Genomic DNA, 41,910 nt, shown 5'->3' on the forward strand with positions numbered 1-41,910 from the left:
AATACTGCTGCATCATGGGGGTGTGGGCGTCGAGATTATCGATTGTACTCATGGAGTTGTGTCCAGTCCCTGAATGTAAATGGGTTGCGATACTTTTAGTTTTCGTTGTTATCACATAAGGGACACATGATAGCGGAGATACGCATTTCAGGGAAAGTCAGGATCGCCGACTTCTCGATCCTTCTTCCGTTTCAGAATTTTACACCGATTGTTGTTGTCGCAATTCCGAATGTCGGTCGCGTAATGCGGCAAAAACAAACGCCGCGATAAAGAGAATGGTGAACAGCACGACGATCGTGGGAGCGGGTGCGCTGTCGAGGAAGAATGACAGATACACACCTAAAAATGAGGTAACCACCGACAGACCCGTTGCCAGCAACAGCGCGCGGGCAAAGCGTCGGGTGAGGAGAACGGCAATCGCGCCTGGGGCGATCAGCAGGGAGATTGACAAAATGATCCCCACCGATTTCAGCGTCGCGACGATGGTCAACGCAATCATGCACAGCAGTCCGTAATGCAGCAAAGTCGTGTTAAGGCCGCAGGCTTTCGCCTGATGCGGATCGAAGGCGTGCAGCAGCAAATCTTTCCACTTGAATGCAATGATCAGGGCGATACCCAGTACAATGAAGGCCGTTTGCCCAATATCGCTCAGCGAAATCCCTAGCATGTCGCCGAACAGAATATGATCGAGGTGAACCTCTGACTGGATAGAGACATAGAGCACCAGTCCGGCGCCAAACATCCCGGAGAAGACGATCCCCATGATGGTGTCGCGTTTGATGCGGCTGTTGTCGTCAAGATATCCGGTCGCGACTGCGCAGAATAGGCCCGCAATAAACGCGCCGATAGCCAGTGGAATTCCGACGATATAAGCCAGCACAATTCCCGGAAAAACCGCATGACTCATGGCATCGCCCATGAGCGCCCAGCCTTTGAGCACCAGAAATACCGACAGTAACGCACAGGGAATCGCCACAAGAGCGGAGACGGCCAGTGCGTTGACCATAAAGTCGAACTGAAAAGGTTCCAGCAGGGTGCTCAGAAACATGATGACTCCTTACGTCGTGCGCGACGGCGGTTCGCCAGCAGGCCGTGTTTGGGGGCAAAAACGAACGCCAGCAGGAATAATACGGTTTGTAGCACCACAATGATCCCGCCGGTCGCCCCGTCCAGCCAGTAGCTGAGCCAGGCGCCGAAAAAACTGGTCACACTGCCGATCGCAACGGCGATCATAAGAAGGCGTGGAAAGCGGTCAGTCAGCAGCCAGGCGGTGGCACCGGGCGTCACGACCAGGCAGATCACCAGAAATGCCCCCACGGTTTGCAGCGCGGCGACGGTGGACACCGATAACAGAGTGAAAAACAGCAGCTTCAGACGGGCCGGGTGCAGGCCAATGGAGCGGGCGTGGTTTTCATCGAAAAAAGTGACCATCAGATCCTTCCACTTCAGCAGCAGGATGAGCAGGGAAACCGTGCCGATAATCGCCAGTTGCACAATGTCTTCCGGCGCGATGGCCAGTACGTTGCCGAGAATGATGGTCTGAATATTCACCGACATCGGGTTGAGCGACACCATAAACAGCCCGATGCCAAAGAATGACGAGAAGATCAGGCCAATAATGGCATCTTCTTTAAGCCGTGAGCGCTGGTTCAGAAAAAGCATACTGCCTGCTGCCAGGCCACCGGAGAGAAAGGCGCCGAGCGAGAAGGGCAAGCCGAGCATGTAGGCACCGGCAACGCCTGGCACGATGGAGTGCGACAGCGCATCGCCAATCAACGACCAGCCTTTAAGCATTAAATAGCAGGAGAGAAAGGCGCACAGTCCGCCAACCATCGCCGATACCCACATCGCGTTGAGCATGTACTGATAACCAAAGGGTTCTGTCAGCCAGTTCATGATGACTCTCCGCAGCCTGCCGCTCGTCGGGAGATAAACGGGCGTTCGTCGTCGGTAATGATGTGTTCTTCGCCGCCGCTGAGCGCGACGTGACGCAGGACGCCGCTGAACGCCAGTTCAAGGTTGTCGGCGGTAAAAGTGGTTTCGGTCGGGCCGCTCGCCAGCACGGTGCCTTTGATCATCACCGTATAATCACAGAATTCGGTGACTGACCCGAGATTGTGGGTGGAGACCAGCATCGTGCGCCCCTCATCGCGCAACTCGCGTAGCAGCGCAATAATGCGCGCTTCGGTTTTGACATCGACGCCGGTAAAAGGCTCATCCAGCAGAATGACCTGGCCATCCTGGGCAATGGCCCTGGCGAGGAAGACGCGTTTTTTCTGCCCGCCAGAAAGCTCGCCAATCTGCCGGTGGCGGTATTCCAGCATATCCACCCGCGCCAGCGCAGCGTCAACACTGGCATGATCCTGAGCCTTCGGACGACGTAGCCAGCCCATATGTCCGTAGCGGCCCATCATCACGACGTCTTCCACCAGCACCGGAAATGACCAGTCAACCTCTTCGGACTGTGGGACGTAGGCAATCAGATTCTGCTTCAGCGCGTGATTCACCGGCTGTTGCAGGATGGAAATGTCGCCGTCGGCCAGGCGGACAAAACCCATCAGTGCTTTGAACAACGTTGATTTTCCCGACCCGTTGACTCCTACCAGCGCGGCAATCGAACCGCCCGGTACCTGAAAGGTGGCATCGCGTAGTGCGGTATGACCATTGCGATACGTCACCGTCACCTGATTCACGGTAATCGCAGATTGACTCATTTCTGACTCCTCAAACCGTCATTGATACCACTGACGATGGTCTCGGTGGTAACGCGTAGCAGATCGAGATAGGTGGGAACGGGGCCATCGGCGGCGCTCAGGGAATCGACATACAGCACGCCGCCGTAATGTGCGCCGGATTCCCGCGCGACCTGACGGGCCGGTTTATCTGATACGGTGCTTTCGCTGAATACGGTGGGGATCTGATGCGCTCTGATCGCATCGATCACTTTACGTACCTGTTTGGGCGTTCCCTGCTGATCGGCGTTGATCGGCCAGAGATACAGCTCTTGCAGATCGTTATCGCGGGCAAGATAAGAGAACGCTCCTTCGCTGGTGACCAGCCAGCGTTTATCGGCAGGGATTTTTGCCAGCGCGGCATGGAGAGGGGCCAGCGTCTGGTGAATTTGCGCTTTATAACGTTCGGCATTTTTCTGGTAAATCGCGGCGTTATCCGGATCGTATTTCGTCAGCGCGTCGCGAATATTGTCGACGTAGATCATCGCGTTTTCCGCCGACATCCAGGCGTGAGGGTTGGGTTTCCCGTTATACGGTCCTTCGCTGATGCCCATGGGTTTTACTCCGTCAGACACCGTCACTTCCGGCACACCCGACACATTCTGGTAGAAGCGGGCAAACCACAGCTCCAGATTCAGACCGTTAGAGAGGATCAATTGCGCCCCCTGCGCTCGCTTAATGTCGCCCGGAGTGGGTTGATACTCATGAATTTCCGCGCCGGGTTTGGTGATCGAACTGACATTGGCCGCCTCACCCGCCACGTTTTGCGCCATGTCCGCAATGATCGTGAAGGTGGTAACGACATTGAGCTTCTCTTTGGCATAAGCCGGTGACAGCATGCAGATGGCCAGTACAACCGCCAGCAGAGACGAGGTGAGACGGGAGAGGTGCGGCATAGTATCCCTCATAAAAAAAGTGGTTAATTATTCGTCGAATATAGCCTTTGCTATGTTATATAGCACAAGGCATGTATAAAGATAGTGTTAAATGAAAATAATTCTTATTTGAGGTGTGGATGGGGAAGTGTCACCTTTGGGTGATAGTGTTGCGAGAATTTAAGTTGTAGAATAAATACACCTTAATGTAGTGGAGGGCGCATCATGTCCGGCAAGCGCATTGCTCGCGAAAAACTGACGATTAAAAAAATGATCGCGCTGTACGAGAGCCAGTGTCCGCAGGCATCTGATGAGCCGGAACACTACGACGCGCTGTTTGCCTATGCGCAAAAACGTCTGGATAAGTGCGTCTTTGGCGAGGATAAACCGGCCTGTAAACAGTGTCCCGTACACTGTTATCAGCCAGCGAAGCGTGAAGAGATGAAGCAGATTATGCGCTGGGCGGGGCCGAGAATGCTCTGGCGTCATCCCATCCTGACCGTTCGTCATCTCATCGACGATAAACGTCCCGTGCCGGAACTGCCGGAAAAATACTCGCGTAAAAAGTGAAGCGAAATGCCAGAGGGCAGCTTCGCCTTAATCCGACCTACGGATAATTGCCCACCCGGCATCCAGCAACGCGTGCCTCAAACCAGCGCGTCTTTATCAATACCTAAACGCTTCATGCGTGAAAGCAGCGTGGTGCGCTTAAGACCCAGTCGCTGAGCTGCGCCTTTCGGGCCTGCAACCACACCATTGGTCTCTTTCAGCACCCGCAGGATGAGCTGATACTCGTCTTCCCCTTCCTGGGCGACTTCGGTCGCGACGGGCGGTTCGCCAGGTGAGAGCATGCCGATATCCGGCAGCGAGAGTTGCAGCACGCTTCCTCGCGTCAGCAGAACGGCGCGCTCCACCACGTTCTCCAGTTCGCGCACATTACCCGGCCATTCCATATTGCTGAGGATGCGCAGGGTTTCCGCCGGGATACTGTCGATGTTACGCCCCAGGCGGCGAGCGATTTTAAAGGTGAATGCTTTCACCAGCAGGGGGATATCTTCCGGGCGTTCGCGCAGCGGCGGGAGTCGGATCGGAAAAACGTTGAGGCGGTAGTAGAGATCGCTACGAAACTCGCGATCCTCGACCATTTTTTTCAGGTCACGGTTGGTGGCGGCGATCAGGCGCACGTCGGTCTGGATCAGCTTATTGCTGCCCAGACGCTCAAATTCCTGTTCCTGTAAGACGCGCAGGAGCTTAGGCTGTAATTCCAGCGGCATGTCGCCCACTTCATCCAGGAACAAAGAACTTTTATCCGCCAGCTCAAAGCGGCCAATGCGCTGCGCACTGGCACCGGTGAAGGCGCCGCGTTCGTGACCGAACAGGTCACTTTCCAGCAGGCCAGCGGGCATGGCGGCGCAGTTCATCTTCACCATCCGGCGTGCGTTACGCCCACTCAGATTGTGGATTGCGCGGGCAATCAGCTCTTTCCCGGTGCCGGTTTCACCGAGGATCAGCACAGTGCTGTCGCTCTGGGCCACCATCTCGACCTGCTTGAGCACACTGTACATCGCATCGCTGCGCCCGATGATTTCACCAAACTCGCTGTCGACATTGTTGAGCTGTTCGGTGAGCGCCAGGTTTTCATCCACCAGCCGCTCTTTCAGCCGATGGATTTCCTGATAGGCGAGGGCGTTGTCCACGGCGATGGCGACGCGCCCGGCAATCTGGCGCAGCAGGTTCAGGTTAGCGGTGGTAAACACTTTTTCTTCACACTGCGCCAGCTTGAGTACGCCGAGCATGGTGTTGCCCGACATCAGCGGCAGCAGGCACAGCGTCTGAATCTGGTTGCCCCACGTATCGAACAGCATGCGTTCATAGGGGGCCAGCGCGTCCCGTTCGTTCAGGTTTATCAGCAGCATCTCTTTGCTTTTAAACACCCGTTCCGTCAGAGTGCCAGCTTCATCGACTTCGCTTTGTTCGTGTGCGGGATGATTTTCATCGAGGTAGTGAGTGGAGTAAATGCTGAGCTTATTTTTACGGTGGCTACGCAGGACAATGCTGATGTCGTCGATGTTGAAATAGTGATGGATCTCTTTGGCGACTTCACTTACCAGCTCATCCATGTCGAGCCGGGAGAGTACGGCGTTAGTGATGGCGACCAGAATACGAAAGTTGTCGCGTTCGCGGCACAAGAGATCGTAATCGACGTTGTTCGTGACCCTGCACTGAATTTGCTCTGCCACCACGCCGACAATCTGGGTGAAGGTTTGCAGACGCTCGTACTCTTTTTCGCTCCAGGGGCGATCGTCGTTGCGGATAAATTCGCAGCCGCCAAAAATGCGGCCATCCGCCGCCAGCGGCAGCAGGCAGTAGTGGCCGAATGGCGGGTAAAGGCCGCCAGCAGCCAGTTGCGGCCAGGTTTCTGAAAACTCGTGATAATTGCAGTGCAGGGCATCGGGGCGAGAGAGAATACGGCGGATCGGGCCGTGGGCCAGCACGGTTTCATCTTCGTAGATGACGGGTTTGCCGTTATCGCGCGTGGCGTACCAGGACGCCCGCTGTGTCTGCGCTTGCCACAACACAATCGCCGCGCTGTCGGCAAGCGCCGAGCGCTTTACCAGTTGCGAAAGCGCCTCGCTTAGCGATTGCAGGTCGGGCTGCTGTAACAATGTGCGAGTGATGTCGAACAATCCTTGCTGCCCGAGATCGCTCATCGGTGTATACGACATATTGCTTTTCCAGGAAAGTACCGCTGCGCGGTGCAAAAAAAGAAATTAAATTATAGGTATAGACACTCGACTTCCGCCGGGGGTCGACAAAAAACGCCTTATCCGGCCTACGGTTCGAACAGTTTGTGTGAGTTGAATAACGGCGAAAACGCCTTATTCGACCAACGGTTCAACCGATTGTGTAGGCTGGATAAGGCGACGCCGCCATCCGGCATAATGACGGACTTAACAGATCCGCGGCAGCGGTTCTGCATGCGGTAAATCCAGCGTGCGCTTCACGCCGTAAAGACCGGCCAGACGCACACCTTTACGTTCGACCACTTCGCCAATCAGTGCCGCATCGCGCCCCAACGGATGGGCATGCAACGCCGCCAGCACCTGCCCGGCCGCCTGACGTTCAACGGCAATGACCAGCTTGCCTTCGTTTGCGAAGTTAAGCGCATCCAGACCCAGCAGTTCACATACTCCACGAACGGCAGGTTTTACGGGAAGTGCGGATTCGGACAGCTCAATGCCAAAACCGCAGGCGGCGGCAAACTCATGGGCGACCGCGTTCACGCCGCCACGCGTCGCGTCGCGCAGGGCTTTCACGCCGGGGATATCGCGCAACGACTGAATTAGCGGCGTTAATACCGCGCAGTCGCTGACCAGTTCGCCATCCAGCCCTAACTGTTCACGCAGATTAAGAATAGTGGCGCCGTGATCGCCCAGCGTACCGCTGACCAGCAGCACGTCGCCCGCTGCCAGGGTTTGTGCACCCCAGTGAATATTGGCCGGAATCGCCCCCATGCCTGCAGTGTTGATGAACAATTTGTCCGCTGCGCCACGTTGAACAACTTTTGTATCGCCGGTCACAATCGCGATATTGGCCTCACGCGCGGTGGCGGCCATGCTGTTTACCACGCTTTTCAGCGTCTCCATCGGCAGTCCTTCTTCGAGGATAAAGCCACAGGAGAGATAGCGTGGGATTGCGCCGCTGACGGCGACGTCATTGGCGGTACCGCAGATCGCCAGCTTGCCGATGTTGCCGCCGGGGAAAAACAGTGGGTCAATGACGTAGCTGTCGGTGGAGAATGCCAGCCGATCGCCTTCAGCGACCAGTTGCGCCAGTTCAAGCCGCGCCTGATCTTCCTGCTCCGCCAGCCACGGGTTAGCGAAGGCTTCCATAAACAGACTGTTAATCAGTTGCTGCATGGCCTGACCGCCGCTACCGTGGGCGAGTTGTACGCTGTTCATGCTTCACACTCCTGCTGACGATACTGATACCAGGCGGCGCATGCGCCTTCTGAAGAGACCATCAGTGCGCCGAAGGCGGTCTCTGGATTACAGGTCTTGCCAAACAACGGGCACTGATGCGGCTTACATTTCCCGGTCAGCACGTCGCCGCAGCGGGCGCGCGGGTCGTCGTAAACCTGCTGCGGTGCCGGTCGGAAATGCGCTTCGGCATCAAAACGCTGATAGTCAGGCGTCAGATGCACACCGGACGATTCAATTACCCCCAGGCCGCGCCACTCGCTGTCGCCGGTGACGCAAAATACGTCGGCAATAGCCTGTTGCGCCAACAGGTTGCCGGCGTCTGGCACCACGCGGCGATACTGGTTTTCGACCTGGCTGTGGGCCGCTATTTTCTGCTCAACCAGCATCACGACGCCTTGCAGTAGATCAAGGGGTTCGAATCCAGCGACCACCAGCGGACGATGAAACTCACTGGCAATAAAATGATAGGCGTCGGTACCGATCACCATACTGACGTGACCTGGCGCGAGAAACGCGTCGATGCCGTTATCGGGCTGTTCCAGCAGGCTGCGCAGGGTCGGAATGAGCGTGATGTGCTGACAGAAGAAGTAAAAATTCTGCACGTCGCGCAGTTTTGCCTGTTGCAGGGTAATGGCGGTGGTCGGCATGGTCGTTTCAAAGCCGAGGCCGAAAAACACGACTTTACGCGTTGGGTTTTCCTGCGCCAGTTTGAGCGCATCCATCGGCGAGTAGACGATGCGAATGTCCGCACCGCGCGCTTTCGCCTGCAACAGCGAACCTTGTTTCCCAGGCACGCGCATGGCGTCGCCAAAGGTACAGAAAATCACCTCCGGATGGCTGGCAATTTCAATGCAACTGTCGATACGTCCCATCGGCAGTACGCAGACCGGACAACCCGGGCCGTGGATAAACTCCACGTTATCAGGGAGCAACTGGTCGAGACCAAATTTGAAGATCGCGTGCGTATGGCCGCCGCAGACTTCCATAATGCGCAGCGGACGTTCAGCGGTATACGGCAGATGCGCGGCACGTTCACGCAGATGCTCAATCAGTTGCATCACCTGTTCCGGCGCGCGGTATTCGTCAACAAAACGCATTATTTTTCCTCGCCATACAGCAAAGCGCCGACGTCCGGCTCAACATCAAACATGTTCTGGAGCGCATCGAGCGTGTCGCGCGCTTCGGCTTCGTTAATCACGCTCATGGCAAAACCGACGTGGACCAGTACCCACTGGCCCAGACGAGGTTCGCCGTGCTCATCACAACTGCCGACCAGCGTCAGATCGACGTCGCGCTGAATGCCGCAAACGTCGACTTTCGCCAGGTTACCTTCGATAGTGCGGATTTGGCCGGGAACGCCTATGCACATCGCTGTGCCTCCAGCCAGTTCAGCCACTGATCCATTCCTTCGCCGCTGGTGGCGGAAATCAGGATGATCTCGATATCCGGATTAACTTCCCGGGCACTGGCAATGCACTTCTCAACGTCGAAATTCAGGTACGGTAGCAGGTCGACTTTGTTGAGCAGCATCAGCGAGGCGGCGGCGAACATATGCGGGTATTTCAGCGGCTTGTCTTCGCCTTCGGTGACAGAAAGCACCGCCACTTTATGGCGTTCGCCGAGATCAAAACTCGCCGGGCAGACGAGGTTGCCGACGTTTTCGATAAACAGAATGCCGTGGTCTTCCAGCGGCAGACGCGGCGCGGCATCGGCAATCATCTGCGCATCGAGGTGACAGCCTTTGCCGGTGTTGACCTGAATGGCTGGAGTGCCCGTGGCGCGAATGCGCGCGGCGTCGTTGACCGTCTGCTGGTCGCCTTCAATGACGGCGCACGGGACGCTGTCTTTCAGCTTCATCAGCGTTTCGGTAAGCAGAGTGGTTTTACCGGATCCTGGGCTGGAGACGAGGTTGAGCACCAACTGTTGGCGCGCGGCGAAGCGGGCGCGGTTGCGCTCGGCCAGACGGTTGTTTTTATCCAGCACGTCGATTTCCACTTCCAGCATGCGCCGTTGGCTCATGCCTGGCGCGTGGGTGCCTGCTTCACCGTGACCGTAGTGCAGATCGCCTTCTTCCGTCTGGCTCGGGGTGAATTCGGACGTTTTTATGCCGGTAATATTCAGCGCCGGGCGAGCTGCCGGGGCAAAAGGCGCGCTGCGAAACGCAGAATGAGGGTTATGCTCATCACCCTCTATATAAAGGTTGCCTTCAGCGCAACCGCATGTTGTACACATCGCTCACTCCTGATCTATTTCTATTCGTCGAATCTGTAATCCGTCATCGGCCACGATATGCAGCGTGTCGCTATTGCATTGCGGGCAACGGCGTACGCGTTGGGTCAGTAAGGTGACGTATTGCTGACAGGATTCACACCAGCATTCGGCTTCTTGTTCCTCGAGGTGCAGTTTACAACCTTCCGCAACGGTGCCACGGCATACCAGATCAAAACAAAAGGAGAGAGCACTGGTTTCTACGCAAGAAAATGCGCCAATTTTGAGCCAGACCCCAGTTATCCGTTTTGCGCCGTGCGCGACGGCCTGTTGTTCGATCAATTCCAGTGCCCGCTGGCAAAGGGTAATTTCGTGCATAGTGCCTCCCGATATGATGGGCAGTGATAAGCAATAACTATGCCAGCCTGAAAGTTGGGGGCATTTGTCGATGACGATGATGACGAAATGACATGTCATTCGGGCGTCGACAGCCGTCTTTTATTTTTAAATTCATTAAAAAACAAATGGTTGAAAACTGGCATGGAAAATGCTTATGGCAGGCTATCTCTGTTAAACGGGTAACCTGACATGACTATTTGGGAAATAAGCGAAAAAGCCGATTACATCGCGCAGCGGCATCGTCGCCTACAGGACCAGTGGCATATTTACTGCAATTCGCTGGTTCAGGGGATCACCCTGTCGAAAGCGCGTCTGCACCATGCGATGAGCTGCGCGCCGGATAAAGATCTCTGTTTCGTACTGTTCGAACACTTTCGCATCACCGTCACGATGGCGGAAGGCTTCAACAGCCACACCATTGAGTATTACGTCGAAACAAAAGATGGCGAAGATAAGCAACTGATTGCACAGGCGCAATTGAGCATTGACGGAAAAGTGGACGAGCGGGTCAGCAACCGTGAGCGTGAGCAGGTGCTGGAACACTATCTCGATAAAATCGCCAGCGTTTATGACCGACTGTATGCCGCTGTTGAAAGCGGGTCGCCGATCAATCTGAGCCAACTGGTGGCGAGACAAAATCCGGCGGCCTGACCACAGCGTTTTACGTCGTGACGTCGTCTCATGGGTTGTCACGACGCTTTAAGGGACAGACGTGTCGAACAGTGTCGAAAATGACATTTCATCGGCATGTTTTCGTCAAAAATGACTATCACCTGAGGAATGCCTGGTGAATCGTTTTGTAATTGCTGACTCCACGCTCTGTATCGGCTGCCACACCTGTGAGGCCGCCTGTTCAGAGACGCATCGCCAGCACGGCCTACAGTCTATGCCGCGCCTGAAAGTGATGCTGAATGAAAAAGAATCTGCGCCGCAGCTTTGCCACCACTGTGAAGATGCCCCTTGCGCCACCGTGTGTCCGGTTAACGCCATTAACCGGGTGGATGGCGCCGTACAGCTTAATGAAAGCCTGTGCGTGAGCTGCAAACTGTGTGGCATTGCCTGTCCGTTTGGCGCGATCGAATTTTCCGGCAGCCGTCCGCTGCATATTCCGGCCAACGCCAATACGCCTAAAGCACCACCAGCGCCACCGGCACCGGCTCGCGTCGGTACGCTGCTGGACTGGGTTCCGGGCGTGCGTGCCATCGCGGTGAAATGCGATCTGTGCAGCTTCGATGAACAAGGCCCGGCCTGCGTACGGATGTGTCCGACGAAAGCCCTGCATCTGGTGAACAACATGGACATCGCCCGCGCCAGTAAACGGAAACGTGAGCTGACTTTCAATACCGACTTCGGCGATCTCTCCTTGTTTCAGCAGGCTCAGAGTGGGGAGGCAAAATGAGCGCAATTTCACTGATCATCAGCGGTGTGGCCTGGTTTGCCGCCGCCGCCGTCCTGGCATTTCTGTTCTCTTTTCATAAAGCGCTTAGCGGCTGGGTTGCTGGCGTGGGCGGCGCGGTGGGGTGCTTGTGTACTGCCGCGGCGGGTTTCTCCGTGCTCATCAACGCTGTCGCGGTGCGCGGCGTGATGCCGTTTATCGGTCACAGCGTGCAAATCACCCCACTGAATGCCATCTGGCTGATTACGCTGGGGCTGTGCGGACTGTTTGTCAGTTTGTACAACATCGACTGGCATCGCCATCCGCAGGTCAAGGCCAACGGTCTGCTGGTGAATCTGCTGATGGCGGCGGCGGTGTGCGCAGTTGCCGCCAGCAATCTCGGCACGCTGGTGGTAATGGCGGAAATCATGGCGCTGTGTGCGGTGTTCCTGACCGGATGCAGCAAAGAAGGCAAGCTGTGGTTTGCGCTGGGGCGTCTCGGTACGCTGCTGCTGGCGATCGCCTGTTATCTGGTGTGGCAGCGCTATGGCACCCTTGAGTTGCGTCTCCTCGATCTGCGCACTCAGGAACTGCCGCTGGGCGCTGACATCTGGCTGCTTGGCGTGGCGGGCTTTGGTCTGCTGGCCGGGATTATTCCGCTGCACGGATGGGTACCGCAGGCTCACGCGAACGCCAGCGCTCCAGCGGCGGCTCTGTTCTCCACCGTGGTGATGAAGGTCGGTCTACTGGGCATTCTCTCGTTATCGCTGATTGGCGGTAATGCGCCGCTGTGGTGGGGGGTGTTACTGCTGGTTCTCGGCATGATCACCGCGTTTGTCGGCGGTCTGTATGCGTTAATGGAGCACAATATTCAGCGCCTGCTGGCGTATCACACGCTGGAAAACATCGGCATTATCCTGCTCGGTCTCGGCGCAGGCGTGACCGGGATTGCTCTCAAACAACCAACGCTGATTGCGCTGGGCCTGACCGGTGGTCTCTATCACCTGGTGAACCACAGCCTGTTCAAAAGCGTGCTGTTTCTTGGCGCGGGCAGCATCTGGTTTCGTACCGGACATCGCGATATCGAAAAACTGGGCGGCATCGGTAAACGCATGCCGGTCATTTCCATTGCGATGCTGGTGGGGCTGATGGCGATGGCTGCACTACCGCCGCTGAACGGATTTGCTGGCGAGTGGGTGATCTACCAGTCCTTCTTCAAACTGGGCAACAGCGGCGCGTTTATTGGTCGTCTGCTGGGGCCACTACTGGCGGTCGGACTGGCGATTACCGGTGCGCTGGCGGTGATGTGTATGGCGAAAGTGTATGGCGTGACGTTCCTCGGCGCGCCGCGCACGAAAGAGGCGGAAAACGCCTGCTGTACGCCTCTCCTGATGGGCATCAGCGTCGTGGCGCTGGCGATTTGTTGCGTACTCGGCGGGGTTGCCGCGCCGTGGCTGTTGCCGCTGCTGGCGACTGCCGTACCGTTGCCGCTGGAAACAGCCAATACCACCGTATCGCAACCCATGATCACGCTGTTGCTGATTGCCTGTCCGCTGCTGCCATTCATCATCATGGCGATGTTCAAAGGCAACCGTCTGCCATCGCGTTCTCGCGGGACGGCATGGGTCTGCGGTTACGATCACGAGCAGTCGATGGTCATTACCGCGCACGGTTTCGCGATGCCAGTGAAGGAAGCCTTTGCACCGGTTCTCAAACTGCGTAAGTGGCTCAATCCGGTAGCGTGGGTTCCGGGTTGGCAAAGCGCGGCGGTACCGGTGCTGTTCCGCCGCCTGGCGCTGATCGAACTGGCCGTGCTGGTGGTGATTGTGGTTTCACGAGGAGCCTGAGAATGAGTGTTTTATATCCGTTAATTCAGGCGCTGGTGTTATTTGCCGCTGCGCCGCTGCTATCCGGCGTGACCCGCGTGGCGCGTGCCCGTCTGCACAATCGCCGCGGTCCTGGTGTATTGCAGGAGTATCGCGACCTGCTCAAACTGCTGGGCCGTCAGAGCGTCGCGCCAGCGGATGCTGGCTGGGTCTTTCGTCTGACGCCTTTTGTGATGGTGGGCGTTATGCTGACCATCGCTACCGCGCTGCCGGTGGTAACCGTGGGTTCACCGCTGCCGCAACTGGGCGATTTGATCACGTTGATTTATCTGTTCGCTATTGCCCGTTTCTTCTTTTCTATCGCGGGACTTGATACCGGCAGCCCGTTCACAGCGATCGGTGCCAGTCGTGAAGCGATGCTCGGCGTGCTGGTGGAGCCGATCCTGCTGCTGGGACTGTGGGTCGCTGCGCAGGTTGCGGGTTCCACCCATATCAGCAATATCACCGATACGATCTATCACTGGCCAGCAGCCCGCAGCATTCCGCTGATTTTGGCACTGTGCGCCTGTGCGTTCGCCACCTTTATCGAAATGGGCAAACTGCCGTTCGATTTGGCGGAAGCGGAGCAGGAATTGCAGGAAGGGCCGCTGACCGAATACAGCGGCAGCGGTTTTGCGGTGCTGAAGTGGGGCATTAGCCTGAAACAGTTGGTAGTACTGCAAATGTTTGTCGGCGTGTTCCTGCCGTGGGGACAGATGGAAACGTTCAGCGCAGGTGGACTGTTGCTGGCGCTGGTGATCGCCATCATCAAGCTGCTTGTCGGCGTACTGGTGATTGCCCTGTTTGAAAACAGCATGGCGCGTCTGCGTTTTTGCGCCACCTCACGCGTGACCTGGGCCGGTTTTGGGTTTGCGTTTTTAGCGTTCGTCTCCTTGCTGGTGGCGTGATTTAAGAGAGTTTGAGCATGTCTGAAGAAAAAGTTGGTCAACAATACCTTGCCGCACTGCACCAGGCGTTTCCTGGCGTGGTGCTGGACGAAGCCTGGCAGACCCGGGATCAGCTGACCATCACCGTGAAGGTCAACTATCTGCCGGAAGTGGTCGAATTCCTTTACTACAAGCAGGGCGGATGGCTCTCGGTGCTGTTTGGCAATGATGAACGTCAACTGTGCGGTCATTACGCGGTGTACTACGTGCTGTCGATGGAGCAGGGTACCAAATGCTGGATCACGGTACGTGTTGAAGTTGATGCCAATAAGCTGGAATTCCCGTCCGTCACGCCGCGCGTGCCGGCTGCCGTCTGGGGCGAGCGCGAAGTGCGCGACATGTACGGTCTGATCCCGGTCGGTCTGCCGGACGAACGCCGTCTGGTGCTGCCGGATGACTGGCCGGACGAACTCTATCCGTTGCGTAAAGACAGCATGGATTATCGTCAGCGCCCGGCACCGACCACCGATGCGGAAACCTACGAGTTCATCAATGAACTGGGTGACAAGAAAAATAACGTGGTGCCGATTGGCCCGCTGCACGTCACTTCGGATGAACCGGGACACTTCCGCCTGTTTGTTGATGGCGAAAATATTATCGACGCTGATTACCGCCTGTTCTATGTCCATCGCGGCATGGAAAAACTGGCGGAAACCCGGATGGGCTACAACGAAGTCACCTTCCTGTCGGATCGCGTTTGCGGGATCTGCGGCTTCGCCCACAGCACCGCGTATACCACCTCCGTTGAAAACGCGATGGGCATCGTGGTGCCGGAACGCGCACAAATGATCCGAGCCATTCTGCTGGAGGTGGAGCGTCTGCACTCCCATCTGCTGAACCTCGGTCTGGCCTGTCACTTCACCGGTTTTGACTCTGGTTTTATGCAGTTCTTCCGCGTACGCGAAACCTCCATGAAGATGGCGGAGATCCTGACCGGGGCGCGTAAGACCTACGGTCTGAACCTGATCGGCGGGATTCGTCGCGATCTGCTGAAGGAGGACATGATCCAGACCCGTCAACTGGCGCAGCAGATGCGTCGCGACGTGCAGGAACTGGTGGATATGCTGCTCAGTACGCCGAACATGGAACAGCGCACCGTGGGAATTGGTCGTCTGGATCCAGAGATTGCGCGTGATTTCAGTAACGTTGGGCCGATGGTTCGCGCCAGCGGTCACGCTCGTGACACCCGCGCCGATCACCCGTTTGTCGGTTACGGTCTGCTGCCGATGACTGTTCACAGCGAACAGGGCTGCGATGTGATCTCGCGTCTGAAAGTGCGTATCAACGAAGTGTACACCGCACTGAATATGATCGACTTCGGTCTGGACAACCTGCCCGGCGGTCCGCTAATGGTGGAAGGCTTCACCTACATTCCGCATCGCTTTGCGCTGGGCTTTTCCGAAGCACCACGCGGTGACGATATTCACTGGAGCATGACCGGCGACAACCAGAAGCTGTATCGCTGGCGCTGTCGTGCGGCGACTTACGCCAACTGGCCGACCCTGCGTTACATGCTGCGCGGCAACACCGTTTCTGATGCACCGCTGATTATCGGTAGCCTTGACCCTTGCTACTCCTGTACTGACCGCATGACCGTGGTGGATGTGCGTAAGAAGAAGAGCAAAGTCGTGCCATACAAAGAACTTGAGCGCTACAGCATTGAGCGTAAAAACTCGCCGCTGAAATAAGGAATCGCCATGTTTACCTTTATCAAAAAAGTCATCAAAACCGGCGCGCCGACTTCGTCTTATCCGCTGGAGCCGATTGCGGTTGATAAAAACTTCCGCGGTAAGCCGGAGCACAATCCGCAGCAGTGCATTGGCTGCGCGGCCTGCGTGAATGCCTGCCCGTCAAATGCGTTGACGGTGGAAACCGATCTGGCTAGCGGCGAACTGGCCTGGCAGTTCAACCTCGGGCGCTGCATTTTCTGCGCCCGCTGCGAAGAAGTGTGCCCGACGGCGGCGATCAAGCTTTCGCAGGAGTATGAACTGGCGGTGTGGAAGAAAGAGGATTTCCTCCAGCAGTCCCGTTTTGCACTGTGCAACTGCCGCGTATGCCATCGTCCTTTCGCTGTTCAGAAAGAGATTGATTACGCCATTGCGTTGCTTAAGCACAACGGCGACAGCCGCGCTGAGCATCACCGCGAAAGCTTTGAGACCTGCCCGGACTGCAAACGTCAGAAGTGCCTGGTGCCGTCCGACCGAATTGAACTGACTCGCCATATGAAAGAGGCCAGCTGATGAGCCATTTATTAGGTCCGCGTGACGCAAACGGTATTCCGGTACCGATGACGGTGGATGAGTCCATCGCCAGCATGAAGGCGTCATTACTGAAAAACATCAAGCGTTCAGCCTATGTTTACCGCGTGGACTGCGGCGGCTGTAACGGCTGTGAAATTGAAATTTTTGCGACCTTATCACCATTGTTTGACGCCGAACGCTTCGGTATCAAAGTCGTACCGTCGCCGCGTCATGCGGACATACTGCTATTCACCGGCGCGGTTACCCGTGCGATGCGCTCCCCGGCGCTGCGTGCCTGGCAGTCTGCGCCCGATCCGAAAATCTGCATCTCTTACGGCGCCTGCGGCAACAGCGGCGGTATCTTCCATGACCTGTACTGTGTCTGGGGCGGCACCGACAAAATTGTGCCGGTGGATGTGTATATTCCAGGATGCCCACCGACGCCTGCGGCAACGCTGTACGGCTTTGCGATGGCGCTGGGCTTGCTGGAGCAGAAAATTCATGCTCGTGCACCGGGAGAACTGGACGATCAGCCAGCGGAAATCCTGCATCCGGACATGGTGCAGCCGCTGCGTGTGAAGGTCGATCGCGAGGCGCGTCGACTGGCCGGTTATCGCTATGGGCGTCAGATTGCGGATGATTACCTGCGTCAACTCGGCCAGGGTGAACATCAGGTGGCGCGCTGGCTGGAAGCGGAAAGCGATCCGCGTCTGACCGAGATCGTCACCCACCTGAATCAGGTAGTCGAAGAGGCGCGTATCCGATGAGTGAAACGGTGGTGTTCAGTCAACTGAGCCGTAAGTTTATTGATGAGAACGATGCGACGCCCGCCGAGGCGCAGCAGGTTGTCTATTACAGCCTGGCGATTGGTCACCATCTTGGGATCATCGACTGCCTGGAAGCCGCGCTGACCTGCCCGTGGGAGGCGTATCTGACGTGGATTGCCACGCTGGAAGAGGGTAGCGAGGCCCGTCGGAAGATGGAAGGGGTGCCGAAGTACGGCGAGATCGTCATCGATTTTAATCATGTGCAAATGCTGGCGCACGCGTTTGATCGTGCGCTCGCGGTACAGACCCCGGAGCAGCAGGCATGGAGCAAACAGATGCTCAGCATGTTGTACGATATTCATCAGGAGAGCGCGATTTACCTGATGGTAAGGAGACACCGTGACTGACGTTTTATTGTGTGTTGGCAACAGCATGATGGGGGATGACGGCGCGGGTCCGCTGCTGGCAGAAAAATGCGCGGCGCAGGCGAAAGGTCACTGGGTGGTCATTGACGGAGGCAGTGCGCCGGAAAATGACATCGTGGCCATTCGCGAACTGCGCCCGGATCGTCTGCTGATCGTGGACGCTACCGACATGGGGTTGAATCCCGGCGAGATCCGCATTGTCGATCCTGACGATATCGCCGAGATGTTCATGATGACGACCCACAATATGCCGCTGAATTATCTGGTTGATCAGCTTAAAGAAGACGTCGGCGAGGTGATCTTCCTCGGGATTCAGCCGGATATCGTCGGGTTCTATTATCCTATGACTCAACCCATTAAGGATGCCGTCGACACCGTTTACCAGCGTCTCGACGGCTGGGAGGGCCACGGCGGCTTTGCGGAATTAGCGGCGTCGTGACATTCAGGCCGGATGACGCTATGACCTCATCCGGCCTGTTCCTCTCTCACCTGTTCGATCACTAATTTCCCCTGCATTACCGCCACATTGACAAGGGTGCCGGTCGGAAAACCCGCCTGTTCCAGCCAGTCGCCATTAATGGTTAACGACGCATGCCGGCTATAGCGGCGCGTGTTGCCGGTTTTTGGATCTTCATGGCGCTTTCTGACATAGCTCACCTTTAAACGACGAAACGGCCTGATGATAGCGATTTCAGGACTGCCAGCCTCAATAGTCATAAACGATTCCTTGTTGCCCACGAGTAGATGAAAATACCTGTATAAAATGCCAGTAAAAAAGGGAAGGGGCAAACCGGAAACTGGAAGGGAGATAGCGGAAACGAAATGCAAATGATGTAACGAGGGAAGGGAGGGGCGGACAGCGCGAGCGCCATCCGCCATCCTGTTTACGCCAAATCCTGGCCGTTGCTGGCGATCACTTTTTTGTACCACCAGAACGATTTTTTACGCGTTCGCGCAAGCGTACCGTTGCCGGCATCATCGCGGTCGACATAGACGAACCCATACCGTTTGCTCATCTCACCCGTCGACGCGGCCACCAGATCAATACAGCCCCAGGTGGTGTAACCCATCAACGGCACGCCGTCTTCAATGGCGTCAGCCATCGCACGGATGTGTTCGCGCAAATAGCGAATACGATAATCGTCATTAATGTGGCCATCGGCATCGATTTCATCTTTTGCCCCGAGACCGTTTTCCACCAGGAACAGCGGTTTCTGGTAGCGGTCGTACATCATATTCATCGTGATGCGCAGTCCAAGCGGGTCGATCCCCCAGCCCCAGTCGCTGACCTGGATGTACGGGTTGCGCATTGACTTCACCACGTTCGCGGCACTGCTGTTCTTTGTGTTCATCTCAGCCGACGCGCAGCGCGACGTGTAATAGCTGAAAGAGACAAAATCGACGGTGTTTTTCAGGATTGCATCATCTGCCGGGGCTTTCTCAATCACCACACCTTTTTCACGAAACACACGGGCAGAGTAAGCCGGATACGCGCCGCGCGCCTGTACGTCAATGAAGAACAGGTTTTCACGATCTTTTTCCAGCGCTGTCCAGACATCTTCCGGTTTGCAGGAGTACGGATAAAAATTACCGCCCGCCAGCATGCAGCCCACCTGGTTCTGCGGGTTGATCTCATGGGCAATTTTCGTCGCCAGCGCGCTGGCAATCAGCTCATGGTGCGCGGCCTGATATTTCACCTGATCCTGATTTTCCCCCTCTTCAAACACCAACCCCGCGCCGGAGAACGGGCTGTGCAGCATGATGTTGATTTCATTGAAGGTCAGCCAGTATTTCACCAGACCGTCAAAGGCGTCAAAACAGGTACGCGCATAGCGGGTGAAAAACTCCACCATCTTGCGATTACGCCAGGAGCCGTATTCGGTAACCAGGTGCATGGGCACGTCGAAGTGGCACAGTGTAACCAGCGGTTCAATACCGTACTTTTTGCACTCGGCAAACACCGCGCGATAGAAGGCAATGCCTTCCTCGTTAGGCGTCAGTTCGTCGCCGTTGGGATAAATACGGCTCCAGGCAATCGAGGTGCGAAAGACGGTGAAGCCCATTTCCGCCATCAGGGCGATATCGTCCTTATAGCGATGGTAAAAATCGATCGCCTGATGGCTGGGATAAAATTCATCATTCCGCAGCTGGAAACGTTTCTCCTGTCCCAGTTTGACCGGCATGCGATGCTCGCCGTGCGGGATCATATCGACAGTGGTCAGCCCTTTGCCGCCCTCCCGGTATGCGCCTTCAGCCTGGTTGGCGGCCAGTGCGCCGCCCCATAAAAATCCTTGCGGAAATACAGCCATAATAACCTCAGTGAATAACAGTCAGACGCTGGCACCTTTAACCGTAGACGGTTGTGCAGCCTGGTTTTTGCGTGCCTGTGCGGCCGCGTCTTCGACGGGGATATCTTCAAAGCCCAGCAGCAGCGTCAGGACAAATGACAACACCACCGCCAGCGCCATGACGCCAAATACCCAGACAATAGTCATGGGATTCGCCGGATCGAAGAACTGAACGCTGGTAAACAGGCCCGGTGCCGCCATTGAGTGGCTGGCGAGTCCAGCCATCCCGGCGACCGCGCCACAGATAAAGCCGCTGATCAAGCTGGCAATCAGTGGACGTTTCAGGCGCACCGCCACACCGTAGAGCGCGGGTTCCGAAATTCCGGCCATGATGGCCGAGGCCGCCGCTGCCAGCGCAGTCTGGCGCAGTTCCGGGTTTTTCGTTTTCCAGGCTACTGCCAGCGAGGAACCGCCGAGCGACAGGTTGGCGCCAATTTCGGACGGCATGACCATCCCTTCTTTGCCCGTTTCGGCAATGGTCTGAATGATGGTTGGCGTAAAGACGCGGTGCATCCCGGTCATTACCAATAGCGGCCACAGCGCGCCCATGATGGCAACAGACAGCCAGCCGAGATAACCGTGAATGGTATAGACCAGCGCGGAAATCGCGCTACCAATCCAGATGCCAATCGGCCCAATCAGGACGATAGCCAGCGGCGCGGCGATCAGCACGATCAGCATAGGCTTGAGGAAGTTTTTGGTGACCGCGGGCGTAATGCGATCCACCCAGCGTTCGATGTACGACAGACACCAGGTCATCACCAGCGCCGGAATAACCGTATAGGTGTATTTCACCGCGGTGACCGGGATCAGGGCGAATTCAACGTGTTCACCCTGTGCCGCTTTCGCCATCAGGTCGATAAAGCTTGGATGCACCAGCACCCCGGCAATGGCGATCGCCAGCGACATGTTGGTTTTAAATTTAATCGCCGCCGAGGCCGCCACCATTAACGGCAGGAAGAAGAAGGCGCCATCGCCGATCACGGTCAGGATCGTTAACGTGGAGGAGCCTTTTTCCAGCACGCCGGTCATTTCAAGGATCATTGCCAACAGTTTGAGCATCGATCCGCCGATAATCGCCGGGATCAGCGGCGACATGGTACCGATTAGCGCATCAAGGATCCCCGCGCCAATGCGTCTGAGCGTCAGCTTGGGTTTGCCAACGGGCTCGGCGGGTTGCATATCGCCCGGCAACAGGTTGACGACCTCACGATACGCCTGGGAGACGGTATTGCCGATAATCACCTGGCACTGGTTGTCGCTGCGAACGACGCCGAGTACACCGCTGAGGGTTTTGAGCGTGGCACTGTCGACCAGCGTGTCATCTTTCACAACGAAACGCAGACGCGTCATGCAGTGTGTCACTGCGGTGATGTTGTCGACGCCGCCCAGAGCCGTCACCACGGAGCGCGCCAGCGCTGCATAATTCTTGGACATAGGATTTTTATCCTGTTTTATCAGTAGGGTACGTTTTATTTTTGCCGCACATTCGCCTGAGCGATCGTCGGTGATGAAACGCTGATGAGAAACCGGTTCCACAAAATCATGAATAGTTTATTGGAGTTGGGCAATATTTAATTTTATCCATTTTTGTGAAATGTGATTCATGTCACTCACGGTTTTCTGGTGTGATTTAGCATCGGGGACAACCACGCGGCAGTGAAGTACACTGCATCTCATTGCGAGAAAAGGAAGAAAACTTATGACGACGATGCTGGAGGTAGCGCAGCGGGCCGGGGTGTCGAAGGCGACGGTCTCCAGGGTGCTTTCAGGGAATGGCTACGTCAGCCAGGAGACGAAGGATCGTGTATTTCAGGCAATTGAAGAGAGCGGCTATCGGCCTAACCTGCTGGCGCGTAGCCTTGCGGCGAAAACCAGTCAGACGCTGGGGCTGGTGGTGACTAACACCCTCTACCACGGCGTCTATTTTAGCGAATTGCTGTTTCATACCGCGCGGATGGCGGAAGAGCAGGGGCGTCAGCTTCTGCTTGCCGATGGAAAACACAGCGCGGAGGAGGAACGCCAGGCGATCCAGTATCTGCTGGATTTGCGCTGCGACGCGATCATGATCTACCCGCGTTTTCTCAGCGTGGATGAGATCGATAAAATAATCGACAGCCACTCGCAGCCGATTATGGTGCTTAACCGCCGGTTACGGAAAAACAGTAGCCACTGCGTCTGGTGCGATCAAAAGCAGACCAGTTTTAACGCCGTGGCGGAACTGATTAGCGCAGGCCATCAGCAGATTGCATTTATCACCGGTTCGATGGACTCACCCACCGGGGTTGAACGCCTGTCGGGGTACAAAGAGGCACTGACCCGACATGGTATCGCCGTTAATGACGACCTGATCGTCAAAGGCAAATGGACGCCGGCCTGCGGTGCCGCAGGGGTGGACGTGCTGCTTTCTCGCGACGTGACGTTCAGCGCGCTGGTGGCCAGCAATGATGACATGGCGATTGGGGCCATCAAACAGTTGCATGACAAAGGGGTCGCCGTGCCATCGCAAGTGTCGGTGATTGGTTTTGACGATATCGCGATGGCGCCCTACACCATACCGGCGCTTTCCAGCGTCAAAATTCCGGTGACGGAGATGATTCAGGAGACCATTGGCCGACTCATTTTCATGCTGGACGGCGGGGCGTTTACGCCACCGAAAAGCTTCACCGGCACGTTGATTCGCCGAGATTCCGTTATGTCGATGGCGGCGCAGTAACATTGTCATCCGTCATCGTCATTCGTGACGATGACATCATAACGGTCACCCTCTGTTTTTAAATATCGTTAAATTACAGCAGGATAAAAACTGGCATGATTTGTGAATGTTTCGGCACATTATCTGTCATTGCTGGAGAATTTGATGAACCGTTTCATCATTGCAGACGCCAATAAGTGCATTGGTTGCCGTACCTGTGAAGTGGCCTGCGTGGTCTCCCATCAGGAAAACCAGGACTGCGCGTCACTGACCCCTGAAACCTTTTTACCCCGTATTCATGTGATCAAAGGTGTGAATGTCTCGACGGCGACGCTGTGCCGCCAGTGTGAGGATGCGCCGTGTGCGAACGTCTGTCCGAACGGTGCCATCAGCCGTGATAAAGGTTTTGTTCATGTCATGCAGGAACGTTGCATTGGCTGCAAAACCTGCGTGGTGGCCTGTCCATATGGTGCAATGGAAGTCGTGGTGCGTCCGGTTGTGCGTAATAGCGGTGCCGGCCTGAACGTACGGGCAGAAAAAGCGGAAGCTAACAAGTGCGATCTCTGTTATCACCGCGATGCCGGTCCGGCCTGTATGGAAGCCTGTCCGACGCATGCCCTGATTTGCGTTGACCGTAATAAGCTCGAGCAACTCAGCGCGGAAAAGCGTCGTCGTGCGGCGCTGGATTCTTCCGCTTCTTTGCTTTTCTGATTCCTGCCGCAAAAATCACTCAGGAAACGCGCTGGCATCAAGGGAATTCCCGGAAATTTTCGTAAAATACCTTTCCGGGAATGATGATGGCGAGAATGACTCAATGGCAACAAATACCCCCTCTGGCATACAGCTCCGTATTCGCGGCAAAGTTCAGGGCGTCGGCTTTCGTCCTTTCGTCTGGCAACTGGCGCAGCAGCTTCAGTTGCATGGCGACGTCTGTAATGATGGCGATGGCGTGGTGGTTCGATTGCTGGAAGATCCCGCGCTGTTTATCCGTGAACTGCATGCCCATTGTCCGCCATTGGCGCGTATCGACAGCGTAGAAAGTGAGCCTTTTCGCTGGGCGCAGCCGCCCACGGAGTTCAGCATTCGCCAGAGTGCGGGCGGCACGATGAACACCCAGATTGTGCCCGATGCCGCGACGTGCCCGGAATGTCTTGCCGAAATGAATACGCCCGGAGAGCGGCGTTATCGCTATCCCTTCATCAACTGCACCCATTGCGGCCCGCGTTTTACCATTATCCGGGCGATGCCCTACGATCGTCCGTTTACCGTGATGGCGTCATTTCCGCTCTGCCCGCAATGCGACAGCGAGTATCGCGATCCCTGTGACCGACGTTTTCATGCCCAGCCGGTGGCGTGCCCGGCGTGTGGTCCGCATCTGCGCTGGCTGAGTGGCGGACACCAGGCGGAAAAAGAGGCGGCATTACAGGCTGCGGTTGAAATGCTACAGACCGGAGGTATTGTTGCCGTTAAGGGGATCGGCGGGTTTCATCTGGCCTGCGATGCGCGAAACAGCGATGCCGTGGCGCGGCTTCGTGCGCGTAAGCGCCGTCCGGCAAAACCGCTGGCGGTTATGCTGCCGGATGCGTCGGGCCTGTCGGATGCGGCGACCCGACTGCTGAAAACGCCCGCCGCCCCGATTGTGCTGGTGGATAAGCAACATGTTTCCTCGCTGTGTGACGGTATTGCCCCAGGGCTTGCGGAGGTTGGCGTGATGTTGCCCGCCAATCCACTTCAGCACCTGTTGCTTCAGGCGCTGAAGCGCCCGCTGGTAATGACCTCCGGCAATCTTAGCGGTAAACCGCCGGCCATCAGCAACGAACAAGCACTTGAGGATTTGCAGGATATTGCCGAGGGTTTCCTGTTACACAATCGCGACATCGTGCAGCGCATGGACGATTCCGTGGTACGTGAAAGCGGTGAAATGCTGCGTCGCTCGCGGGGATATGTCCCGGACGCGCTGGCGTTGCCGCCGGGATTTGAGAATGTGCCACCAATGCTGTGTCTGGGGGCGGATCTGAAAAACACCTTCTGCCTGGTGCGCGGCAAGCAGGCGGTGATCAGCCAGCATCTTGGCGATCTCAGCGATGACGGGATACAGAATCAGTGGCGTGAGGCACTGCGGCTAATTCAGAACATCTATGATTTCACGCCACAGTGCCTTGTTCGCGATGCCCATCCGGGGTATGTCTCCAGCCAGTGGGCCAGTGAGATGAACCTGCCAACGGAGATCGTGTTGCATCATCATGCTCATGCCGCGGCCTGTCTGGCCGAGCACGGCTGGCCGCTGGACGGTGGCGATGTTATCGCCCTGACGCTGGACGGCATTGGAATGGGTGACGCGGGCGCGCTGTGGGGAGGAGAGTGTCTGCGGGTGAACTACCGTGAGTGTGAACATCTTGGTGGATTGCCCGCCGTGGCGCTTGCCGGTGGCGATCTCGCCGCGAAGCAGCCCTGGCGTAACCTGTTAGCGCAGTGTCTGCGCTTTGTGCCTGACTGGCAGCGCTATCCGGAAACGCAATACCTACAGCGACAGAACTGGAACGTGCTGGCGCGAGCGATTGAGCGTGGGATTAACGCACCGCTGGCCTCGTCCTGCGGGCGTCTGTTCGATGCGGTTGCCACAGCGCTGAACTGCGCGCCAGAATCGCTCAGTTATGAAGGGGAAGCCGCCTGCACACTGGAGGCGCTGGCGTCGCAATGCGTGGGGGTTAAACATCCGGTCACGCTTCCCTTGACGGGGAATCAACTGGATCTGGCAACCTTCTGGTCGCAGTGGCTGAACTGGCAGGCAACGCCCGCTGAACGCGCATGGGCTTTCCACGATGTGCTGGCACAAGGGTTTGCCGCGATGCTGCGCGAGCAGGCCACGGCACGCGGTATCAACACGCTGGTGTTCAGCGGTGGGGTGATGCACAACCGGTTACTGTCGGCTCGCCTGGCTTATTATCTGGCGGATTTCACGCTGCTGTTCCCGCAGCAGTTACCAGCCGGTGACGGTGGACTGTCGCTGGGACAGGGGGTGATTGCTGCTGCGCGTGGGATGGCGGAAGCATAAAAAAGCCCCGGGGCAGGCGGGGCGAAACGACAAGCAATATCGCACTTCCGTGTGCATGAGGTTAATCAATCAGTGGCGATAGCGCCGGATGGCGACGCAGAGCGTCTTATCCGGCCTGCCGAGGCAACGTTTTCAGCAGGGCGAAAGCCTCCTTCATTCTGTCTTCACTCACCACGAAGGCGCAGAGCTGTCCTTCACCGTTCATCCCTTTGGCTACCATGCCGTCAGATTCTGCGGCAATGTGCCAGTTCAGATCGCGACGCTGGGTTTCCCCTGCCAGATGCAGCGGCAGTTCTGGCGTTTTGATTTTGACTAACATGGCAGGCAGCTTCAGCGGCGCGTTGCCGCCGAGCAGATTTTTCGCCAGGTACATCGCACTGAGCTGAATAGGCTGCAGGAACGGTAGCACCTGACCGTTGATCTCCGCGCAGTCGCCGAGGGCATAAATATCCGGGTGGCTGGTTTGCAGGTAGCTGTCGACACAAACGCCGCGGTTGAGGGTTAAACCGGCGCGACGCGCCAGCGCCGTTTCCGGGCGCAGACCCGTGGCGGCAATCACCGCATCGACGTGAATGCTGCGCCCGCGATCGAACGTTGCACGAATACCGGATGCGCTTTTCTCCAGCCCATGTAACTGTGATTTCAGCAACAGGTGTACACCCATATCGGTAAGACGATGCTGTAAGCGACTGCTCACTTCCGGCGGCATCAGCGAAGCAAGCAGGCTGGCTGCGTTATCTATCAGTGTGACCGCTTTACCTGCGCGGCAGAAATCCATCGCCAGTTCGGTTCCAATCAACCCGCCGCCGACAATCAGAACCCGTTGGGCGTCGCGTAGCTGTGTTTCGCAGGCACGGTACTCCTGTTGGCTGTTCAATGTGAGCATTAACTCACGTCCTGCTATCGGTGGAACAAAGGCCGTAGCGCCCGTAGCCAGCACCAGTTTGTCGTACTGCCACTGCTTGTCCTGGCTTTTTACCACGTGGGCATCGGCATCAATGTCGGTGACCCAAGTGTGGGGAAAGAGACGCAGAGCAAACTGTTCAGCAAACTCTCCCGCCGACTGACGGGTGAGGTCGTCGGCGTGCTGCGCCTGGCTTATCACATGACTGAGATCGGGTTTGTTATACTCATCCATGCTGTCAGCCGCAATCAGAGTTAACGGGACATCCGCGTCCTGCTTGCGAATGTTTTTGACTAACTGGCGGGCAGCAAAGCCTGAACCAATGATGACAATTCCCCGGCTCATTTTGCCTCCGTTGCCAGCACGTCGAAGACATCTTTGCCTAATGAACATTCCGGACAGAGGAAGTTGTCCGGCACATCGCTCCACGGCGTACCTGGCGCGACATCCTGCAACGGTTCACCTTTTGCCGGATCGTAAATCCACTGGCACACGCTGCACTGCATGCTCGGACCGAGGTCGACTGCTGCGGCGGCGCAGGCGCATGCTTCTTCTTTGGTTGTCGCTTTCACTGTCGCGTCCGGCAACGGCGCGAGCGCCCATTGACGCGCGATTTCACGACCGTGCTGGCGGCACAGTTCCAGCGCATCCAGGTCCGGGCGCCATTTGGCCTTCAGGCTCAGCGACATTTCAAAACCGGCATCCTGTAAACGGGTGGATAAGCGGTCGACCGCTCCGCCGCTCCAGCCGTGGGAACCAAAAGCGCTGGCGCGTTTGTTACGAAAACGCAGACCGGTCATCTCTTCCACCAGACCGGCGATTTTCGGCATCATCACATTGTTCATCGTGGAGGTGCCGACCAGCACACCTTTAGAGCGAAAAACGTTGGTCAGGATTTCGTTTTTATCGCTGCGGGCGACGTTAAAAATTTTCACTGCCACGTTCGGGTCGACTTCGTTAATTCCCTGTGCAATCGCATCCGCCATCATGCGGGTGTTATTGGACATGGTGTCGTAGAAAATTGTGATGCGATCTTCCTGATAATCCGCCGCCCATTTCAGATACAGCTCAACAATCTGGGTCGGATTATCGCGCCAGACCACGCCGTGGGAGGTGGCAATCATATCGACCGGCAGGTTGAAGCCGAGGATTTCGGTAATTTTTGGCGTCACCAGACGACTGAACGGGGTCAGGATGTTGGCGTAGTAACGCTGGCACTGTTCGAACAGCTCGATCTGATCCACTTCATCGTTAAACAGACGTTCGTCGCAGTAGTGCTGACCGAAAGCGTCGTTACTGAACAGGACGGCATCGCCGGTCATGTAGGTCATCATGCTGTCCGGCCAGTGCAGCATCGGCGTTTCCACGAAGATCAACTGTTTGCCGTTACCAATATCCAGAGTGTCGCCGGTTTTCACGACGTTAAAATTCCACTCCGGATGGTGATGATGACCGGTAATTGAGTCAATCGCGTTGGTGGTGCAGTAGATAGGGGTATCCGGGATCTGCGTCATCAGCTCGGTCAGCGCCCCGGCGTGATCTTCTTCCGCATGGTTGATAATGATGTAATCGATGTCTGCGAGGTCGATTTCATTACGCAGGTTCTGCACAAACTCACGGCTGAATTTATGATCGACGGTATCGATCAGGACATTTTTTTCTTCACGGATGAGATAGCTGTTATAGCTGCTGCCGCGCAGCGTTTTGTATTCGGTTCCGTGGAAATCACGCACTTCCCAGTCACGTTGGCCAACCCAATGGATATTATTTTTAACCAGAATAGACATAGCAACCTCAATTCATTTAGCGTTGTTCAAATAAGTTGTTTCGCTTATTGCAGGTCGCGTGCCAATTTTTTATCTATTTGATTTTTATTGATTTAAAATTTTATACTCATTAGATGGTAGTCAAAAAGACTATTCATAACACAGTCAATATGACAGTATGGATTGTCAAAATGACAGTGAGGACAGCATGAGTTTTTCTGTTGATGTGCTGGCGGGGATCGCCATTGAATTACAGCGCGGAGTGGGCCATCAGGATCGTTTTCAGCGTCTGATTACTACGCTGCGTCAGGTGCTGGAATGCGATGCTTCTGCATTGCTGCGTTATGAGGCGCGCCAGTTTATCCCGCTGGCGATTGATGGTCTTGCACGTGATGTGCTCGGCAGGCGTTTTACCCTCGAAGGGCATCCCCGACTGGAGGCCATCGCCCGCGCCGGAGACGTGGTGCGCTTTCCGGCAGACAGCGATTTGCCTGACCCGTATGACGGATTGATCCCGGGGCAGGAGAGTCTGAAAGTGCATGCCTGTATTGGGTTGCCGCTTTTTGCCGGGCAGAACCTGATCGGCGCGCTGACCCTCGATGGCATGGCGCCGGATCAGTTTGATGTTTTCAGCGATGAGGAGTTACGGCTCATTGCCGCGCTGACCGCCGGCGCATTGAGCAACGCGCTGCTGATTGAACAACTGGAAAGCCAGAATATGTTGCCGGGGTCGAGTACCGATTTCGAACAGATAAAAGAGACGCAGATGATTGGTCTCTCGCCGAACATGATGCAGTTGAAAAAAGAGATCGAGATTGTGGCAGGCTCCGATCTTAACGTGTTAATCAGCGGCGAAACTGGTACCGGGAAAGAACTGGTGGCGAAGGCGATTCACGAAGGTTCACCTCGCGCGGTCAACCCGTTGGTCTACCTGAACTGCGCCGCGCTGCCGGAAAGCGTGGCGGAGAGCGAACTGTTTGGTCATGTGAAAGGGGCATTCACCGGGGCCATCAGCAACCGTAGCGGCAAATTTGAAATGGCCGATAACGGCACGTTATTCCTCGATGAAATTGGTGAACTGTCGCTGGCTCTGCAAGCCAAACTGCTGCGCGTATTGCAGTATGGCGATATTCAGCGCGTCGGCGATGACCGCAGCCTGCGCGTGGATGTGCGCGTGCTGGCAGCAACGAATCGCGATCTGCGTGAAGAGGTGCTGGCGGGACGTTTTCGTGCCGATCTGTTTCATCGTCTGAGCGTGTTTCCGCTTTTGGTTCCCCCGCTACGGGAGCGCGGGGAAGATGTGGTGTTACTGGCGGGTTATTTTTGCGAGCAGTGTCGATTACGACTGGGGCTTTCCCGCGTGGTGCTCAGTCCTGGGGCGCGTAGCCATCTGCTGAATTACGGCTGGCCGGGTAACGTGCGTGAACTGGAACATGCGATTCATCGGGCGGTAGTGCTGGCGCGCGCGACCCGATCCGGAGACGAAGTGGTACTGGAAGCGAAGCATTTCGCATTGCAGGAGGAGGCTATGACGCCGCAGCCGGAAGTGACAGCGGATTTACCGCGCAATCACAATCTGCGTGATGCGACGGAGGCGTTCCAGCGGGAAATGATTCGCCAGGCGCTGGCGCAAAATAATCACAACTGGGCGGCCAGCGCCCGGGCACTTGAAACGGACGTCGCCAACCTGCACCGGCTGGCGAAGCGTCTGGGGCTGAAGGATTAGAGTATCCCGGCCTGATAGAAATCCTGCAGGTTGATGGCGCCGGTGAGCTTACCGGTTTCATCCACCACCGGCGCGGCGGTAATTTTGCGTTTCATCAGGATCTCTTTGGCATCAATCGCCCGGCTTTCTGACTGCAAGGTGATGCCGTTGTGGGTCATCGCTTTACTGACCGGCGTGGTGAGCGCGCCGCCGCCAACCAGCCAGCGACGCAGGTCGCCGTCGGTAAAGACGCCTTTCACCTGCATCTGGTCGTCGCAAACGGCGACCAGACCCAGACCGGTACGGCTTAATTCCAGCATCGCGTCCATCACGCTGGTGGCAAGTTGAACCTGCGGGACAGCGTCGTCACGGCGCATCAGGTGATGCACTTTATTAAGCAAACGCGCGCCTAACGCACCGGCCGGATGCGAGCGGGCAAAATCTTCTTCATTGAAGCCGCGTGCCTGCATAACCGCCATCGCCAGCGCGTCGCCCATCATCAGGGTATTGACGGTGCTGGAGGTCGGTGCCAGGTGCATCGGGCAGGCTTCGCGCTCAACGGAGATATCCAGAACAGCCTTCGCCGCCAGACCCAGCGGTGAATTGGGTTTGCCGGTCATTGCCAGCAGGGCGATGGATTTATCTTCCAGACGCGGGATGATGAGATCCAGCTCTTTTGCGCCGCCGGAATAGGAGATAAACAACATCACGTCACGGCTTTCGATCATCCCCAGATCGCCATGCAGCGCTTCGGCAGGGTGAACAAAAAAGGCCGGGGTGCCGGTACTGGCGAGCGTCGCGGCGATTTTCTTACCAATATGGCCCGATTTGCCGATACCTGAGACAATCACTTTGCCTTCACAGTGGATAATGGTATTGGCGGCGCGGATAAAATCATCGCCCAGACGTTCCGGCAGACGGCTTGCTTCCTGTAATTCCAGCATTAACGTCTGACGGCCCGCGTTCAGTAGTGCATCACTCATTGGTTTCTCCGGTTATGATCACTTCAATCCCTTTTTCTTCCAGCGCCTGACGAAATGCGGGATCAATACCCGCGTCGGTAATCAGTTTGTCGACGCTTTCCAGACTGCACACAACATTCGGACTCTTGCGGCCAAACTTTGATGAGTCCGCCATCAGAATGACTTCGCGAGCGGCGTTACACATCGCTTTGCTGACGGTGTAAACCTCATTAAAGGTGGTCACGCCGGCACTGAGATCAATACCGTCGGTGCCCATGAAGAGTTTATCAAAACTGAACTGCTCAAAGGCGTTTTCGGCCAGTTGTCCGTGAAATGAGGCCGATTTTTTACGAAATGTTCCGCCAGGCATCAGGATGGTTTGTTCGTTGTCTAACTCGGACAGCGCGTTGACAATGTGCAGGCTGTTGGTCATGACGGTGATATTGCTAAAGCGGGTAAGCATCGGCACCATTTGTAGCACGGTACTCCCGGCATCCAGAATGATGGAGTCGCCATCATGGATAAAGCGGACCGCAGCTTCAGCAATACGCTCTTTCTTATGCGTATTGATCAGCGTTTTGTGATCGATAGGCGGATCGGACTCATCTTTATTTAACATCACGCCGCCATAGGTGCGAATGACGGTACCGGCATTTTCCAGAACGACAAGATCTTTGCGAATGGTCGTGCCCGTGGTGTCAAAGTACTGGGCCAGCTCTTCCACAGAGCTTTTACCCTGTTTTTGCAGATGCTCCAGAATGGCGGCCTGACGCTGACGAGGTTTCATAGGCGAAATAACCCTGAATTAAATTTGCGAAATGATAATTTCGCAAGCTAATAGCATTCACAACGAAATTACCCATGTTTCAGATTAAGCGCCAATGATAGTGCATTCTGCGATAGCGGATCATGGGGAAAGATCACATCAGGCTGTAATTCATTAAGATGTTTGCCCTGAATGTCGGCGATTTTTCCTGGTCTGGCGAATACGGTGAGACCTTTCATAAACAACGTATCGGTGACTCGCTGATTGTCATCGACAGCGACGGCGACCACGACGCGCGGTTTAAAACGTCCTCCTGAACGCCCTACGCCGACACGTCCCTGTTGGCAAAGTCGGTCAAATGCGTTGTTAAAGCGCGATATTTGCCAGTATCCCAGCGCCAGTTGTGCACACCAGGCAATGACGGCGACAGTAACGAGTGCGGATACCATATGTTGCTCCTTTTATTTTGCCAGACGGAGGTTTCACTTTCTCCGGCCTGCGGGTAGGCCCGGTAAGCGTATTGCCACCGGGCGATACCCATTAAAACATTACTTGTCCACCGGTAACGTTGATTGACTGCCCGGTGCAGTACGACGCTTTCGGGCTGGCATAGAATAACAACATATTCAGCACATCCTGATAGTCGCAGCCGCGCTTCAGCGGAACCTTATCAATGTAATACCGCTCCACTTCGTCTGGCTTGATACCCAGCTTGGTGGCGTACTGCGGCAGCAACGACTGGAACATCGGTGACTTTAACAGGTTGCCGAGCATCAGCGAATGCACGGTAATGCCATATTCCGCCAGATCCAGCGCCAGCGACTGCGTTAACCCCACGCCGCCAAACTTCGCCGCGCTGTAGCCGGAATTGTGCTTGCTGCCCACTTTACCGGATTTGGAGTTGATCTGAATAATACGTCCCTGAATACCATCGCGGATCATCAGACGGGAGAATTCACGTGCGCAGAGGAAGTAGCCGACCAGATTCACCTGCAGCGAGCGGTCAAAATCACCGAGCTGGAAATCACTGATAAATGCTGCTTTCGCAATCCCGGCGCTGTAAACCAGCAGATCCACGCGGCCAAAGATTTCATCCACACCGCGAGAGAGTGCGAGCACGCTCTGTTCGCTGGTGGCGTCGGCGCCGAAACCGTAGGCCATGCCTTCGCCAAATTCTGCGTTAATCTCCTGTGCAACGTTTGCGGCTTTATCACTCTGAATATCTACCACCGCAACGCGATACCCTTCTGCTGCAAGCCCACGGCTGAGGAACGCCCCCAGGGTCTGTCCTCCACCAATGACAACGGCAACCTGATTCATTTTTCTCTCCTTAAGCGACAAACTTCAAAATACAGCCCGGTGCGATATCGTCCGGTACAGGCCCCGCGACATGCACGGTGCCGGGAAATTCCGCTTCGCTCAGCCCATCGAAGCGCAGGGTGATATGCCCCAGTTCACGTAAATTCTGCTCGGCCACACTGCCAACGGCAGTGACCGGATAACGATGCTGACCCAGTTCGAACTGGGCGCCGGGCTGCAGCGGGCCGTTCAGTTCGCCATGACAATGGATAAAGCAAAACTCCTCGATATCCGCAGGCGCGCCTTCACGAAAGGTAATCAGCATCTGGTCGCAGAGCGCATCCGGTGCGCTCTGGCCGATACGGGTGATGGTGGTCTGATAAATAACGGTCATGTCGACACCTCTTATTGATAAATAAAGCCGGAAACAAACCAGGCGATGAGAACGGTGGGCGCACCCGTCAGGAAGCGGCTCACCAGTACCGACGGCACGCCGACGCGAACGGTGTCCTGGCGGGCTTCTGCCAGCGACAGACCGACCGGAATAAAGTCACAGGATGCCTGGGCGTTAATGGCAAACAGGGCGGGCAGCGCCAGATGCGGCGGGATGTTGCCCAGGCCAATTTGCACGCCGATCAGAACGCCGATAACCTGCGCAATGACCGCACCTGGGCCGAGGAACGGCGACAGCAGCGGGAACGAACAGATCAGCGCCAGCGTCACCAGACCCAACGGATGGCTGGCAAGCGGCGCCAGGCCATGGGCGATCCAGTCACCCAGACCCGAGGCCATGATGATGCCGATCAGTGCCGAGACGAATGCCATAAACGGCAGAATGGTTTTCAGAACCGTATCGATGGTGTCGCGACCGGACTGGAACAGCACGGCCACCGCCGACCCCATCCCCATGCCGACTTTTGCTAACAGGCCATCGCTCTGTTCGGTGATTTTTTTGCTGCTGTCGTAATCACGCCCGGCGGTAGCGCTTGCCGGTTGTGATTGCGGCTGCGGTGCAGCAGACGCGTCGCTGATGACGGTGATGTTGTCTTCCCTGACGCCAGAGACATAAATGTCTTCAACAATATACTGGGCCAGTGGGCCGGATTTCCCGGTTGAGTGAATGTTCACGGTCGGAATACGGCGTTTAGGATAGATGCCACAACGCAGCGTCCCGCCACAGTCAATGATGGCAACGCCAATTTCGTCTTCAGGCGGTTCTCCCTCTTTAAAGCCATCGACAGCCTGCCAGCCGGTTAACTGCGCCAGTTTGTCGACAATCGCCGGGCGAGTGCCTGCGGTGATATAGACAATTTTCTTTCCGGCGGTCACGTCCAGCTCTAACGGGCCACCCCAGCCGCCAGTTCCTCGTTCAATTCGAATACGCGTCATGATGCTGCTCCTGCAAGGTGGACTTTCTGCTCAAGTTGGATACCCATCTTTTTCTCAAAGATGGAGGTTGTGAGGTCCGTGACCCAGCCACGAAAGAAGTTGGTGACCACTCCGACCAGCAGATAGCTCACGGCCAGTGGCCCGAGCGGGAGACCTAACGTGGTCAGGCCGCTGGCAATGCCGAGGTAAACGAACAGTTCGCCAGGGTTGATATGCGGGAACAGGCCGTTCATTGAGTGACAGCTGTAAGAGGCGGCTGCGTAATAGCTGGGCTTGTATTTCTCTGGCATGAAGCGGCCCAGACTCAGGGTCATGGGGTTACAAAACACAAACGTGCCAATAAAAGGCAAAATCAGGTAGCGGGACAGCGGATTCCCGGCGCAGCGCTGGGCGAAGCGTTCGATTCGCTGCTGGCCGATAAAGTTGATCAGCGCATTCATGATGACCAGCAGGCTGATCAGCAGTGGAAGAATGCCGGTGACCATCCCGGTAAACACCTCTCCACCTTTCTGGAACAGCCCGATGAACCACTCTGCTCCATGTGTAATGGTTTCGATCATTGTTCTCTCCTGTAGGGATTTTTAGTTATCTTGCGAATGGGTGACTTATTTTAATCGGATTGAAAGAAATAAAAGTGTTATTTTGATCTCAAAATGAAAGTAAAATATTTTAAGTTGAAAGTTTTTGTGGAAAGGAAAGAATGTACTGACGATCTAACGAGGGGAAGTGATACGTAAATTGTGTGACGGAGCGCGTCAGGCGCTTCCTTGTATGGCGGGGGATGCTTTACCATACTTCTCTCTGGCTGAATCTGTTTAATGGATGTCTCATGTTCAAGCGTCGTTATGTAGCATTACTTCCCCTGTTTGTGTTACTTGCTGCCTGTAGTAGCAAACCGAAACCTCAAGAGCCTCAAACGACAACGGGCACGCCTTCCGGCGGCTTCCTGCTTGAGCCCCAGCACAACGTTATGCAAATGGGCGGCGACTTTGCCAATAACCCAAATGCGCAGCAGTTCATCGATAAGATGGTGAACAAGCACGGTTTTAATCGTCAGCAGTTGCAGGAGATCCTGTCACAGGCGAAGCGCCTGGATTACGTTTTGCGTCTGATGGACAGGCAGGCGCCGACCACGCAGCCGCCGGCCGGACCTAACGGCGCATGGCTACGCTATCGCAAACAGTTCATTACCCCGGATAACGTGCAAAACGGCGTGGCATTCTGGAATCAGTATGAAGATGCGCTCAACCGTGCCTGGCAGGTTTACGGCGTTCCGCCGGAGATCATCGTGGGCATTATTGGCGTGGAAACCCGCTGGGGCCGTGTGATGGGAAAAACGCGCATTCTGGACGCGCTGGCGACGCTGTCGTTTAACTACCCACGTCGTGCGGAGTACTTCTCCGGCGAGCTGGAGACGTTCCTGCTGATGGCGCGTAACGAACAGGATGACCCGTTAGATTTGAAAGGATCCTTTGCTGGCGCGATGGGTTACGGACAGTTCATGCCGTCGTCCTATAAAGAGTACGCGGTAGATTTCAACGGCGACGGCCACATCAACCTGTGGGATCCGGTCGATGCTATCGGTAGCGTGGCGAATTACTTCAAAGCGCACGGTTGGGTGAAGGGCGACGCGGTGGCGGTGATGGCGAACGGTCAGGCACCGGGACTGGCGAATGGCTTTAAAACGCAGTACAGCCTTTCTCAACTGGCAGCCGCCGGACTCACGCCGCAACAACCGCTGGGCAACCATCAGCAGGTGAGCCTGCTGCGCCTGGATATTGGTACCGGCTACCAGTACTGGTACGGTTTGCCGAACTTCTATGCTATTACCCGCTACAACCACAGCACCCATTACGCGATGGCGGTGTGGCAGTTAGGTCAGGCAGTGGCGCTGGCGCGCGTGCAATAATGGTTTTTACCCAGGGTTGCTTCGGCTTCCCTGGGCCTCACTCGTTTTTTCGGAATCCCCCTCGTAAAATTGTCACCTCATCCCCATCTCCGTTGGGAAAGTGTTATCTTGTCCGGCATATTTTTTAACTGACAGAGGCTGATATGGCTGACAGTGAACTGATGCAGTTAAGTGAACAGGTCGGGCTGGCGCTAAAAGCGCGTGGTGCGACGGTGACCACCGCAGAGTCCTGCACCGGCGGTTGGGTGGCGAAAGCCATTACCGATATTGCCGGCAGCTCCGCCTGGTTTGAGCGCGGTTTTGTCACCTACAGTAATGAAGCAAAATCGCAGATGATCGGCGTGCGGGAAGAGACGCTGGCGCAGCATGGCGCGGTCAGTGAACCGGTAGTGGTTGAGATGGCGATTGGCGCACTGAAAGCGGCACGTGCCGATTTTGCGGTTTCCATCAGCGGGATCGCCGGGCCGGATGGCGGCAGCGAAGAGAAACCGGTCGGCACCGTCTGGTTTGCCTTCGCCAGCGCGCGCGGAGAAGGGATTACCCGCCGGGAATGCTTTCACGGCGACCGTGAGGCGGTGCGTCGGCAAGCCACGGTTTATGCGCTGCAAACCCTGTGGCAACAATTTCTACAAAATACTTGATACTGTATGACTATACAGTATAATTGCGACAACAGTACAGAATCACTATCCGGTTTCAGCCGGCATGACAGGAGTAATTAATGGCTATCGACGAAAACAAACAGAAAGCGTTGGCGGCAGCGCTGGGCCAGATCGAAAAGCAATTCGGTAAAGGCTCCATCATGCGCCTGGGTGAAGACCGTTCTATGGATGTGGAAACGATCTCCACAGGTTCGCTTTCACTGGATATCGCGCTGGGCGCAGGCGGCCTGCCGATGGGCCGTATCGTCGAAATCTACGGGCCGGAATCATCCGGTAAAACCACGCTGACGCTGCAGGTGATTGCCGCGGCGCAGCGCGAAGGTAAAACCTGTGCGTTTATCGATGCAGAACACGCGCTGGACCCGATCTATGCACGTAAGCTAGGCGTTGATATCGACAATCTGCTCTGTTCTCAGCCGGACACCGGTGAACAGGCGCTGGAAATCTGTGATGCGCTGGCGCGTTCTGGCGCTGTCGACGTTATCGTTGTCGACTCCGTAGCGGCACTGACGCCGAAAGCGGAAATCGAAGGCGAAATCGGTGACTCTCACATGGGCCTCGCGGCGCGTATGATGAGCCAGGCGATGCGTAAACTGGCCGGTAACCTGAAGCAGTCCAACACGCTGCTGATCTTCATCAACCAGATCCGTATGAAAATTGGTGTGATGTTCGGTAACCCGGAAACCACGACCGGTGGTAACGCACTGAAATTCTACGCTTCTGTTCGTCTGGATATCCGTCGTATTGGCGCGGTGAAAGAGGGCGATAACGTGGTGGGCAGCGAAACCCGCGTGAAGGTGGTGAAAAACAAAATTGCGGCACCGTTTAAACAGGCTGAATTCCAGATCCTTTACGGTGAAGGCATCAACTTCTATGGCGAACTGGTTGACCTGGGCGTGAAAGAGAAGCTGATCGAGAAAGCGGGCGCCTGGTACAGCTACAACGGCGAGAAAATTGGTCAGGGTAAAGCGAATGCAACCACCTGGCTGAAAGACAACCCGGCGACTGCGAAGGAAATTGAGAAGAAAGTTCGCGAAATGCTGCTCAATAACCAGGATGCCAAACCTGACTTCGCTGTTGATGACGGTGAAGGCGTTGCGGAAACCAACGAAGATTTTTAATCGTCAGGTGTCGTCCGTCCGGATAACGCAAAACTGCCATCCGGCAAAAAGTTGAATTACACTCAAGGGCTGCATTGATGCAGCCTTTTTGCATTTCTGATTTCGAAGGTTGTTATGAGTGAACCCACACCGCGCCGACCCGCGTATTCCCGGCTGTTAGATCGCGCAGTACGTATCCTCGCGGTTCGTGACCACAGCGAACAAGAGTTGCGACGTAAACTTGCCGCCCCGGTGATGGGGAAAAATGGACCGGAAGAGATTGATGCGACTGCGGAAGATTATGAACGAGTGATTGCCTGGTGTTACGAGCATCAGTATCTCGATGACGACCGGTTTATCGCCCGCTTTATCGCCAGCCGCAGCCGTAAAGGCTATGGTCCGGCGCGCATTCGCCAGGAGTTGAATCAAAAGGGCATTGCCCGTGAATCGACGGAAAAAGCAATGCGGGAATGTGAGATTGACTGGAGCGTCCTCGCACGCGATCAGGCCTGTCGTAAATATGGTGAACCGCTGCCTGGTGCATTTTCAGAAAAGGTTAAGATACAGCGATTTTTGCTCTATCGCGGATATCTGATGGAGGATATCCAGGAAATATGGCGAAATTTTGACGATTGAGCGCATACGGGATTTTACTTCCCCGTAAAGAAAACTTATCTTATTCCCACTTTTCAGTTGCCGGCGGCCCAGTCAATCAAGAGTTGTTGCTGGTAATGATTTTTCGTTAGCAAGATTTCAGGATAATTATGAGCAAGAGCACCGCTGAGATCCGTCAGGCGTTTCTCGACTTTTTCCATAGTAAGGGACATCAGGTAGTTGCCAGCAGCTCCCTGGTTCCAAACAATGACCCCACTTTGTTGTTTACCAACGCCGGGATGAACCAGTTCAAGGACGTTTTCCTTGGGCTCGACAAGCGTAATTATTCCCGCGCAACCACATCCCAACGCTGCGTGCGGGCAGGTGGTAAGCACAACGATCTGGAAAACGTTGGTTACACTGCACGTCACCATACCTTCTTCGAAATGCTGGGTAACTTCAGCTTCGGCGACTATTTCAAGCATGATGCAATTCAGTACGCATGGGAATTGCTGACCGGTGAAAACTGGTTTGCCCTGCCGAAAGAGCGTCTGTGGGTGACCGTCTACGAAACAGACGATGAAGCCTATGAAATCTGGGAAAAAGAAGTCGGTATTCCTCGCGAGCGTATTATCCGCATCGGTGATAACAAAGGTGCGGCTTATGCGTCCGACAACTTCTGGCAGATGGGCGACACCGGTCCGTGCGGTCCGTGCACCGAAATTTTCTACGATCATGGCGATCACATCTGGGGCGGCCCTCCGGGAAGCCCGGAAGAGGACGGCGATCGCTACATTGAGATCTGGAACATCGTCTTTATGCAGTTCAACCGTCAGGCTGACGGTACGATGGAGCCGCTGCCTAAGCCTTCCGTGGATACCGGTATGGGTCTGGAACGTATTGCGGCTGTGCTGCAACACGTCAACTCCAACTACGAAATTGACCTGTTCCGCACGCTGATTGAAGCAGTAGCGAAAGTGACCGGTGCAACCGATCTGAGCAACAAGTCACTGCGCGTGATTGCGGATCACATTCGTTCCTGTGCGTTCCTGATTGCCGACGGCGTGGTTCCGTCGAACGAAAACCGTGGCTATGTCCTGCGTCGTATCATTCGTCGTGCGGTACGTCATGGCAACATGCTGGGCGCGAAAGAAACCTTCTTCTACAAACTGGTGGGTCCACTGATTGACGTCATGGGATCGGCGGGCGAAGAACTGAAGCGTCAGCAGGCTCAGGTTGAGCAAGTACTGAAAACCGAAGAAGAGCAGTTTGCCCGTACGCTCGAGCGTGGCCTGGCGCTGCTGGACGAAGAACTGGCGAAACTGTCCGGCGATACGCTGGACGGCGAAACAGCATTCCGTCTGTACGATACCTACGGTTTCCCGGTTGATCTGACGGCTGACGTTTGCCGTGAGCGCAATATCAAAGTGGATGAAGCCGGTTTTGAAGCCGCCATGGAAGAGCAGCGTCGTCGTGCGCGTGAAGCCAGCGGTTTCGGTGCGGACTATAACGCGATGATTCGCGTGGATAGCGCCTCTGAATTTAAAGGCTACGACCATCTGGAACTGAACGGTAAAGTGACCGCGCTGTTTGTGGATGGTAAAGCGGTTGATGCGATCAGTGTCGGTCAGGAAGCCGTTGTCGTACTGGATCAAACCCCATTCTATGCGGAATCCGGTGGTCAGGTTGGCGATAAAGGTGAACTGAAAGGCGCGAGCTTTGCGTTTGCCGTAAGCGACACGCAAAAATATGGTCAGGCAATTGGCCACCTCGGCAAGCTGTCTGCGGGCTCTCTGAAAGTGGGCGATGCGGTCCAGGCTGATGTGGATGAGGCGCGTCGTGCGCGTATTCGTCTGAATCACTCCGCAACGCACCTGATGCACGCGGCGTTGCGCCAGATTCTGGGCACGCACGTGGCGCAGAAAGGGTCGCTGGTTAACGACAAAATGCTGCGCTTCGATTTCTCGCATAATGAAGCAATGAAGCCGGCGGAAATCCGGGCGGTTGAAGATCTGGTGAACGCGCAGATTCGTCGTAACCTGCCGGTTGAAACCCACGTGATGGATCTGGAAGCGGCGAAAGCAAAAGGCGCAATGGCGCTGTTCGGCGAGAAATATGACGAACGCGTTCGCGTGCTGAGCATGGGTGATTTCTCTACCGAACTGTGCGGCGGGACGCACGCCAGCCGTACCGGTGACATCGGCCTGTTCCGTATTGTCTCTGAGTCCGGAACTGCCGCCGGGGTTCGTCGCATTGAAGCGGTAACCGGTGAGGGCGCCATTGCGACTGTGCATGCAGAAAGCGATCGCTTAGCCGATATTGCACATCTGTTGAAGGGCGATAGCCAGAATCTGGGCGACAAAGTGCGTTCAGTACTGGAACGTACTCGTCAGCTTGAGAAAGAGCTTCAGCAGTTGAAAGAACATGCTGCGGCGCAGGAAAGTGCGAATCTTTCCAGCAAAGCGGTTGATATCAATGGCGTTAAGCTGTTGGTGAGTGAGCTTGCGGGTGTTGAGCCGAAAATGTTGCGCACCATGGTTGATGATCTGAAAAATCAACTGGGGTCGACGATTATCGTGCTGGCAACGGCAGCTGAAGGTAAGGTTTCTCTGATTGCTGGTGTGTCTAAGGACGTGACCGACCGTGTCAAAGCAGGGGAACTGGTAGGTATGGTCGCTCAGCAGGTGGGCGGTAAGGGTGGTGGTCGTCCGGACATGGCGCAAGCCGGTGGTACGGATGCTTCTGCTCTGCCTGCGGCGTTAGCCAGTGTGCAAGCCTGGGTCAGCGCAAAATTGTAATAACTATAAGCGTTAGCCGATGCCGCGGATAAGCATTCCGCGGCGTTTGCATCAACGTTGTCGACAACGATAAAGTCAGGTTGAAGTTGTGTATATCGGCTAAACTTAGGTTTAACAGAATGTGATGCCGTGACTGCTTACT

Annotated in this window: 41 protein-coding genes; 19 read left to right on the forward strand and 22 right to left on the reverse strand. The window is 55.8% G+C overall.

What is annotated here, in order from left to right; genetic code table 11:
* Positions 1-199: 199 nt before the first annotated feature.
* The 4 genes from sitD to JTI98_RS09565 are packed head-to-tail and all read right to left on the reverse strand — an operon-like array spanning position 200 to position 3,628.
* Positions 200-1,048: an iron/manganese ABC transporter permease subunit SitD gene (gene sitD, locus JTI98_RS09550; RefSeq protein WP_216082189.1), complete on the reverse strand. Its 849-nt coding sequence runs from the start codon at positions 1,046-1,048 to the stop codon at positions 200-202.
* The gene (gene sitC, locus JTI98_RS09555; RefSeq protein WP_042999577.1) at positions 1,039-1,896 is read right to left on the reverse strand and encodes an iron/manganese ABC transporter permease subunit SitC; all 858 of its coding nucleotides are present in this window, start codon (positions 1,894-1,896) and stop codon (positions 1,039-1,041) included. Before sitC ends, sitD begins: the two co-directional genes overlap by 10 nt.
* Positions 1,893-2,714, reverse strand: a complete 822-nt coding sequence (gene sitB, locus JTI98_RS09560; RefSeq protein ID WP_042999578.1) for an iron/manganese ABC transporter ATP-binding protein SitB — start codon at positions 2,712-2,714, stop codon at positions 1,893-1,895. Before sitB ends, sitC begins: the two co-directional genes overlap by 4 nt.
* Entirely contained in the window at positions 2,711-3,628 is a 918-nt protein-coding gene (locus JTI98_RS09565) for a metal ABC transporter substrate-binding protein (protein WP_216082190.1), read from the reverse strand. The genes sitB and JTI98_RS09565 overlap by 4 nt, the downstream gene beginning before the upstream one ends.
* Before the next feature lie 204 nt (positions 3,629-3,832).
* Between JTI98_RS09565 and JTI98_RS09570 the strand changes: the two genes are divergently transcribed.
* Positions 3,833-4,177 (forward strand): nitrous oxide-stimulated promoter family protein, encoded by a 345-nt coding sequence (locus JTI98_RS09570; RefSeq protein ID WP_042999580.1) that lies wholly within the window; start codon positions 3,833-3,835, stop codon positions 4,175-4,177.
* Positions 4,178-4,254: 77 nt separating this feature from the next.
* Here JTI98_RS09570 and flhA read toward each other — a convergent pair whose 3' ends face one another.
* From flhA to hypA, 6 genes are all read right to left on the reverse strand, one after another.
* Positions 4,255-6,333, reverse strand: a complete 2,079-nt coding sequence (gene flhA, locus JTI98_RS09575; RefSeq protein ID WP_044255048.1) for a formate hydrogenlyase transcriptional activator FlhA — start codon at positions 6,331-6,333, stop codon at positions 4,255-4,257.
* Positions 6,334-6,558: 225 nt separating this feature from the next.
* Positions 6,559-7,569 (reverse strand): hydrogenase maturation carbamoyl dehydratase HypE, encoded by a 1,011-nt coding sequence (gene hypE, locus JTI98_RS09580; RefSeq protein WP_044266646.1) that lies wholly within the window; start codon positions 7,567-7,569, stop codon positions 6,559-6,561.
* On the reverse strand, positions 7,566-8,687 hold the full coding sequence (gene hypD, locus JTI98_RS09585; protein ID WP_042999583.1) for a hydrogenase formation protein HypD: 1,122 nt from the start codon (positions 8,685-8,687) through the stop codon (positions 7,566-7,568). The genes hypE and hypD overlap by 4 nt, the downstream gene beginning before the upstream one ends.
* Entirely contained in the window at positions 8,687-8,959 is a 273-nt protein-coding gene (gene hypC, locus JTI98_RS09590; protein ID WP_042999584.1) for a hydrogenase 3 maturation protein HypC, read from the reverse strand. The genes hypD and hypC overlap by 1 nt, the downstream gene beginning before the upstream one ends.
* On the reverse strand, positions 8,950-9,822 hold the full coding sequence (gene hypB / locus JTI98_RS09595; protein WP_042999585.1) for a hydrogenase nickel incorporation protein HypB: 873 nt from the start codon (positions 9,820-9,822) through the stop codon (positions 8,950-8,952). The genes hypC and hypB overlap by 10 nt, the downstream gene beginning before the upstream one ends.
* Before the next feature lie 3 nt (positions 9,823-9,825).
* Positions 9,826-10,176 (reverse strand): hydrogenase maturation nickel metallochaperone HypA, encoded by a 351-nt coding sequence (hypA, locus tag JTI98_RS09600; protein ID WP_058587015.1) that lies wholly within the window; start codon positions 10,174-10,176, stop codon positions 9,826-9,828.
* A gap of 210 nt (positions 10,177-10,386) precedes the next feature.
* Between hypA and hycA the strand changes: the two genes are divergently transcribed.
* The 9 genes from hycA (at position 10,387) to hycI (ending at position 18,255) form a co-directional block, all read left to right on the forward strand.
* Positions 10,387-10,848 (forward strand): formate hydrogenlyase regulator HycA, encoded by a 462-nt coding sequence (gene hycA, locus JTI98_RS09605; RefSeq protein ID WP_042999586.1) that lies wholly within the window; start codon positions 10,387-10,389, stop codon positions 10,846-10,848.
* Positions 10,849-10,984: 136 nt separating this feature from the next.
* The gene (hycB, locus tag JTI98_RS09610) at positions 10,985-11,596 is read left to right on the forward strand and encodes a formate hydrogenlyase subunit HycB (RefSeq protein WP_044326760.1); all 612 of its coding nucleotides are present in this window, start codon (positions 10,985-10,987) and stop codon (positions 11,594-11,596) included.
* Positions 11,593-13,419, forward strand: coding sequence for a formate hydrogenlyase subunit 3 (hycC, locus tag JTI98_RS09615; RefSeq protein ID WP_216082191.1), 1,827 nt, complete (start codon positions 11,593-11,595; stop codon positions 13,417-13,419). The genes hycB and hycC overlap by 4 nt, the downstream gene beginning before the upstream one ends.
* A gap of 2 nt (positions 13,420-13,421) precedes the next feature.
* Complete coding sequence (locus JTI98_RS09620; protein ID WP_042999589.1) at positions 13,422-14,345, forward strand: respiratory chain complex I subunit 1 family protein; 924 nt, start codon at positions 13,422-13,424, stop codon at positions 14,343-14,345.
* A gap of 17 nt (positions 14,346-14,362) precedes the next feature.
* Positions 14,363-16,072 (forward strand): formate hydrogenlyase subunit HycE, encoded by a 1,710-nt coding sequence (gene hycE, locus JTI98_RS09625; RefSeq protein ID WP_042999590.1) that lies wholly within the window; start codon positions 14,363-14,365, stop codon positions 16,070-16,072.
* Between the two features lie 9 nt (positions 16,073-16,081).
* Complete coding sequence (gene hycF / locus JTI98_RS09630) at positions 16,082-16,624, forward strand: formate hydrogenlyase subunit HycF (protein ID WP_044255059.1); 543 nt, start codon at positions 16,082-16,084, stop codon at positions 16,622-16,624.
* The gene (gene hycG / locus JTI98_RS09635) at positions 16,624-17,391 is read left to right on the forward strand and encodes a formate hydrogenlyase subunit HycG (RefSeq protein WP_042999592.1); all 768 of its coding nucleotides are present in this window, start codon (positions 16,624-16,626) and stop codon (positions 17,389-17,391) included. The genes hycF and hycG overlap by 1 nt, the downstream gene beginning before the upstream one ends.
* Entirely contained in the window at positions 17,388-17,798 is a 411-nt protein-coding gene (locus JTI98_RS09640) for a formate hydrogenlyase maturation HycH family protein (RefSeq protein WP_216082192.1), read from the forward strand. Before hycG ends, JTI98_RS09640 begins: the two co-directional genes overlap by 4 nt.
* Positions 17,791-18,255 (forward strand): hydrogenase maturation peptidase HycI, encoded by a 465-nt coding sequence (gene hycI / locus JTI98_RS09645; RefSeq protein ID WP_042999594.1) that lies wholly within the window; start codon positions 17,791-17,793, stop codon positions 18,253-18,255. Before JTI98_RS09640 ends, hycI begins: the two co-directional genes overlap by 8 nt.
* 26 nt (positions 18,256-18,281) lie before the next feature.
* On the opposite strand, the gene JTI98_RS09650 is transcribed toward hycI, so the two are convergent.
* The 3 genes from JTI98_RS09650 to ascF form a co-directional block, all read right to left on the reverse strand.
* Positions 18,282-18,533 (reverse strand): SymE family type I addiction module toxin, encoded by a 252-nt coding sequence (locus tag JTI98_RS09650; RefSeq protein ID WP_042999595.1) that lies wholly within the window; start codon positions 18,531-18,533, stop codon positions 18,282-18,284.
* 167 nt (positions 18,534-18,700) lie between these two features.
* On the reverse strand, positions 18,701-20,125 hold the full coding sequence (locus tag JTI98_RS09655; RefSeq protein WP_058587011.1) for a 6-phospho-beta-glucosidase: 1,425 nt from the start codon (positions 20,123-20,125) through the stop codon (positions 18,701-18,703).
* Between the two features lie 21 nt (positions 20,126-20,146).
* On the reverse strand, positions 20,147-21,601 hold the full coding sequence (ascF, locus tag JTI98_RS09660; protein ID WP_054176949.1) for a PTS cellobiose/arbutin/salicin transporter subunit IIBC: 1,455 nt from the start codon (positions 21,599-21,601) through the stop codon (positions 20,147-20,149).
* A gap of 265 nt (positions 21,602-21,866) precedes the next feature.
* Between ascF and JTI98_RS09665 the strand changes: the two genes are divergently transcribed.
* The 3 genes from JTI98_RS09665 (at position 21,867) to hypF (ending at position 25,914) form a co-directional block, all read left to right on the forward strand.
* Complete coding sequence (locus tag JTI98_RS09665; RefSeq protein WP_216082193.1) at positions 21,867-22,880, forward strand: LacI family DNA-binding transcriptional regulator; 1,014 nt, start codon at positions 21,867-21,869, stop codon at positions 22,878-22,880.
* Positions 22,881-23,024: 144 nt separating this feature from the next.
* The gene (gene hydN / locus JTI98_RS09670; protein WP_042999599.1) at positions 23,025-23,570 is read left to right on the forward strand and encodes an electron transport protein HydN; all 546 of its coding nucleotides are present in this window, start codon (positions 23,025-23,027) and stop codon (positions 23,568-23,570) included.
* 103 nt (positions 23,571-23,673) lie between these two features.
* Entirely contained in the window at positions 23,674-25,914 is a 2,241-nt protein-coding gene (hypF, locus tag JTI98_RS09675; protein WP_216082194.1) for a carbamoyltransferase HypF, read from the forward strand.
* A gap of 106 nt (positions 25,915-26,020) precedes the next feature.
* Here the strand turns inward: hypF and norW are convergent, their stop codons facing one another.
* Complete coding sequence (norW, locus tag JTI98_RS09680) at positions 26,021-27,163, reverse strand: NADH:flavorubredoxin reductase NorW (RefSeq protein ID WP_216082195.1); 1,143 nt, start codon at positions 27,161-27,163, stop codon at positions 26,021-26,023.
* Positions 27,160-28,605 (reverse strand): anaerobic nitric oxide reductase flavorubredoxin, encoded by a 1,446-nt coding sequence (norV, locus tag JTI98_RS09685; RefSeq protein WP_216082196.1) that lies wholly within the window; start codon positions 28,603-28,605, stop codon positions 27,160-27,162. The genes norW and norV overlap by 4 nt, the downstream gene beginning before the upstream one ends.
* A 187-nt stretch (positions 28,606-28,792) precedes the next feature.
* Between norV and norR the strand changes: the two genes are divergently transcribed.
* Complete coding sequence (gene norR, locus JTI98_RS09690; RefSeq protein ID WP_044255083.1) at positions 28,793-30,310, forward strand: nitric oxide reductase transcriptional regulator NorR; 1,518 nt, start codon at positions 28,793-28,795, stop codon at positions 30,308-30,310.
* On the opposite strand, the gene gutQ is transcribed toward norR, so the two are convergent.
* The 7 genes from gutQ to srlA all read right to left on the reverse strand — a co-directional run bounded on the left by gutQ (position 30,307) and on the right by srlA (position 35,265).
* Entirely contained in the window at positions 30,307-31,272 is a 966-nt protein-coding gene (gutQ, locus tag JTI98_RS09695) for an arabinose-5-phosphate isomerase GutQ (RefSeq protein ID WP_058587004.1), read from the reverse strand. The genes norR and gutQ overlap by 4 nt on opposite strands.
* Positions 31,265-32,038 carry a DNA-binding transcriptional repressor gene (locus tag JTI98_RS09700; RefSeq protein WP_042999605.1) on the reverse strand — a complete coding sequence of 258 codons (774 nt, stop codon included), beginning with the start codon at positions 32,036-32,038 and terminating at the stop codon, positions 31,265-31,267. Before JTI98_RS09700 ends, gutQ begins: the two co-directional genes overlap by 8 nt.
* A gap of 68 nt (positions 32,039-32,106) precedes the next feature.
* Positions 32,107-32,466, reverse strand: coding sequence for a transcriptional regulator GutM (gene gutM / locus JTI98_RS09705; protein ID WP_042999606.1), 360 nt, complete (start codon positions 32,464-32,466; stop codon positions 32,107-32,109).
* 91 nt (positions 32,467-32,557) lie between these two features.
* A complete protein-coding gene (gene srlD / locus JTI98_RS09710) occupies positions 32,558-33,337 on the reverse strand; it encodes a sorbitol-6-phosphate dehydrogenase (protein ID WP_216082197.1) in 780 nt (259 codons plus the stop codon).
* A gap of 10 nt (positions 33,338-33,347) precedes the next feature.
* Complete coding sequence (gene srlB, locus JTI98_RS09715) at positions 33,348-33,710, reverse strand: PTS glucitol/sorbitol transporter subunit IIA (RefSeq protein ID WP_042322676.1); 363 nt, start codon at positions 33,708-33,710, stop codon at positions 33,348-33,350.
* A gap of 11 nt (positions 33,711-33,721) precedes the next feature.
* Positions 33,722-34,705: a PTS glucitol/sorbitol transporter subunit IIB gene (locus tag JTI98_RS09720; protein ID WP_044255086.1), complete on the reverse strand. Its 984-nt coding sequence runs from the start codon at positions 34,703-34,705 to the stop codon at positions 33,722-33,724.
* Positions 34,702-35,265 (reverse strand): PTS glucitol/sorbitol transporter subunit IIC, encoded by a 564-nt coding sequence (gene srlA, locus JTI98_RS09725; protein ID WP_044266606.1) that lies wholly within the window; start codon positions 35,263-35,265, stop codon positions 34,702-34,704. Before srlA ends, JTI98_RS09720 begins: the two co-directional genes overlap by 4 nt.
* 269 nt (positions 35,266-35,534) lie before the next feature.
* Between srlA and mltB the strand changes: the two genes are divergently transcribed.
* The 5 genes from mltB (at position 35,535) to alaS (ending at position 41,768) form a co-directional block, all read left to right on the forward strand.
* Positions 35,535-36,614 carry a lytic murein transglycosylase B gene (gene mltB, locus JTI98_RS09730; protein ID WP_042999611.1) on the forward strand — a complete coding sequence of 360 codons (1,080 nt, stop codon included), beginning with the start codon at positions 35,535-35,537 and terminating at the stop codon, positions 36,612-36,614.
* Positions 36,615-36,757: 143 nt separating this feature from the next.
* Positions 36,758-37,255 (forward strand): nicotinamide-nucleotide amidase, encoded by a 498-nt coding sequence (pncC, locus tag JTI98_RS09735; protein WP_216082198.1) that lies wholly within the window; start codon positions 36,758-36,760, stop codon positions 37,253-37,255.
* A gap of 80 nt (positions 37,256-37,335) precedes the next feature.
* Positions 37,336-38,397: a recombinase RecA gene (gene recA, locus JTI98_RS09740; RefSeq protein WP_044255092.1), complete on the forward strand. Its 1,062-nt coding sequence runs from the start codon at positions 37,336-37,338 to the stop codon at positions 38,395-38,397.
* Positions 38,398-38,511: 114 nt separating this feature from the next.
* A complete protein-coding gene (gene recX, locus JTI98_RS09745) occupies positions 38,512-39,012 on the forward strand; it encodes a recombination regulator RecX (RefSeq protein WP_044255094.1) in 501 nt (166 codons plus the stop codon).
* A gap of 128 nt (positions 39,013-39,140) precedes the next feature.
* The gene (gene alaS / locus JTI98_RS09750) at positions 39,141-41,768 is read left to right on the forward strand and encodes an alanine--tRNA ligase (RefSeq protein WP_046401927.1); all 2,628 of its coding nucleotides are present in this window, start codon (positions 39,141-39,143) and stop codon (positions 41,766-41,768) included.
* Positions 41,769-41,910: the final 142 nt, after the last annotated feature.

The organism is Citrobacter sp. MGH 55 (assembly GCF_016906145.1).
Taxonomy (GTDB): domain Bacteria; phylum Pseudomonadota; class Gammaproteobacteria; order Enterobacterales; family Enterobacteriaceae; genus Citrobacter_A; species Citrobacter_A amalonaticus.

Coding starts and splice junctions, on each gene's coding strand:
- sitD (WP_216082189.1), bottom strand. CDS start 1,048: ATGTTTCTGAGCACCCTGCTGGAACCTTTTCAGTTCGACTTTATGGTC.
- sitC (WP_042999577.1), bottom strand. CDS start 1,896: ATGAACTGGCTGACAGAACCCTTTGGTTATCAGTACATGCTCAACGCG.
- sitB (WP_042999578.1), bottom strand. CDS start 2,714: ATGAGTCAATCTGCGATTACCGTGAATCAGGTGACGGTGACGTATCGC.
- JTI98_RS09565 (WP_216082190.1), bottom strand. CDS start 3,628: ATGCCGCACCTCTCCCGTCTCACCTCGTCTCTGCTGGCGGTTGTACTG.
- JTI98_RS09570 (WP_042999580.1), top strand. CDS start 3,833: ATGTCCGGCAAGCGCATTGCTCGCGAAAAACTGACGATTAAAAAAATG.
- flhA (WP_044255048.1), bottom strand. CDS start 6,333: ATGTCGTATACACCGATGAGCGATCTCGGGCAGCAAGGATTGTTCGAC.
- hypE (WP_044266646.1), bottom strand. CDS start 7,569: ATGAACAGCGTACAACTCGCCCACGGTAGCGGCGGTCAGGCCATGCAG.
- hypD (WP_042999583.1), bottom strand. CDS start 8,687: ATGCGTTTTGTTGACGAATACCGCGCGCCGGAACAGGTGATGCAACTG.
- hypC (WP_042999584.1), bottom strand. CDS start 8,959: ATGTGCATAGGCGTTCCCGGCCAAATCCGCACTATCGAAGGTAACCTG.
- hypB (WP_042999585.1), bottom strand. CDS start 9,822: ATGTGTACAACATGCGGTTGCGCTGAAGGCAACCTTTATATAGAGGGT.
- hypA (WP_058587015.1), bottom strand. CDS start 10,176: ATGCACGAAATTACCCTTTGCCAGCGGGCACTGGAATTGATCGAACAA.
- hycA (WP_042999586.1), top strand. CDS start 10,387: ATGACTATTTGGGAAATAAGCGAAAAAGCCGATTACATCGCGCAGCGG.
- hycC (WP_216082191.1), top strand. CDS start 11,593: ATGAGCGCAATTTCACTGATCATCAGCGGTGTGGCCTGGTTTGCCGCC.
- JTI98_RS09620 (WP_042999589.1), top strand. CDS start 13,422: ATGAGTGTTTTATATCCGTTAATTCAGGCGCTGGTGTTATTTGCCGCT.
- hycE (WP_042999590.1), top strand. CDS start 14,363: ATGTCTGAAGAAAAAGTTGGTCAACAATACCTTGCCGCACTGCACCAG.
- hycF (WP_044255059.1), top strand. CDS start 16,082: ATGTTTACCTTTATCAAAAAAGTCATCAAAACCGGCGCGCCGACTTCG.
- hycG (WP_042999592.1), top strand. CDS start 16,624: ATGAGCCATTTATTAGGTCCGCGTGACGCAAACGGTATTCCGGTACCG.
- JTI98_RS09640 (WP_216082192.1), top strand. CDS start 17,388: ATGAGTGAAACGGTGGTGTTCAGTCAACTGAGCCGTAAGTTTATTGAT.
- JTI98_RS09650 (WP_042999595.1), bottom strand. CDS start 18,533: ATGACTATTGAGGCTGGCAGTCCTGAAATCGCTATCATCAGGCCGTTT.
- JTI98_RS09655 (WP_058587011.1), bottom strand. CDS start 20,125: ATGGCTGTATTTCCGCAAGGATTTTTATGGGGCGGCGCACTGGCCGCC.
- ascF (WP_054176949.1), bottom strand. CDS start 21,601: ATGTCCAAGAATTATGCAGCGCTGGCGCGCTCCGTGGTGACGGCTCTG.
- JTI98_RS09665 (WP_216082193.1), top strand. CDS start 21,867: ATGACGACGATGCTGGAGGTAGCGCAGCGGGCCGGGGTGTCGAAGGCG.
- hydN (WP_042999599.1), top strand. CDS start 23,025: ATGAACCGTTTCATCATTGCAGACGCCAATAAGTGCATTGGTTGCCGT.
- hypF (WP_216082194.1), top strand. CDS start 23,674: ATGGCAACAAATACCCCCTCTGGCATACAGCTCCGTATTCGCGGCAAA.
- norW (WP_216082195.1), bottom strand. CDS start 27,163: ATGAGCCGGGGAATTGTCATCATTGGTTCAGGCTTTGCTGCCCGCCAG.
- norV (WP_216082196.1), bottom strand. CDS start 28,605: ATGTCTATTCTGGTTAAAAATAATATCCATTGGGTTGGCCAACGTGAC.
- norR (WP_044255083.1), top strand. CDS start 28,793: ATGAGTTTTTCTGTTGATGTGCTGGCGGGGATCGCCATTGAATTACAG.
- gutQ (WP_058587004.1), bottom strand. CDS start 31,272: ATGAGTGATGCACTACTGAACGCGGGCCGTCAGACGTTAATGCTGGAA.
- JTI98_RS09700 (WP_042999605.1), bottom strand. CDS start 32,038: ATGAAACCTCGTCAGCGTCAGGCCGCCATTCTGGAGCATCTGCAAAAA.
- gutM (WP_042999606.1), bottom strand. CDS start 32,466: ATGGTATCCGCACTCGTTACTGTCGCCGTCATTGCCTGGTGTGCACAA.
- srlD (WP_216082197.1), bottom strand. CDS start 33,337: ATGAATCAGGTTGCCGTTGTCATTGGTGGAGGACAGACCCTGGGGGCG.
- srlB (WP_042322676.1), bottom strand. CDS start 33,710: ATGACCGTTATTTATCAGACCACCATCACCCGTATCGGCCAGAGCGCA.
- JTI98_RS09720 (WP_044255086.1), bottom strand. CDS start 34,705: ATGACGCGTATTCGAATTGAACGAGGAACTGGCGGCTGGGGTGGCCCG.
- srlA (WP_044266606.1), bottom strand. CDS start 35,265: ATGATCGAAACCATTACACATGGAGCAGAGTGGTTCATCGGGCTGTTC.
- mltB (WP_042999611.1), top strand. CDS start 35,535: ATGTTCAAGCGTCGTTATGTAGCATTACTTCCCCTGTTTGTGTTACTT.
- pncC (WP_216082198.1), top strand. CDS start 36,758: ATGGCTGACAGTGAACTGATGCAGTTAAGTGAACAGGTCGGGCTGGCG.
- recA (WP_044255092.1), top strand. CDS start 37,336: ATGGCTATCGACGAAAACAAACAGAAAGCGTTGGCGGCAGCGCTGGGC.
- recX (WP_044255094.1), top strand. CDS start 38,512: ATGAGTGAACCCACACCGCGCCGACCCGCGTATTCCCGGCTGTTAGAT.
- alaS (WP_046401927.1), top strand. CDS start 39,141: ATGAGCAAGAGCACCGCTGAGATCCGTCAGGCGTTTCTCGACTTTTTC.